Here is a 57,222-nt window from a genome sequence, read left to right as displayed (position 1 = left end):
GATCGTCCAGCGACGCGCCCTTGGCGAAGGTGAGCTTCACATAGGCCTTGTAGGTCTCCCCGGTGCAAAGGATGCCCGCATGCTCCCACACCGGCACGCCGGAGGGGTTGGAGGGCTTGCGCCATTTCACCGTCTCCTCGACCTCCGGGTCGGCCTCGCGGATCAGGGCGCGGATGCGGGCAAGGGCCGCGCCGCGCCAGTCGGGAAGCGCAGCAAGCTTTTCGTCGATCAGGGCTGAGGCATCTGTGCCGGTCATACCTTCTCCTCTCGTTCACGCCATGGCGGCGAAGCAGGCGGCGGATGATCGGGCTGCCCATCAAGAGATAGAGCAGAGGAAATCCCGCATGGGAAGGGAGAGGGAAGCATCCTCAGGGAGCGAGATGCTCGCGGAACCAGTCGGCGAGTTCGTCTTCGGACAGGGTGCCGGCTGCAAGGTCCAGAAAGGCGACCACCAGTTCGGCGTCGCTTGCCGCAAGGCGGAAGCCGTTTAGCAGCAGGAAGGTTTCGCTGACGACCGCCGCGATCCGCTTGTCGCCGTCAACGAAAGGATGGTTGCGCGCGAGGCCGTAAGCATAGGCGGCCGCCAGCGCTGCCGCATCAGGATCGCCATAATGAACAAGCTGCTGCGGTCGCGCCATGGCGCTTTCGAAGAGGCCGTGATCGCGCAGGGCATCGCCACCCCCGCCATGTTCGGCAATCTGCTCGGCATGGGCGGCCAAGGCGACGGCCGGCGTCACCCATATCCAGTCGTCCAGCGCCACTATTTGGCGAGTTCGCGTAGCGCTCGCTTGCGCCGCGCCATGACCTCGCGCGCGGCGGCCATCTGGGCGTCGAAATCCGGCTCGGCGGCGGAAAGCTCGATGCCACGCGGCGTGAGAACGACGGACAGCGTATCGCCCGTGGCGGCGTTGAGATGCGCCAGCAACTCCTTAGGCTCAGGACCCATTGATTGGCTGAGAGCGATGTGATTCAGGCTCCGCGAGGAGACTGAGCATGAGCGACCTGTATTGGCTGACGGACGAGCAGATGGCGCGTTTGTCGCCGTATTTTCCCAAGAGTCACGGCAAGCCTCGGGTTGATGACCGGCGGGTGCTGAGCGGGATCATCTTCGTCAATCGCAACGGGCTGCGCTGGCGAGACGCGCCCAGGGAATACGGTCCGCACAAGACGCTCTACAACCGATGGAAACGGTGGGGCGAGATGGGCGTGTTTGGCCGGATGATGGAGGGTCTGTCCGCCCAGAAAGCCGAACCGCAGACCCTCATGATCGATGCGACCTATCTCAAGGCCCACCGCACGGCTTCCAGCCTTGGGGTAAAAAAGGGGATCTCGGCCGCCTGATCGGACGGACCAAGGGCGGCATGAACACCAAGCTTCACGCCGTCACCGATGCCAACGGCCGCCCCTTGAGCTTCTTCATCACGGCCGGCCAGATCAGCGATTACACCGGCGCGGCAGCCCTGCTCGATGATCTGCCCAAGGCGCAGTGGATGCTGGCTGACCGGGGCTATGACGCCGAATGGTTCAGGGACGCGCTCGAGCAAAAGGGCATCACGCCCTGCATCCCGGGCCGGAAATCCCGTTCCTTTCCAGTGAAATACGACAAGCGCCGATACAAACGCCGCAGCCGCATCGAGATCATGTTCGGCCGCCTGAAAGACTGGCGCCGTGTGGCAACCCGCTACGACCGCTGCCCAACCGTCTTCTTCTCCGCCATCGCTCTCGCAGCTACCGTGCTCTTCTGGCTGTGATCAACGAGTCCTGAGCCTAGGCAGGATGACGCCGGCGCTGTTGCCGATCTTGGTGATTTTGAGGGGTGCGTTCATACGGGGGTTATAACATCACTGGCATGAAGGACCAAGGGCGCTCGATCAGTTCGGGTCAATTTGGTGGCCAAGGCCAGCCTGTCGCAGCCGCTGCGCCCAATCCGGCCGACAGTTGCGCGCCCGGATACAGTCCACTTCCCCATCGTGAATGGCCTCCATTCATCCGGGACAATTCTTCCTCGTTTCCGGCTGACATGCGACATGGCAATGTGAAGGGTCGCCATCCGGCACCAAAGCCAGCAGATCGGGTGCCACATCCTCCCACACTCCGCAGGACATGCAGCACCCATCCTCCACATAGAAGGTGCCTGGAACATCGGGGGATGCGGTCACTTTGCCGAATCGAACTGATTCCGGGCAGCTTGCCGGGTGAACCGCCGGAGCAGCCCAACCAACCGGTGTCGGATCATCGGTGGCCAGCCTCAATCATGCTCCCGGTCCCCCGCGCCCATATACAGCTCGCTGCCAGTCTCCTTGAACAGCTTGCTCATCTCCTCCATGCCCTTGAGCGCTGCCGCCTTGCTCGCTTCGGCCACTTCCGCGCCGGTCAACCCGGCTTCCAAAAAGCCGTCGGCGGGCTGGTTCTTCTTCGCCGCGAAGTCGCGCACTTCCTGCGTGATCTTCATCGAGCAGAATTTCGGACCGCACATCGAACAGAAATGGGCGGTCTTCGCGCCTTCGGCCGGCAGGGTCTGATCGTGATATTGCTCCGCCGTGTCGGGATCGAGCGACAGGTTGAACTGGTCGCGCCAGCGGAACTCGAACCTTGCGCGGCTCAGCGCATCGTCGCGGACCTGAGCCGCCGGGTGGCCCTTGGCGAGGTCGGCGGCATGGGCGGCGAGCTTGTAGGTGACGACGCCGACCTTCACATCGTCGCGGTCGGGCAGGCCCAGATGCTCCTTGGGCGTGACGTAGCAGAGCATCGCCGTGCCGTACCAGCCGATCTGCGCCGCGCCGATCGCGCTGGTGATATGGTCGTAGCCCGGCGCGACGTCGGTGGTGAGCGGCCCCAGCGTGTAGAAGGGCGCTTCGCCGCAGACCTGCAGCTGCTTTTCCATATTCTCCTTGATCTTGTGCATGGGCACATGGCCCGGCCCTTCGATCATCACCTGCACGTCCTGCTTCCAGGCGCGGTGGGTCAGCTCGCCCAGCGTATAGAGTTCGGAGAACTGCGCTTCGTCATTGGCGTCGGCGATGGAGCCGGGGCGCAGGCCGTCGCCCAGCGAATAGGCGATGTCATAGGCCTTCATGATCTCCGTGATCTCGTCGAAATGATCGTAGAGGAACGACTCCTTGTGGTGCGCCAGGCACCATTTCGCCATGATCGACCCGCCGCGCGACACGATGCCGGTAACGCGCTTCGCTGCCATCGGGATATAGGCCAGCCGCACGCCCGCATGGATGGTGAAATAGTCGACGCCCTGCTCGGCCTGCTCCACCAGCGTGTCGCGGAAGATTTCCCACGTCAGATCCTCGGCTATGCCGCCGACCTTCTCCAGCGCCTGGTAGATCGGGACGGTACCGATCGGCACCGGCGAGTTGCGCAGGATCCATTCGCGCGTGTCGTGGATGTTGCGGCCGGTGCTGAGGTCCATCACCGTGTCCGCGCCCCAGCGGATCGACCAGACCAGCTTGTCGACTTCTGCCGCGACATCGGACGCGACGGCGCTGTTGCCGATATTGGCGTTGATCTTGACCAGGAAATTGCGGCCGATCGCCATCGGCTCCGATTCCGGGTGGTTGATGTTGCTGGGGATGATGGCGCGGCCGCGCGCGACCTCGTCACGGACGAATTCGGGCGTCACATAGTCGGGGATGGACGCGCCGAAGCTCTGGCCGTCGCGGACATATTCGGCCAGGCGGGCGCGGCCGAGATTCTCGCGCTCGGCGACATATTCCATTTCCGGCGTGATGATGCCGCGCCGGGCATAGTGCATCTGGCTGACATTGCCGCCGGCTTTCGCGCGCAGCGGGCGCTTCACCACATTGGGGAAGGGCTGCACGCCGCCCGAGCGGTCCGGTCCCTTAAGGCCGTTATCCTCCGGCTTCACCGCGCGGGCGTCATATTCCTCCACGTCGCCACGGCCCATAATCCAGTCGCGGCGTAGCTGCGGCAGGCCCGCCATGATGTCGATCCGCGCATCGGGGTCGGTATAGGGGCCGGACGTGTCGTAAACCCGCACCGGCGGCTCGCCGCTCGACGGTTCCAGCGCGATCTCGCGCATCGCGACCCGCAGGGGACCGACATGGATCTTCTTCGACCCGCGAATGGGTCCGGTCGTGACGCGCATTTCGGTGCGGGCGGGGATATCGGCCATGGAGGGCTCCTTTCAAAGGGTGGCGCGGCCGGTAAGGCCTGCATAGAAGAACAGAAGGCCAAGCAGGATCGAGGCGATCGCCCAGCCGCGGATGTAGCGCAGCGACCAGCGGCCGAGCTTCAGCAGCGGCGCGGGCACGGCCAGCAGCAGCGCGCCCTCCGCGAGCGCGACATAGCCGATCAGGCTGACCAGGATGCTGAGCGGATCGCGCCAGATGCTGTGGATGAGGATGAGCGCGGCGCCGACCAGGAACACCGGAAAGCCGAACGCCATCACGAGGCCGGGCAAGCGTTCCAGATCGTCCATCACCGCGCGCCAGCGCTGCGGCCCGGCAAGGCCGGAAATGCCGATCACGATCAGGTAGAGGCCGATCGCCTCGGCGAGGCGCAGGGTCAGGACGGAAATCGTATCCATATGTCCGCTCGTCCTCCTTTCGCCTCAATGGGCGGAAGGCGGGCGGATTGCGGATGACAAGCCGTCCCTCCCTCCGCCGGTCTTATCCGGATCAGGTTCAGCGGGTCGCGGCCACATCAGCCGCCTCTCAACCGCCTGTGAGCGGTCCCCCGGGGATAGCCTTGGTCCTTAGCCTACAAGCGCGGCCTCCGGCAAGGGCGCATCGGCGCCCCGGCGCCAGCGCGCGGCAGCCCGGGCGACGCGAGCGCCCAGCGATCGGGCGGTGGCGCGGTCGCCGGCCTTCGGCGTCACCTCCGGCGAATCATTGGCCGCCTGCGCCATCGCGCCGATGAAGCTGCCGAGGCGGTTCTCCACGTCGGTCGCGGCGCTGGTGTCGTCGTTATTGCCGGGATTCTGCCCGGTGCCGATCCACAGCATGCCGTGCTGCGCGGCGAAGATGGCGAGCGAGGTCAGCGTGTTGAGCTTGTCGCCCGAGGGTGAGCCCGAAACGGTGAAGGCGGCGCCCAGCTTGTCCTTCCACTGCTTGGTGAAATAGACCTTGGCGCTGGCGTCCATGAACGCCTTCATCGGCGCGGACACCGTGCCCATATAGGTCGGCGATCCGAAGACGATCGCGTCGGCGTCGGCCATCGCCTCGAAGAAATCGGAAAAGTCGGCCTGGCCCGGCTCGATCCGCAGCAGCGCGGCGGTGGCGCCGCTGTCGGTGACGCCCTGCGCCACGTCATGCGCCAGCACGTCGGCATGACCGAAACCCGAATGATAGACGATCGCAACCTTGCTCATGATGAAAACTCCCTTCGCATGATGGGCCGCTTCCGGCTTGCGGAAGGAGACATGAGTGCATAGGTACTCAAAGTTAAGTACGCACCTTGGAGTGCCTGCCATGAATGTTCCCGACTGGGTGGAAAAGGTCGATCCCTGCAAATCCGATTGCCCCTCGCGCGATCTGCTGGACCTGATCGGCGACCGATGGAGCCTGCTGATCCTGCTGGTGATCGGGCAGGGGGTGAACCGCAATGGGGCATTGAAGCGCCGGATCGGCGGGATCAGCCAGAAGATGCTGACCCAGACGCTGCGCGCGCTGGAGGCGAACGGCCTCGTCGCCCGCCATGACTTCGCGACCGTGCCGCCCCATGTCGAATATGCGCTGACGCCGATGGGCATATCGCTGCAACATGCGCTGGGCCCGATGTTCCATTGGATACAGGATCATTATGCGGACGTTGTGAAGGCGCGGGCGGAGTTTTCCACACGGACCCAACAGGCGGCATGAAGCCCGACCTTTCGACAAAAGCCGGGCGCAAGGCATGGCGGCACGAGATGCGCATGGTCGCGGTGCGACCGCGACGCTACGGGCTGTGGCTGCTGACCCTGGGCATGCTGCTTGTCATCCTGCCCTCCGCCTTCGGGGTGCACAGCATTTTCGGCTGGTCACCGCTGCTGCTGGGACTGGCCGCCTCGCTCACCGCCTTGCCCCTGCTGGTGGCTGGCGCTTTGCTGCGCAGGCGCTATCGTCGGGCGCGCATGACGGATCGCGGGGGACGTAATTCAATATGAAAAGGATGATCGCCTTGGTTTCCGCTGCCCTGCTGACCGGCGCAGGCGCGCCGCCCTCCGCCGCCTCCGCCGACGATCCCTATGTGTGGCTGGAGGACTGGACCGGCCCGCGCGCGATGCAGTGGGTGGAGGCGGAGAACAAGGCGACGCTTGGGACCTTGCAGAGCGATGCGCGCTACCAGGGCTATTACCGCGATGCGCTGGCGATCGCATCGGCCAAGGACCGGATCGCGATGCCGATGCTGATCCGTGGCAAGGTCTATAATTTCTGGCGCGACGCCGACCATCCGCAGGGCATATGGCGGGTGACCAGCCAGACCGACTATGCGACCGACGCGCCGCGCTGGACCACCGTGCTTGACCTCGACGCGCTGTCGAAGGCCGAGGGCAAGAAATGGGTGTGGAAGGGCGCGACTATCCTTGACCCGGAAGAACGGCTGGCGCTGCTCAACCTGTCCGACGGCGGCGAGGATGCCGTCAGCCTGCGCGAGTTCGACCTGGAGACCGGCCAGTTCGTCAAAGGCGGGTTCGACATTCCCAAGTCGAAGCAGAACGAGGCGTGGCTGGACAAGGACACGATCCTGCTGGCGCGCGACTGGGGCGAAGGCAGCATGACCGCGTCAGGCTATCCCTTTGAGGTGAAGACGCTGAAGCGCGGCGAGCCGCTGTCGGCGGCGAAGGAGATCTATCGCGGCGAGGAGAGCGACCAGGTCGGCGTCTATCCCGGCGTGATCTCCGACGGGCAGGGCAACCGCGCGGCCTATCTCTATCGTGGCGTCACCTTCTTCGGCAATGAGAGCTGGCTGCTGACGCCCCAAGGCTTGAAGAAGATGCCGCTGCCCATGAAGAGTAGCATCGAGGGCATGGTCGACGGTCAGGTGCTGGTGCGCCTCAGCGAAGCCTGGGCCAGCGGCGGCGTGTCCGCACCGACCGGCGCGCTGGTGAGCGTGCCCCTGAAGGCGCTTCAGGCGGGCGAGACGCTGAAACCCGCGATCCTGTTCGCTCCCGGGCCTCGCCAGTCGATCGACAGCGTCGCGGCAACGAAGAACCGCGTGATCCTCAGCATCAACGACAATGTGCGCGGGCGCGTGCTGGTGCTGGCGCCCGGCGCTGGCGGCTGGACCACGACGAAGGTCGCGCTGCCCGACAATGCGACCATCGGCATCGCCGCATCGACCGACAAGAGCGATGAGGCCTATCTGTCGGTCGCCGGCTTCCTCGCGCCGACGACGCTCTGGGCGATGGACGCCGCCGCGCCCGCGCCCCGGCAGGTCAAGGCGATGCCGGCGCGCTTCGACGCGACGGGCCTCGCCGTCGACCAGTTCGAGGCGACGTCGAGCGACGGGACCAAGATCCCCTATTTCATCGTCCACCGGAAGGACATGAAGCCCGACGGTTCCACGCCGACGATCATGACCGCCTATGGCGGCTTCGAGATACCGATGACGCCAAGCTATGCCGCGATCACCGGCAAGCTGTGGCTGGAGCGCGGCAACAGCTTCGTCCTCGCCAATATCCGCGGCGGCGGCGAGTTCGGACCGACCTGGCACGAGGCGGGGCTGAAGACCAAGCGGCAGATCATCTATGACGATTTCGCCGCCGTGGCGAAGGACATCTTCGCGCGCAAGCTGTCCAGCCCGGCCAAGTTCGGCATCTATGGCGGGTCCAATGGTGGCCTGCTGATGGGGGTGGAGTTCAACCAGCATCCGGACCTCTGGAACGCGGTGGTGATCCAGGTGCCGCTGCTCGACATGATCCGCTACGAGCAGATCGCGGCGGGCGCGTCCTGGGTCGACGAATATGGCAGCGTCTCGGTGCCGGAGGAAAAGGCGTTCCTGCAGAAGATTTCGCCCTATGCCAACATCCGCAAGGGGGAGAAATATCCCACGCCCTATATCTGGACGACCACCAAGGACGACCGGGTGGGGCCGCAGCACGCCCGCAAGTTCGCCGCGCGGCTGAAGGAATATGGCATCCCCTACCTGTTCTACGAGGACACGGCCGGCGGGCATTCGGGCGATGCCGACATCGAGCAGGGCGCGCGTCTTCAGGCGATGCAGATGGTGTATTTCTCGCAGCGGCTGGAAGGGCGGTAGCGTCCCGTTTTGCGTCAGCGGGATAATTGCCAGAGCATTTGAAAGGCACCATGCTCTTTGCGCTGCTCTATATGCCACCCCGCTTGCTCGAACATGGTGGCGATGCCCACCGAATCGAAATCATTGACCCAGCCATGCGCGCGCCGGTCTTTCGAAGGATTCATCGCATCGATAACGCAGTAGCTGACGACGGCGATCGGGTAATTTTTGGCGAGCGCGGCCATGACGGATTGGGGTTGGTGAAGATATTCGAGGAGGCCGAGGCAGGCGACGGCCTCTGCTTCGACCACAGGTGGCGGTTCAAGATTGAGATCGCAGATAACCGTCCGATCATCACGTGCCACTATGTCGCAGGGATAATAGCGAACCGTGTCGGCAAGATGGGGTTCCAGGATCATGGTTCCGCAACCCAGGTCCAGAACAGAGCGATAGCCCTGTAGCCACTCGGCGGCCGCCGCGGCCCGCGCGTTCCAGCCCTTGGCTTCGGGTGCCTCTAACGCGATCCATCGCGAGTGAAGCGATTCTCCCTTCGCGATCGCCGTCTCCGTCAGCCTGATCCGTTCCTGGCGGTCGAGATCGTAGAATGGCACCAATCCCCCCTTGCGCATATTCATGGCGCCCCCACGGCATGATGGAATAATTTTTGCCGTTGCCGCCGATGTTTTGCAATTGAATATTGCATTGCAACAATCCGTAGCGTTTGATCGCAGCCATGTTGAAGGCCGCGCTGCACCACCTGACGTCCTATCGTTACAGCCGGCCGATCCGGCTAGGGCCACAGGTCATCCGCCTGCGGCCTGCACCGCACAGCCGGACGAAAATCCCCAATTATGCGCTCAAGATCGAGCCCAAGGGACATTTCCTCAACTGGCAACAGGACCCCCACGGCAACTGGCTGGCGCGGGTGGTCTTTCCCGATCCCGTGGATCATTTCTCGATCGAGGTCGACCTGCTCGCCGATCTCGACATCATCAACCCTTTCGACTTCTTCGTCGAGCCCTATGCGGAGGATTATCCCTTCGCCTATGACGAGCAGCTGAAGACCGACCTCGCCGCCTATTTCGATGTCGAGGACCAGGGCCCGCTGTTCGACGCGCTGGTCGAGGAGCATCGGGGCTTCACCGGGCGGAGCATCGATTTTTTGGTCGAGGTGAACCGCCGGCTGCAGCAGCGCATCGGCTATGTCATCCGCATGGAGGCGGGCGTGCAGTCGCCCGAGGAAACGCTGGAGGTCGGTATCGGCTCGTGCCGCGATTCGGCCTGGCTGCAGGTGCAGCTGCTGCGCCGGCTGGGCTTCGCGGCGCGCTTCGTGTCGGGCTATTCGATCCAGCTGGTCGCCGATGTCGAGCCGATCGAAGGACCCAAGGGCGTGACCCAGGACGTCGTCGACCTGCATGCCTGGGCCGAGGCCTATGTGCCGGGCGCGGGCTGGGTGGCGCTGGATGCGACGTCGGGCATGTTTGCGGGGGAGGGGCATATTCCGCTCTGCGCGACGCCCCACTATCGTTCGGCTGCACCGATCAGCGGCATGGCCGAGCCGGCCGAAGTCGATTTCCACTTCGCGATGAGCGTCAGCCGCATCGCCGAGGCGGTGCGCATCACCAAGCCTTTCACCGACACCCGCTGGGACGCGGTGATGGCGTTGGGCGCGCGGGTCGACGCTGACCTGGAGGCGCAGGACGTGCGCCTGACCACCGGTGGCGAGCCCACCTTCGTCGCGGAGAATGGCGGCGAGGCGGGCGAGTGGAATGGCGACGCGGTGGGACCCACCAAGGCCGCCTATGCCGACCGGCTGGTGCGCCTGCTGCGCGAGAAGTTCGCGCCCGGTGGCCTGCTGCACCATGGCCAGGGCAAATGGTATCCGGGCGAGAGCCTGCCGCGCTGGGCCTATGCGATCTACTGGCGCACGGACGGCGTCCCGATCTGGCGCGACACCGCGCTGATCGCGCCCGACGACGCGCCGGAGGGCGCGCGGACGGTGACGGCGGGGGATGCCCAGGCCTTTCTGGAGCGGATGGCGGGCCATATGGGCTTTTCACCCGACTACACCCATCCGGTCTATGAAGACCCGCTGGTCTGGTCGGTCAAGGAAGCCGAGCTGCCGGTCAACACCAGCCCGGAAGACCCGAAGATCAGCGATCCCGAGGCCCGGGCGCGGATGGTGAAGACCTTCGAGCGCGGCCTCGACCAGCCTGTCGGCTATGTGCTGCCGATCCAGCGCTGGCAGCAGAAAGTGGCGACGCCCCGCTGGCAGAGCGAGATCTGGCAGCTGCGGCGCGGGCGCCTGTTCGCGGTGCCGGGGGATTCGGCGCTGGGCTATCGCCTCCCCTTGGGATCGCTGCCCTATGTGCCGCCGGCCCAATATCCCTATATCCACCCGCGCGACACCAGCGAACCGCGCGAACCGCTGCCCGATTTCCGCGTGCAGGCGGCCGAGTCGGCAACCCGGGAAGAGGCGCAGGCCCAGCCGATGCAGCGCGTCGCCGGGCCGGAGGGTGGCGCGGCCGCGCAGGACCGGGTCGAGCAGGTGATGATAGAGGGCGCGGTGCGCACCGCCGTCACTGTCGAGCCACGCGGCCATTATCTCTCCGTCTTCCTGCCGCCGGTGCAGGCGCTCGAGGACTATCTGGAATTGATCGCCGAAGTCGAGGCGGCCGCCCAGGCATCGGGCATCCCGGTGCGGATCGAGGGTTATGCCCCGCCGCCCGACCCGCGGCTCAAGGTGCTCAAGGCCACGCCGGACCCGGGCGTGATCGAGGTCAACATCCAGCCCGCCGCGAGCTGGGACGAGACGGTCGAGATCACCGAGGAGCTTTACGCTCTTGCCCGGCAGTGCCAGCTCACCGCCGACAAGTTCATGATCGACGGGCGCTCGATCGGCACGGGCGGGGGCAACCATATCGTCCTGGGCGGGCCGACGCTCAACGATTCGCCATTCATCCGCCGGCCGGACCTGCTCAAGAGCTTCGTGCTCTACTGGCAGCGGCATCCCGCGCTTTCCTATCTCTTCTCGGGTCTGTTCATCGGCCCGACCAGCCAGGCACCGCGCATCGACGAGGCGCGGCACGATGGGCTCTACGAACTGGAGATCGCGCTGGCGCAGGTGCCATCGCCCGGCGAAGCCGACATCCCGCCCCCCTGGCTGGTCGACCGGCTGCTGCGCAACCTGCTGGTGGACGTGACCGGCAACACCCATCGCACCGAGATATGCATCGATAAGATGTTCTCGCCTGACGGCCCCACCGGGCGGCTCGGCCTGCTGGAATTCCGCGGCTTCGAAATGCCGCCCGAACCGAAGATGAGCCTGGTGCAGCAACTGCTGCTGCGCGCGCTCACCGCCTGGTTCTGGCGCCAGCCGCAGCAGGGCGGGCTGGTGCGCTGGGGTACGGCATTGCACGACCGCTTCATGCTGCCGCATTTCGTCTGGGCCGATTTCCTGGAGGTGCTGGAGGACCTGCGCGGCGCGGGATATGATTTCGACCCCAACTGGTTCGAGGCGCAGCGCCAGTTCCGCTTCCCCGTCCATGGCGATGTCGATGCGGGCGGCGTGGGGCTGGAGATCACCCATGCGCTCGAGCCCTGGAACGTGCTGGGGGAGACGGGCGCGATCGGCGGCACGGTGCGCTATGTCGACAGTTCGACCGAGCGGTTGCAGGTCCGCGCCACCGGCCTCGTCACGGGCCGCCACGTCATCGCCTGCAACGGCCGCCGCGTGCCGATGACACCGACCGGCGTACCGGGGGAGGCAGTGGGCGGCGTGCGCTACAAGGCGTGGGCGCCGGCCAACTGCTTGCATCCCAACCTGCCGGTCAACGCACCGCTGACATTCGACGTGCTCGACAGCTGGAGCGGCCGGTCGCTCGGCGGCTGCGTCTACCATGTCGCCCATCCGGGCGGCCGCAACTACGACACGCTGCCGATCAACGCCTATGAAGCAGAGTCGCGGCGCAAGGCGCGCTTCCAGGATCATGGCCATACCCCCGGCGCGGTCGAGATCCCTGCCGCCGAACTGCCCGGCGAGTTTCCGATGACGCTGGACCTGCGCTTTCGGCATCCGGGCTTGTGATGGCGGACGCGCTGGCGACGGCGGGCTGGGCCGACGCCTATCTGGCGCAGGCGCCAAGGGGCGACCTGTTCGCGGCCGCCGCGCCCGACATGGCGGAGCGGTGGTGCGGCATGCTGGATCGCCTGTCCGACCAGTGCCAGGCTGATCCAGCGGCGCTCGCGGCCAATGTCACGCGCCAGGCGATCGACCTTGGCATGGCGTTCCGCCTGACCGGCGACCAACAGGAACGGCCCTGGCCGCTCAGTCCCGTGCCCCTGCTCATCGACGCCCGCGAGTGGAGCCATATCGAGCAGGGCCTCGCCCAGCGCGCCGAGCTGCTGGAACGGGTCATCAGCGACATCTACAGCACGCAATCCCTCGTGCGCGAAGGCAAGCTGCCCGCCAGCGTCGTTGCCGGCAGCCCGCATTACTGGCGGGTGATGACCGGCACGCCGCCGCCGCGCGGCCATTTCCTCCATTTCTACGCCGCCGATATCGGGCGCGGTCCGGCGGGCGAGTGGCGCGTGCTGGCCGACCGTGTGAGGACCCCGGTGGGCGTAGGCTATGCGCTGGAAAACCGTCTGGCTCTGTCCCGCTCCACCGGCGACCTGCTGGGCGCGATGAACACGCGGCGATTGGCGCCTTTCTTCGACGAACTGCGCCGCGGCCTGGCCGCCGACTGCGTGCGTGCCGACCCCCGCATCGGGCTCCTGACGCCGGGCCGCTTCAACCAGAGCTATGCCGAGCAGGCGCATCTCGCCCGTTATCTCGGCCTGCTTCTGGTGGAGGGTGACGACCTCATTGTGTCGGACGGTCAGCTCTTTGTGCGCACCATCCAGGGCCTGAAGCGGGTTGATGGCCTCTGGCGCTGGATGGACAGCCGCTTTCTCGATCCGCTGGCGTTCGACGGGGAATCGCGGATCGGCGTGCCCGACCTGTACGACGCCTGCGCGCGCGGCGGGCTGATGCTCGCGAACTGGCCGGGTGCGGGCGTGATCGAATCGCGCGCCTTTGCCGCTTTCCTGCCGCGCCTCGCCAAGGCGCTACTGGGCGCGGAGCTGATCCTGCCCAATATCGCGACCTGGTGGTGCGGCCAGCCGGCCGAGCGCGCTCATGTGACCGGACGGATCGGCGACCTGGTCGTCGGCTCCGCGTTCGACCAGGACGCGGCAGGGCTGCAGGACCGGCGTTTCCTGCCCGGTTCCGCGATGGACGATGCGCGCAGGGCCACGCTGCTGGAGGGCATCGCCCGGCGCCCGATGGACTATGTTGGGCAGGAGGTGGTGAAGCTGTCCACCACGCCTGCCATCGTCGACGGGCGGCTTGCGCCGCTGCCCTTCACCCTGCGAGTCTTCGTCGCCCGCGATTCGCTCGGCCAGTGGCGGATTATGCCCGGCGCCTTCGCGCGGCTCGCCGCGCATGGCGACATCCGCGCTGCGCTGATGGGCGAAGGCGACCTGTCGGCCGACATGTGCGTGATCGACGGACGCCCGGTACCCCCCGACACGCTGCTGGGATCCGGAGGCTCGCCCGCCATCCGACGCATCGGCGGCATGCTGCCCGCCAAGGCAGCGGATAACCTCTACTGGCTTGGCCGCTATATCGAGCGGGCGGACATGACGCTGCGCATCGTCCGGGCGATCGTCGGCGGATCGATCGAGGTCGACCTGGGGCCAGCGGTCGCCTCCCCAACCATGGCGCGGCTGGTGGACCAGCTTGCACGTTGGGGGGCGATTTCGCAGACCGCCGGGCCGATCGGCCCGCTCTGTGCACAGGCGCTGGGCGATGGCGTGCGGCCGGGCAGCGTGCAGGCGCTGATGGCGACGGTGGCAGGAATCGGCGCCGGACTGCGCGACCGGCTGGCGATCGATTTCTGGCGCCTTGTGCGCCTGCCGCTCCCCGCTTTTGACGGAGCGGTGACGGAAACGCTCCTCGACGCCTCCTCTCGCATGATCGAGCGGATCTCGGCCCTGTCGGGACTGGCGGCGGAGAATATGGGACGGACGGAGGGATGGCGCTTCCACGACATGGGGCGGCGGATGGAGCGCGCAGTCAACGGCTGCCGCCTCACCATGCTGCTCGGCCATGACAATGCGAGCAATGACGACCTGTCGATCCTGCTCGACCTCAGCGACAGCCAGATCAGCTATCGCAATCGCTACCTGACCGGACCTTCGCTGGCGCCGGTGCGCGATCTCGTCGCGCTGGAGCCGCAGAACCCGCGCTCCATCGCCTGGCAGGCGGCACGGATCGCAGAGCATATCGCCGCCCTCCCCACACTGCGCGCCGACGGCATGCCAGAAGAGCCGCAGAGGCTTGCGGGCGCTCTGGTCGCGCAACTGGCACCGCTGACTGGCGACATGCTGACGATGGACGACCTCGCCAATGCGGAGGCGCGGCTGCTCGCCCTTTCCGATGCGGTCGGGCAGCGCTATTTCCTGCAGGTCCGCAAGGAAAAGAGCGAGGACGCGAACCTGCTGTCATGATCTACCATGTCCGCCACCGGACGGTCGTGCGCTACGCCGCGCCGGTCCGGCTCGCCCGCTTCAACCTGCGCCTGAAGCCCGCGCCCTGGCCGGGCCAGTGGACCTCCGACTATGCGCTGGCGGTGGACCCCGCGCCTGCCTCCGTCGAGGCACGCCCAGGCGGCTGGCCGGTGCGGGTCGCGCGGATCGCGATCGACAGCCCTATCTCCGTCCTGCGTATCGACAGCAGCTTCCGCGTGGGGGTGCAGGGCGCGCCGATCGAGCCGATGGACGGCGATCCGGCCGTCCGTGCCGTGGCCGCTGCCGCGCTGACCGATCGCGAGATAGGGCCGTCCGCACCGGCCCATTATCTCTATGCCTCGCCCCGCGTGCCGCTGCTGGCGGAGATAGGGGATTGGGCCAGCGAAATGCTGGCGGCCGATCGACCGGTGGTCGCTGCGGCGCTGGAACTGGCGCAGCGCATCAGGGCCGAGTTCGCCTATGAGCCCGGCGCGACCGATGCCGGTACGCCGGTTGCCGACGCCTTCGTCGCGCGACATGGCGTGTGCCAGGACTTCGCTCATGTGATGGTCGCGGCGCTGCGTCATGCCGGGCTGCCCGCCGCCTATGTCAGCGGCTATCTTCGCACCGATCCGCCGCTGGGACGGCCCCGGCTGGTCGGGGCGGACGCGATGCACGCCTGGGCGATGCTGTGGTGCGGGCCGACGCGCGGGTGGATAGGCTTCGACCCCACCAACGGCGTCATCGCCGGGGATGGGCACCTCTTCGTCGGCATGGGGCGCGACTATGCCGACGTCGCGCCGATGGACGGCCTGTTCGTCGGCGGTGCGGGACAGAAGATCGAGGTTGCGGTGGACGTAGTGCCGGAGGAGGAAGGCGTGAGGTAGGGCGCCACATTGTGCGCGCCCACGCACCGCGTCGGTGTGGCGCCGACCGCAGACCAGGTGTCAGCGACGAAGTCGAGCGCCGCGCGTCAGACACCTCAAGACCACCGACCTTTGATGTCGCCGTGCTGGATCCCGTGGCGCTGGCACGCCTCCGCCAGCCCGGCCTCCTGCTCCTTCAAGATCGCGATGATCTGTTCCTTGCTGAACCTGCTCCGCTTCATCGTCGTCTGAGTCCTTCAAGTCGGACTCTACTATCGGGCGGTCACATTTCAGGGGCGCACGTCACGGCAACTTTCCCTCTGCTCTTGAAAGCGAGCTTATCAGACGACGCCGGATCACTCCGCGCGGGCAGGGACCGGGACAATGATGAAGTGATCGTGGACCTGCCGCTGACCGGGTGTGTTCAGCGGCTCCTGCAGGCCGGCCCGGAGTTCACCAATGGTTTGTTCCGGCAAGGGGAGGGGATGTTCATCTGGATGGATCGATGCTTCATGTCCGTAGTCGCGGCCCGGCTCGGATGTCATCTCGATATGCGCACCCATGAGGGCGCAGATCGGATGCTTCGCCGCAAAGGCTGCCAGCCGTTCGACGCTGGCGCGATTATCGGTGAGGAAATTGACCGGCACGTAAAGGCGGCCGGGATAGAGCGTGTCACCCGACAAGAGGATCTTGAGGCGAGGATCGTAGACCATGATCGCGGCAGCCTGATGCCCGGGCGTCGCGATAATGCTGAGCGCGCGACCGCCGAGATCGAACCTGGCAATCCCGTCGGGCCAGTGGGGGATGCCGAAAAAGGCGGCGACGTCCGATGGCTTCAGCCCGACGACGATCGTGTCCGGGCGATCGCGGAAGGCAGCGTCTCCGGCCACATGGTCGCTATGGCTATGGCTATGGGCGACCACCAGCGGGATCGAGCGGCGCCCGTGAGCGGCCAGCCACTGGGCCACCAGCCGATCGACCGTCGGCCTGATCCGGCCACCTTCCGCCCCGGTGTCGATCAGCAGCGCCCTGTCGCGCCCGAACAGCAGATAGAGGAAGGGCGCTTCGAAATTGGTCTGGACCGACTGGCGGATGACGAAGCTGTCTTGGTCGAGCTGCTGGACCTGGGTGGGAGGCTCTTGCGGCAGCGTGCCGTCAATCCACTTCTCGGCGAAAAGCTTTGACGGCGCGACGCAGGCTGCCTGCGCGTCCGACGCATGCCCCAAGCCAATCACCGTCAGGAGCGCCGCACTCCATGCGACGGTTCGTGCCAATAACATCATGCACGCATCCGCAGCCATCGCCCCTTGTCTTTCCTCCAGTGGCAGCATTGCGACGATGCGGATGCGGTGCCCCGGGGCGCCATCCTGTCAGGACAGCGCCCCGACATTCGTCACATCAATATTTGAAGCGCGCCTCGATGCCGAAGGTGCGCGGATTGATAACGGTCTGCCTGTAGTAGCGGAGCAGCACCCCATCGTTGAGGCCCACGCGCGAGCGGTCGTTGGAGACGGAAGCCACCGCATATTTGTCGAAGATATTGTTCGCGAACAGGACGAGGCTGTAGCGATCCGTCTCATAGGCCAGCGAGGCACGGTGCAGCACATAGCTCGGAAGCTTGGCGCCATAGGCACGGTCCCAACCGAGCCGCGTCACGACATTGCCGCGATAGGTCGCTGTCCAGTCCGCCACTAGGTTACCGGCCATGAACGGCATCGTATAGGTCGTTCCCAGGCTACCGCTGTTCTTTGCGGAACCCGGAAGGCGATCCCCCGACAGTGCGTCCAATTGGATGGGCGAACTGGGATAGGTGCCGGGCGGGTCGTTGACGGCGATGATTCCTGGAACATCCTGTGTTAGCTTGGCATCGGTGTAGGAGTAGGTCCCCTGGATCGACAGCCCTTCGATCGGCCTTGCCTGGAAGGATGCTTCGAAACCTTCCGACTTGGCCTTGCCCCCGTTGACGATGATGCCGACAATGCCGTTGATGGTGGCGGAATCGACCTGAATGCCGTCCCATTTGATCTGGAAGACGTTGAAGTTGAACGTCAGCTTGTGATCGAGAAGCTGAGTGCGGATACCGAGTTCGGCATTTTTCGTGGTGTCGGGGCCAAACTGCATTTCGTTGGGCAGCGCGCACACATTCTGCTGCGTCGGATCGAGCGGCAGAACGCAGGGGGCAACCGTGTTGGGGCCGCCGATCCGGTAGCCCTTGCTGTAGGTGGCATAGGCCATGACGTCGGGGGTGAAGTTGTAGGATGTGTTGAATTTCCACACCCAGCCGTTCTTTTTCGACTCCCCGCCAGCCGAGGGAAGGTCATAAGGGCTGACCGGATCCCCGAGCAGTGGGAGCACCGCGCGACCGCTGACGTCGGAGGTGTAGCCGAAATAGCGTAGTCCTGCCGTCACCTGCCATTCGGGTATGATCCTGAGCGTGCCTTCGCCAAAGACTGCCTTCTCGGTCACCTTCGACTTGTTGAAGCTGTTATATTCCACCTCGTCCGGATTGGGCTGGGTACCGAATTCCACCCAGGGATGATTGGGGACGTGCTCCGTATATTCGCGCAGACGCTTCTGCTGATTGTAGAAGCCGCCGATCACCCAGTTGAACGGGCCACCATGGCGGGAGACGAAGCGGATTTCCTGGTTGAACTGCTTGCGGCGATCATGACTTTCGTTCCAGCTCGAAAAAGCCGGAAAGGCTTCATAGCCATAGTCGAGATCGAGCAGAAGGTCGGTATTGTCCGCCTGATTGTCGTTCTTCACGTCGGTATAGGCCGTCGTCGCGACCAGGTCGGCAATATTCGCGATATTGGCGTTGATTTCCATGCTGCCCAGATGCGCGCGGCGCTTCACCGGTTCGATGTAACGCGCGGCGCTTTCATATTTGCCCGTACCGAGGACGCCGGCGCTGTTATACTGGCCGCCATCGGTCTTGGTCTGCTGGAACGCATAGGTGAAGTTGACCTTCAGATCCTCGCTGAACTGGAAAAGCAGCTGGTTGCGCGTGGTGAAGGTCTTCTCGAAATTGAGATCCTTCTCCTTTCTCAGGTTCGCGGCATAGCCGGCGGGCGAGATGCTGGTCGGACCGTCGGGTTGCGGGAGCGAAACGCCGGGCGTCTGGAGCAGCAGCGGATAGTCGATGAACCCGGGATCGTAGAAATAACCCGTGGCGGAACGGAAGGCGATGCGATCCGTCACGATCGGGATGTTGATGACACCATCCATTTGATAGCCCAGCTTGCCGCTATGGCCCTTGCCGTAAAGGCGGCTATGCACCTCGCCTTCGAACTTGTTCGTGTCAGGCCGGTTGGGAATATTGCGGATCGCACCGGCAAGAGTGCCCAGGCCGTAGAGAGTCCCCTGCGGCCCGAGCAGCGTTTCGACACGGGCGATGTCGAGCAGCTTGAAGTCGTAATAGAGCGGCACCTCGCCGAGATAGACGCCCAGCGCACTGTCGTAAGATGCGCCGGTCGCACTGGAATCCGAAGCGTTGAGGCCGCGCAGCACGATCGTCCCGGTCGAGCCCGGACCCGTATCCGAAATCGTTACACCCGGAGTGAAGTCGGCGATATCACGTATGTCGTCGATGCGCTGCCGGGCAAGCTGCTCCTGGCCGACGGCGGTGATGTTGATCGGGACGTTCTGGATCGAAACCGCGCGGCGGGTGGCCGTCACCACGATCTCATTGCCTTCGCCGCTTGCGCCATCGGCACCATCCGCGGTGCCCTGAGCGAAAGCCGAAGTGGTCCCGACGCCCATGAGAATGGTTGCGCCGAGCAATGTATTGCGAAACAATTTCATAGTCACTTCGACCCCCTTCCAGTTGAGCCTCAAGTGACATCCTTCTCCTTTGGCGCTCTGGCTAGGCCGGCACCTTGTCAGCCGGTTCCCGGCCAGTTGTCATCGTCATTCCATGATGTGCGCCGTCTTCTGTAATCGGAGTAGCGGCGATCATCATTCAATCAGTTCGAATAGCGCGCAATGAATCGGCAAAGCCACGACCGCGTGCACTACTGGCGACTGGCGGCGTTGTGCCCGAGAGAGCAGCATTGCGCGCCGGTCTTCGATCCACGAACCCTCACTTCAAGCCGGTGACTGTCCGGCTAATCCACCCTTCTGTTCCGCTGCTTTGATAGGCAGTCGTCGACTATACGGTATGGATATTACGTAATGGGTCAAGCGTAATAATTTTGCGCTTGCTCAGTATGACTGCAACGGCTGGGTGCGGCGCACAATTTGCGGTTTTCTTACACTGCGCGCCGAAACGAAGCTCGGCGAACGACCGGCAGGACAGCGGGAGAGGGGGAAGATGGTGAACCGCTGAGCCGCCGAATCGTAAAGCCGAGCGAGAGATCCATTCGGGCGCTGGGCTGTCCTTCAAAACGAGCGCGGTTGCTCGACTATGATCATCGACTCGCGTGCGGCACAACCCTGTCACCGGCGCCGCAGCGCCTTCCGTGGCACTCGCCGCGAGGATCTTCGCCATCTCGAGCAGTATTACCTAAAATTGCAAAGGTAATAAATCCTGATGGACATGCCCATGCTGCTTTGCAATAGTGGGTATCGAAAGGGGACGAACGATGATCCGACTGTTTCGCGACGGAGCCCGGGCCGCTCTGATGACGGGAGCCCTTTTGCTTGCTTCCTGTTCGCAAGCACCGGATGCCCCCATCAAGCCGAAGACGGAGTTCAACATCGGCTGGTCGATCTATGCGGGCTGGATGCCATGGCCCTATGCCCAACAGGCTGGAATCGTCAAGAAATGGGCCGATAAATACGGCATCAAGATTAATATCGTTCAGGTCAACGATTATGTCGAATCGGTGAATCAATATACTGCTGGCAAGTTCGACGGCGTGACAGTCACCAATATGGATGCTCTGACCATTCCCGCAGCCGGGGGAAAGGATACGAGCGCGATCATCGTCGGTGACTATTCGAACGGCAATGATGGCATTCTGCTCAAGGGTGCCGACAATTTCTCAGCGATCAAGGGCAGGCAGGTCTATCTCGTCGAACTGTCGGTCTCCCACTATCTGCTCGCTCGTGCGCTGGAAAAGTCGGGGATGAAGCCCACCGACATCAAGACGGTGAACACGTCCGATGCCGATATCGTCGGAGCCTTCTCCAGCCCGGACGTTACCGCGGCGGTCGCATGGAACCCGCAGCTGTCGGTAATGAAGGAACAGGCCGGTGCGAAGGAGGTCTTCAGCTCGGCCCAGATTCCCGGAGAAATTCTGGATCTGCTGGTTGTCGATACGGCGACCCTGAAGGCCAATCCGAATCTGGGCAAGGCGCTCGCCGGCATCTGGTTCGATACGATGGCGCTGATGAAGCGGCAGGATGCGGAGGGGAAGGCGGCTCGTGCGGCGATGGCGAAACTGGCCGGCACGACGCCTGAAGTGTTCGAGAGCCAGCTGGCGACCACGCATCTCTATGCCGATCCGAAATCCGCCGTGGCGGCCACTTCGGCGCCGGCACTCGTTCAGAGCATGGCGCAGGTACGGGACTTCAGCTTCACCCATGGCCTGTTCAAGGGTGCCGCTTCAGCGGATGCCGTCGGCATGAGCTTTGCCGGCGGGAAGACGCTGGGCGATGCGCAGCATGTGACGCTGCGGTTCGACGACAGCTTCATGAAACTGGCTGCTGACGGAAAGCTTTGAGCCCACCCGATCGATCCCCCCTGTAGGACGATGACCATATGCGTTGGGTGAATCGCCATGTCAGAAGAGGCGACCGGTTGCTGCTGGGGGCGGTGCCGATCCTGCTGCTGGTCCTGCTCTATTTGTTCCTGGCGACCCAGCGTCATGCCGCCAATCCGTTCGACAAGATATTACCGCTGCCCGATGGCATGATGAAGGCCATGGCGGGCCTGCTTTTCCAGCCGGACCAGCTGACCGGACAGCTGCTCTTCTGGGCGGATACGCTGGCCAGTCTGGAGCGGCTCGGCATCGGCCTTGGCATCGCGACGGTGACGGCTCTTCTCGTCGGATTGGTCCTCGGCGTCCTCCCGCCGGTCCGGGCGACCTTCGGGCCGCTGGTAACGGGTATCGCCGTGATCCCGCCCATCGCTCTGCTTCCCATCCTCTTCATCGCCCTCGGCCTCGGCGAAACGGCAAAGATCGCGCTGATCGTCATCGGCATAGCGCCGGTGATGGTGCGTGACATCGCCGCTCATGTCGCTGCCTTGCCGCGGGAGCAGATCGTGAAGGCGCAAACGTTGGGCGCGAGCAGTTGGCAGATCATGACACGGGTGGCCCTGCCGCAGGCCATGCCGCGCCTTTTCCACGCGATGCGCCTGTCGCTGGGACCGGCCTGGGTCTTCCTGATTTCGGCAGAAGCCATCGCGTCGGACGTAGGCCTTGGCTACCGCATATTCCTCGTCCGCCGTTACCTCTCGATGGATGTCATCATCCCCTATGTCGTCTGGATCGCGCTGCTGGCGGTAGCGATGGACATCTCCCTAACGTTGCTCAGCCAGCGCCTCTTTCCCTGGGCCCATGGAGACAGCCATTGAGCGCGCTTCTTTCCCTGCGCGACGTGTGGGTCGAATATGGCGACAAGATCGTCCTCGAACGCGTGTCGATCGATATCGAAGCAGGATCCTTCGTCTCGATCGTCGGGCCTTCGGGGGCGGGAAAGAGCAGTCTGCTGCGTCTCATCCTCGGCCAGGAGGCGGCGACACGAGGATCGATCCTCCTCGACGGAACGCCGCTGACGCCCGAGTGCGGGCCGGACCGGGGCGTCGTCTTTCAGCGCTATTCGGTGTTTCCCCACCTGTCGGCCCTGCGCAACACCCTGTTCGGACTGGAGTGCGACCAGGCGCCCGTGCTGGCGCGCCTGTTCGGCACCGCGCGCCGCGAAGCGGTGGAGGAAGCGACCGGGATGCTGGCGGCGGTGGGTCTTGGCGACAGCCTCCACCTTTATCCTGCCCAGATGTCGGGCGGGATGCAGCAGCGTCTGGCGATCGCCCAGGCGCTGATCAAGCGGCCCCGCATCCTGCTACTCGATGAGCCGTTCGGCGCGCTCGATCCGGGCATCCGTGCGGATATGCACCAGTTGATCACCCGGCTCTGGCGCGACTATTCGCTGACGATCATCATGGTGACCCACGACATCCGGGAAGCATTCAGCCTGGGAACGCGGGTGCTCGCCTTGGATAAGCGTCGTCACGATCCGCACGCCCCGCACCGTTTCGGCGCGACGGCCGTCTATGATCTGGCTCTGCGCAAGCCTGCGCCCGACGCAGCCGATGAAACGGAAGAGGCGGCAGCTTCTCCGGACGGCGAACAGGACAATGAGGAGAAGGTTGGACATGGTTAGCGAACCTGCGGGCCTCGCGAGGTTGAGCATGAGCTTACCAGCGGATCTGTTCCGGCAACTCGACATGATGGTGGAGGAGCGCGGCCTGCCCTCGCGGTCCCAGCTCATCGCCGAGCTTATTCGTCATGCACTTGCCGAACATGAGGCCTTCACTCGTCCCAACGAGATGCTGGCCGGCACCATCACGATCGTCTATCGCGGCGACCGCGGCCGCGTGCGGCACCAGCTCGCCCAGACGCAGGCGGACTATCTCAAGGAAGTCATCTCCTCGCAGCACGTTTTCCTGGAAGATGACCAGTCACTCGAAGTCCTGCTGGTGCAGGGGCCTGCATCGCTGCTCAAGGAACTGTGCGATGCGCTCAGGCGCGTGCGCGGTGTCCACCAGCTTCAGCTCGTGACGACGACCGCCCTGCTGCCCCCGCTCTACGACCAGGAATCCATCAACCAGACAGACGGAGTGATGGCATGACAACTCTTGCCAACCCCACCGCAGCCCGCGACCACGCCCGCGCGATGGCGGGCACGCTGGTCGAAGCCATGCCGGTGCTTCCACCGGTCGCCGACGACCTGCCGGACGGCGTGTCCGCCGACGACCTCTTGTGGGAAGAGACGATCGCGGCGGGCGGCTATGCAACGCGACGTCTGTCGCGCGGCGCCCGCCTGAGACTGATCGATCTCAAGGGCGACGCCTGTGCTTCCCTGCTCATCTTCAACGCGGAAATGCCGACCGAACGGCTCAATGTCGCTGATACGGTGAAAGTGCAGTGGAACGCCTATCTCGGCACGGGCAAGCTGCTGCTGTCGGACATGGGCCGCGTTCTCATGAGTTTCTTGGAAGACGGGGCCGGGACGCACGACACATTCTGTGGGACGTCCAATGCCGCGACCAACGCCGCGAAATATGGCAACGGCGCCAATAGCGGCCCGGCGCCCAATGGCCGCGACCGCTTCCTGCTGGGCGCCGCCAAACATGGTCTTCAACGGCGGGACGTCCATCCGTGCGTCAATCTGTTCAAGGGCGCCCGGATCGAGGCCGACGGCAGCATCGTGCCGCAGATCGGGCCGTTCGCGCCTTTCAGGAGCCTGGTGCTGCGCGCGGAAATGGAGGTCATCGTGGTGATCGCGAACTGCCCGCATGTTCTTGATCCGCGCGAAGACTGGACCGTGACGCCGGTTCGCGCGACGGCTTGGCGGGGTCCGGTCACCGCGGCGGACGATGCGATCCGGAACGGCACTCCAGAGGGCCTGCGCGCCTTCGAGAATGTCGAAGACTATTTTCGCCGTTAGAAGGGAAAACGCCTCAATGAGCGCCGATATCCACTTGTCCGGTCTTCCGGGCGCCATCCTCCATGACGAGATCGTGCCAGCGAGAGCGCCCTGGCTGCATCATGTCGCAGCCGGCCAGACCCTGAGGATCGTCGATCTGGAAGGGAATCAGGCGGTCGATTTCCTCCTCTATTCCGCGCAGGACGATGCGGAGCGTTACAGCGCGCAGGACACCGTCGCCGCGCAGGGCAATCTGTTCCTTCGCGAAGGCACCGTGCTGCGTTCCAACGAGGGGCGGGCGATGATGACCATCACCGCCACGTCCGTCGATTATCACGACACGATCGGCGGCGCCTGTTCCTGCGAATCCAACACGCTTCGCTACGGCCACCACACCAAGGCGGAACATGCGTGCGTCGAAAACTTCCTGGAGGCCAATTTGCGGGAAGGCAGGGGCAAGCGCGACATTGTTTCCAACATCAACTTCTTCATGAACGTGCCGGTGGAACCCGACGGATCGCTGGGCATCGTCGATGGTATCTCCGCGCCCGGCCTGACCGTGGACCTGCGCGCGGAGATGGACGTCATCGTGGTCGTATCCAACTGCCCGCAGATCAACAACCCGTGCAACGGATTCAATCCCACGCCCGTGCGCATGATTGTCGCCGCATGAGGTTCGATACCGTCCTCATTGCGAACCGCGGCGCGATCGCGACCCGTATCATCCGGACGCTCCGGCGGATGGGCTTGCGCTCGGTTGCGGTCTATTCGGAAGCCGACGAGGACTCCCTCCATGTCGTGCAAGCCGACGAGGCGGTCTGCATCGGCGGTGCACGTGCTTCCGAGAGCTATCTCAACATCGACGCCATATTGGATGCGGCCCGCGCGACAGGTGCTGGTGCCATTCATCCGGGCTATGGCTTCCTTGCCGAAAATGTCGAATTCGCCCAGGCCTGTGCGAAGGCCGGGATCATCTTCATCGGCCCCACGCCGGACAATATCCGCACCTTTGGCCTCAAGCACAGCGCACGCGCTCTGGCGGCGGCGCACGACGTCCCGCTCGCGCCGGGCACCGATCTGCTGAGCGACGAGGCGCAGGCGGTGCTCGCCGCGCGAGAGATCGGCTTCCCGGTGATCCTCAAGGCGACGGCTGGTGGGGGCGGGATCGGCATGCGCGTCTGCGAGGACGAGGCGGCCGTCCGCGAGAATTTCGCCGCCGTCGCGCGCCTGGGTGAAAGCAATTTCGGCGACGCCGGCATCTTCCTCGAGCGCTACATCCGACGGGCGCGGCACATCGAGGTGCAGATATTCGGCGACGGCGAAGGGCGCGTCATGCCCGTGGGTGAGCGGGACTGCTCGCTCCAGCGTCGCAACCAGAAAGTGGTAGAGGAAGCGCCCGCGCCCTTGCTGCCCGAAGCGGTGCGCGCCGAGTTGATCGCCGCCGCCACACGGCTGGGCAAGGCCGCGTCCTATCGGTCGGCGGGAACGGTCGAATTTCTTTATGACGCAGAACGGCAGGATTTCTTCTTCCTGGAGATGAACACCCGCCTCCAGGTCGAACATGGCGTCACCGAAGAGGTGATGGGCATTGATCTGGTCGAATGGATGATCCGCGGCGCTGCCGGTGACTTCTCCTTCCTGGATGGAGAGCCGCCGCGTCCCAAAGGGCATTCCGTGCAGGTGCGGCTCTACGCCGAAGATCCCGCGCTCGACTATCGCCCGACCTCCGGCACGCTGACGGCCGTCGCGTTTCCGCCGGACATTCGTACCGAAACCTGGTGCATGGCGGGCAGTACGGTCAGCGCCTGGTACGATCCCATGCTTGCCAAGCTGATCGTCCACGCGCCCACCCGAGCGCAGGCCGTCGCAGCCATGCAGACGGCGCTCGATCAAAGTCGTGTCGACGGGATCGAGACCAACCTGCGCTGGCTTCGGGAGGTGGTGCGTTCGGCGCCGTTCGTCAGCGGGGAAGTCTCGACGCGCGTCTTCGACGGCATCGCCTTCCATCCGCGCAGCATCCAAGTGGTAAGCGGGGGTACGGCGACGACGGTGCAGGATTGGCCCGGCCGCCAGAAATTGTGGGCCGTGGGCGTTCCGCCGTCAGGTCCGATGGACGACCAATCCTTCCGCCTCGGCAACCGGCTGCTCGGCAATGCGGAAGGCACGGCCGGCCTGGAGGTCATCCATACCGGCCCCACGCTGACCTTTACCGCGCCTGCGCGTATCTGTCTCACCGGGGCCGATTTCAGCGCCAGGCTCGACGGGACGCCGGTGCCGCGCGGAGTGGCGATCGATGTCGGAGCGGGAAAGACGCTTACCCTTGGTCGGGTGACGGGCGGCGGCATACGCGGCTATATCCTGTTCGCGGGCGGTCTGGACATCGCTCCCTATCTCGGCAGCCGCAGCACTTTCGAGCTTGGGCAGTTCGGCGGGCATGCCGCGCGGCGTCTGCTGGCAGGCGACACCCTGCATCTGGGCGATGAGGCGGTCGGGCCTGCGCTGCCGCGAGTGGCCCTGCCTCCATTGACCGGCGAATGGACCTTGCGCGTGCTCTACGGTCCGCATGGAGCTCCCGATTTCTTCACCGACGAGGATATCGAAGAGGTCGTGGCGGCCGAGTGGCAGGTCCATTATAACAGCAACCGCACCGGGGTCCGGCTGGTCGGACCCAAACCCCGCTGGGCACGCGCCGACGGCGGCGAGGCCGGTCTCCACCCGTCCAACATCCATGACAACCCCTATGCCATCGGCGCCGTGGATTTCACCGGCGACATGCCCATCATCCTGGGACCGGACGGTCCTTCGCTCGGGGGGTTCGTCTGCCCGTTCGTGGTGATCGCCGCCGACCGCTGGATCACGGGCCAGCTCGCACCCGGCGACAAGCTGCGCTTCGTGCCGGTCAATGCCGAGGATGCGCGCGAGGCGGATCTGGATCAGCGCAGGCTGATCGCTTCGGGGAGTGCGCATGGGGTCGGTCCGGCCCGGCCGATCGGGACGCTGACCCCCATCCTCGCAGAGATTCCAGCCACTCCCGATCGCCCGCGCACGGTCTATCGTCAGCAGGGCGACCGCAATATCCTGGTCGAATATGGCCCGATCGTGCTGGATATCGAGCTACGAATAAGGGCCCACGCCCTGATGGCCGAACTCGAGCGGCTCGCGCCAGCCGGGATTATCGATATCGTGCCGGGGATCCGCTCGCTCCAGTTGCATTTCGACGGCGAGACCATGGACCAGCGGGCCGCCCTCGACATGCTGATCGCTGCGGAGGAGCGGCTTGGCGATCTGGCGGACTTCGTGGTCCCGTCGCGTATCGTCCATCTTCCGCTGAGCTGGCGCGATCCCGCCACGATCGAGACGATCGAGAAATATATGGGCGCGGTCCGCGCCGATGCGCCATGGTGTCCCGACAACATCGAATTCATCCGGCGGATCAACGGTCTTCCCGATGCCGCGGCCGTGGAAAATCTGATCTTCGAGGCGAATTATCTCGTCCTTGGTCTCGGCGACGTCTACCTGGGTGCGCCCGTGGCAACGCCGGTCGATCCGCGGCATCGGCTCGTGACCACCAAATATAATCCCGCGCGCACCTGGACGCCGCCCAATGTCGTTGGGATCGGCGGAGCCTATATGTGTATCTACGGCATGGAAGGGCCGGGTGGCTATCAGCTGTTCGGCCGCACCATCCAGATGTGGAATACCCATCGGCAGACCGAGGCTTTCACCGAGGGAAAGCCCTGGCTGCTGCGCTTCTTCGACCAGATCCGTTTCTATCCCGTGAGCGCGGACCAGCTTGTCGAATGGCGGCGCAATTTCCCGAGCGGCCGACGCTCGATCAGGATCGAGCCGTCCGAGTTCCGCCTCGCGGATTATCGCGCGTTCCTGGCGGACAATGCGGACGCGATCGCCGAATTCGAGGCGCGGCGAAAAACCGCCTTCGATCAGGAGCGCGCCGAGTGGCAGCGGAATGGCGAATTCGACCGGGTTGCCAACCTCGCCGAAGCGGAACAGCCCCCGTCGGATGCGGTGGAAATTCCCGATGGCGCCGACCTGGTCGAAGCCCCGTTCGGCGGCAGCTTGTGGAAGCTGCTCGTTGGGCCTGGCGACGAGGTCGATGCCGGCGAAACGATCGCGATCATAGAGGCGATGAAGATGGAATGTGCCGTTCCCAGCCCGGGAGCGGGCAGGGTAGAGGCGCTCTATGTGCAGGAGCGGCAGTCGTTACAGCCCGGTGCGCCGATGATGGCGCTGAGGAGGCACGCATGAACACACCCGCCGGAAGCCAACTGAACCGCCGCAGCGCCGCGGCGATCGCCGATGCCGTCAATGCCGGACGCATCAGTGCCGTTGCGGTGGCCGAAGAGACGATCGCACGTCTGGCCCTTTATGACGCGGTTCAGCCTCAGATCTGGATCAGCCGGGTCGCGCCCGACGCCCTGATCGAGGCCGCCCGCGCGGTCGATGCACGGGTGGCGGCGGGCGAAGCCTTGCCGCTGGCTGGCGTTCCCTTCGCCGTGAAGGACAACATCGATGTCCGGGGGCTCGATACGACCGCGGCCTGCCCCGCCTTCACCTATCGGCCGGAAGTTTCGGCAACGGTTGTTGAGCGGCTGATCGATGCGGGCGCGATCTGCGTCGGCAAGACCAATCTCGACCAGTTCGCCACCGGATTGAACGGCACGCGCAGTCCGTATGGCAGCCCCAGAAACGCTTACAACCTGTCTTATGTCAGCGGCGGCTCCAGCTCCGGTTCCTCGGTCGCGGTGGCGGCGGGACTGGTTGCTTTCGCGCTCGGCACCGACACCGCGGGTTCGGGCCGCGTTCCGGCCGCCTTCCAGCATTTGATCGGCTTCAAGCCCAGCAAAGGCCGGTGGAGCAACAGCGGTCTCGTGCCGGCCTGCCGTACGCTCGACTGCATCACCGCCTTCACGAGCGACACGGCGGATGCCCGGCTGATCGACTCCATCGCGGCGGGCTTCGATGCGGTCGATCCCTACTCCAAGCCGCTTGCCGACCGGCCGGTCGAGCGCAAGAGGATCGGCGTCCCCCGCCGCGACCAGCGCGCCTTCTTCGGCGATGCGCAGTCCGAATATCTTTACGACCGGGCACTCGACAGGCTCTCCACCCTCGCCGAGCTGGTGGAGATCGACTATGCGCCGCTACAGGAAGCGGCGCAACTCCTCTATGGTGGTCCCTGGGTGGCGGAGCGGACCGCCGCCATCGCCGACCTGCTCGCCGACCATCCCCACGCCATCGACCCTACGGTGCGTGAGGTCGTGGAGCCGGGGCTGGAAATAAGCGCCGTGGATCTGTTCAACGGCATCTATCGGCTTGCCGAACTCAAGCGTCATGCTGACACGCTTTGGGAGAGCATCGACCTGCTTGCCTTCCCCACCACCGGCACGACCTATCGGGTCGCGGAACTCAAGGCTGCGCCGATCGCGCTCAACAGCGCTCTGGGCTTCTACACCAATTTCGTGAACCTGCTGGACATGGCCGCCGTCGCCGTGCCCGCCGGCACAAGGGAGAATGCGACCGGGTTCGGCATCACCCTGATCGGCCCCGCCGACAGCGATGTTGCGCTGCTCGACGCCGCTGACGCCTATATTTCGGCGGCGGACATTCCGTCGCCACCACCGCTCGATCTGGAGGGCAAAATGGAAACCGTAAAACTCGCTGTAGTCGGCGCTCATTTGAAGGATATGCCGCTGCACTGGCAACTCACTTCCCGTGACGCGAAGTTCGTGGGTGCTTTCGAAACGGCCCCCAACTATCGCCTCTATGCGATCGCCAACAGCGTGCCGCCCAAGCCCGCGCTGGTGCACAGCGACGAAGGCGGATCGATCGCGCTGGAGGTTTACGAACTGGGCATCGCCGAGTTCGGCAGCTTCGTGGTCGAGGTGCCGGCGCCCCTCGCCATAGGTACGGTGACGCTGGCCGACGGCAGCAGCGTCAAGGGCTTCGTTGCGGAGCCGCGCGCGATGACGGGGGCCGAGGACATCACCGCCCTGGGCGGATGGCGCGCCTATATCGCGCAGCGCGCCTGATCTTCGCAAGGAAAGGGCAAAGCATGAAACGGCTCAGGAGATTGATCATGACGGTGGCGGCGGGATGCGCGGCTTCTACGGCACATGCGGAGCAGGTGATCGACGTGCCCGGCTTTGCGGACTTCCTGGCCGTCGAGGGCGACAGTGTGTGGGCGACCAATGCCGGCCGGGTCGAACGCTGGTCGCGGCAGGGGAAGCTTGCCGCCGTCGCCATGTCGAAGCCTTGCGGCGCCATGGCCCTGTCCGACGGAGCGCTCTGGGTGGCCGATTGCAAGGAAAATGCGCTCATACGGATCGATACGCAGACTGCGCAGAAGACCGCCACGATTCCTACCGGCATCGCCAATCCCAAAGGCGAACTGAACGTGGTTGCCGGCGCCGGATCGATCTGGGTCGCCAGCGATCAGAAGGGCGTCGTTTCCCGCGTCGACCCGGCAAAGAACGAGGTAGCGGCGACCATCCCCGTCAATCCTGGCACACATTATCTGGCGTTCGGCTTTGGATCGGTCTGGGCGGTCAGCAGCGAGGGCCGGTCGATCCAGCGCATCGACCCCGCGACCAACAGCGTCGTCAAGACGACGGCACTGGGCAAGGAGCCGGGTTTCCTCGCCGCCGGAGAAGGGGGAGTCTGGGTTCAGGAGCAGGGCGACGGAACGGTCGTTCGCATCGATCCGGAAAGTGGCAATGTCACGGGCCGCGTCAAGGTCGGCGCGGTGTTGAAATGGGGCGATATCGATACGGGTGGTGGGCTGGTGTGGCTGCGCACCACGGAGGATCAGACCTTTGTCGTGATCGATCCGAAATCGATGACGATCAAGGCCCGAGTGGGGAAGGCGGAAGGGAGCGGGGCCTTACGCTTCGCGGACACGGGAGTCTGGACCTCCGCGCATGACGTGCATACGCTGACCTGGTGGCCCGATCCGGCGAAGCTGGCGGAATGACCCGTCCGTGGCGCCATTAGGGCACCGCGGACGGACAGGATACTCAACGAGCAGAGGCCAGTTGGACGGTCGACTTATCGCCGGCCTTGGCAAGCTGCGCTTCGATCTGGGTGCGGATGTCGGCCGCCACCGCGGTGCGACAATCGCGCGCCTTGGATTCAAGAGCGAGGTGTACGCCCGCCATATGGTCGCCGCAAACGGCCCGCGCCGCTTGATCCATGCGGATGGCGAGGCTTTGCTGCCCTGCTGCGGTCGAAAGGTCCAGACCCTTGAGGTTGAGGATAGCGGTGTCCCGAGCGAAGGGATTGCCGCTGGTGGTGCCAGCAATTGCCGGCGTCGCGAAGGCGAAAACCGCCAAACACATGAGCCCAATCTTCATCATCTTCTCCTGAGCGAAACGAGCGCCGCTCTTCGGCGACTGGCGCCTAAATAGGCTTCGCAGAGGAAACTTACAATATATATCGATAATATGTTATTTTATTACTGAGCGGGGATGAGGTTATTACTTGGCCCTGACAACAAGCATTGCAAGGTCACGGGCGTGGCCGAGCAGCCCGATCGGCAGATCGGCCTCCTGGCTCGTCCCATCGACCTCGACCGTGATAGTGCGCGCCAGAGGCGGGGACCAGGATCGGACGATGCTCACCGGCAGGCGGACTCGCCAGTTGCGGCGGCCTTCGACCGGCACTGCATGACCATTGATGCTGACCTTGGACGCGATATCGTCCCGTTCGCCGGAAATCAGCAGGCAGTTCTCCGACCGAAACTCCACCACACGGGTCCGCGGGGCGGAAGCGGCTGCATCTGGCGCAACGAGCCCGGCGGCCAAGGCCAGGCAGAAGGGGAGTGTTCCAGGTCTCAGCATGGTCGCGCGCCCTCTTTCAGTCGATGGAGATGCCGGATCGTTCGAAGAAGCGTCGCACCGGTTCCAGAACCTGCTCATGCCGCTTCCACCGGGCGACCGAGTCGCGGTAGATGGGCCGGCGGACCTGCGCGGCGCTGGGCGTTGAGACCGGCGCATCATTGGTGTGGAAGGACAGGCACTCGTCCGCCCATTCCAGCCCGCAATGGGCGAGCAGGCGGCGGCTCTGCCCCTCCTGATCCGCCACAAGATCCTCGTAGCGCACTTCCAGGACGCGCCCCGGCAGGACTTCGCGCCATAGGGCCATCAGCCGGTCGAAGCCGACATAATAGGCGGCAATGTCGAGGAGGTCGTAGCTATAGTCGTAATAGCGCGAACCGACCGCAAAGAGGTTGCGGAAGTTGCTGAGCACCGTGTCCATCGGATGGCGACGGAGACAGACGATCCTGGCCGCCGGCAACGCCTGCGCGATGAACCCGACATAGTGGAAATTGCCCGGGAACTTGTCGATGAACCTCCGGCCCGGGTCTCGCCGGAAATGGCTGGCCCGCTGCAGATAGTCGCGGCCGATCGCGCCCATGTCGCTCCGGGCGGCCGCGGCGATCGTGTCCGGGTCCATGACCGTGGGCGTCCGCGTACCTGCCGCCTTCTTGACGGCCAGCGGCATCGCCTGGAGTTCGCCCGCGCTTTCGACGCCAGGGTGAGACGAAAGGATGCGATCGACCAGCGTCGTGCCGGTGCGCGGCATCCCGATGATGAAGATCGGCGCATCGCGCGGGGCGTCCTCCGCAGGAGCGGCGGCGATGCTGGGCCAGTTCGCCTCTATCGCATCGAAGGTCGCCGCATCGCGGGTAAAGTCGTAGCGCAATGTTCCGCGATGCTCGGCATTGACCGCGCAGAGCCGTTCCAGCGCTTCTTCCGGGCGGCCGAGGTCTTCGAGTTCCTTCGCCAACGCATAGCCAAGCAGGAGCCTATCCCGTCCGTCCACTGTCACCGAGTGGGCGTGTGCAAGGCGTTCGACATGATTATGTTCGGCCGACTGCTTGCGCAGGCTGGAGAGGAGGTGGTGGGCGCGAGCATGATCCGGGGCCAGGGTGATCAACGTCTCCAGCGCCGCTTCTGCTTCCTCTGTCCGGCCGAGGAAGTTGAGCGTCACGGCCTGGTTGTAGCGGAATTGCCTGTTCTGTGGATCGAGCATTACTGCTGCGGAAAAATGGCCGAGCGCCGCCGCGTGGTCGCCAAGGCGCGCATAGACGCAGCCCATCGTGTCGCGGCTCAGGGCATCGGCGGGCAGGGCCCGTTCTGCCTCCCGAAGCACAGCGGCAGCCTCCCCATCCTGGCGGACGAGGGTGAAGAGCTTGGCCAACTGCGCGCGATATTCACCTTGGGGATTGAGTTCTATCGCGCGGCCAAGATGCTGGATGCCGGCATGAACCCGCCCCGCGCTCGATTCCGCCACGCCGAGAAGGAAGTGACCCTCGGCATCGCCGGGATCATTCGCCACCAGCGTCGCCGCCAACTTCTGGGTGGCATTGATGTCGCCCCGGGCGAGCGCGGTGCGCGCTGCGATGGCCTGACCGGAGCGGCTCGCCATCATGCCGCGGCCTTTGCTCCCGCAACGTCTCTGTCCGGATCATTGGCCGGCCCGGCTGGGCCTGGTTCACTCGCTGCGCGTCGTGCCCTGTATTTCTCGATCATCGGCGCAAAGGGGAACAGGGTTTGTTCCCAGATGGTCAGCCGCTTACGGTCGTCCTGCCCGACGAGCACGCCCTCGCCCTCCCGATAGGTTCCGAAGATCCGGTCCAGCAGGATCAGCGAGTTGCCGTAATTGCAACGCGTGCTCTCATAGTCGGTGGAATGATGCAGGCTGTGGTGCCTGATCGTCGTGAAGAAGAAGGAATACCAGATCGGCGGATCGGCGCGCACATTGGCATGGGCGAAGACGGAAATGACGCCCATGGTGTTCAGGGCAGCAAAGATGGCCGTCTTGTCGAAATCGAACAGCGCGACGACGCTCAGGCTGATCAGGAACAGCTCGATCGGGTTGCCGACCGCGCCCTTGGCCGCGTTGAGCTGGGTGATATGGTGATGCGGCGCATGGGTCAGCCAGAAAGGCGTCCAATTATGCATCAACCGGTGCATCCAATATTGGCCGAATTCGATGAGGAAGATCACCAGCGCAACCTGTACCAGCCAGGGCAGATCTCCCGCCCATGCCGTGTTCAGCCCCAGCGAAGCCTTGATGGCGACCAGCGGTTCCTCAGCCAATTTTTGCGTCAGCCAGGCGATCACGGTCGCGCTGAGGACCAAATAATAAAGGTCCGTCATGAACTCCTGCTTGTTCATGCGCCAGCCGGCGTGACGTTCGTGCACCGCCTCCAGAAGGAGGACTGCGATCACGATCAGCGGAGAAGTCACGGTAAGGGTCCAGGGATGGTCTACCAGAGGGCGTGGACCAAAAGCCCAGAACCCCAGGACGATCATGATCATGGCAGGGGGGATGAGGTTGAATAGCCGGTCTTGGAGGCTGGTTTCCATGCCGCAACTCCTGTCAGTGCGCTCAAATTGCGCTGCACTGCATCATCCAGGCAGGGGGAAAATCCCGATGAAAGCCATAGACCTGATTTATGCCCGTTGGGCGCGCACGCGCCGGATGACCTCATCCCAGAAGAGCTGTGTGGCCGTGTCGCGGGCGGGTTCCGACCGGGCGAGCAGGAAGATGTCGTAAGCAGGCTCAAAATCCGCATAGAGCATGGGCCACAGGCGCCCGCTCGCGACGTCGCTTGCCGCAGCAGCGGTCGGAAGGAATCCGATCCCCACGCCCATGGTGATGAGCCGCCGCGCTTCGTTGATGTCCTCGGCCAGCCCGCTCACCACGGTACCGAGCCGGTAGCGCCGCCGTAAATGGGTGATCGCCTCTATTTCGTCCTCGCCGGTCAGGACGAAACCCTGATCCTTAAGTTCGCCCAATCGGCTCACCCGATAGCCGAAATAGGGACTGCTGCGCGAACAGTAGAGCTGCTGCCGCTCGATCAGCAGCGGCTCGTACATCAGGCTCCCGCGGACACTGCTGTCGTAGCCCACGCCGATTTCCACCTCCCCCTGCTCCAGCGCGTCGAGCAGCTGGCGCCAGGGGGACACGCGGATTTCGATGTGAATGGCCGGGTTGCGTCGGTGAAAGCTGGCTATGGCCTCGTCGAACTCGGCCGAAACGAGCCCGGACACGATCTGGATGCGGACGATGCCCTCGACGCGCTTGGTTGCCTGCGCGATCACATGCGGCATCATCCGGGCCGATTCCAGCATGTCTTCGCACAGCGCCATCATGGCCTTGCCGGCCGCGGTCATCTCCACGCCGGTGGCGGTACGGTGGAGCAGCGCCGTCCCGACATGGTCCTCCAGCCGCTTCAGCGCCGCGCTGATGCTGGGCTGCTGCCGATTGAGCCGCCGCGCCGCCGCCCCTATGCCCCCGGCCCGGACGATATCGACGAACGTCCGCATGAGGTTCCAATCGACGCGACTGGCAAATTTCCTGTCGATCAGCGGCGTTCGATCACTCATGCGCGTGCTGCCTTTCGGAAGGTGTCGGGGCTCACCCTGAATAGGGGGTCGGTTGCTGCGCTCATAGATGAAATCGATGCGAATCATAGCATCGGCCCATCTATCGCTATGCCTGGGGCGGTCTACGCTCGATCGCCATGAACCAGTACGTCCTGCCCCTCGTCGATATCTCGAAGCTCGCCAGCCCAAGGCTTGAGGATCGGCTTTCCGTCGCCCGCGAACTCGATCGGGCCTGCGTGGAGGCAGGGTTCCTCTATATAACGGGCGCGCAGATGGACGAGTCCGTCTTCCGCCGGATCGTCGCGCGCGCGCAAGCCTATTTCGCGCTCGATATGGACATCAAGATGAAGAGCTATATCGGCGGTTCGGAAAATCATAGCGGCTATGTGCCGGTGGGAGAGGAGCAGTTCGCCGCAGGCCAGTGCGACCTCAAGGAAGCCTTCGACGTCAATTGCGACTATATGCGATCCGAGGGACGGCGGCCGCTGCTGGGGCCGAACCTCTGGCCCGAAATGCTCGGGTTCCGTGACGACGTGCTGACCTATTACCAGCATGTCACGGGTATCGGCAGCCAGCTGTTCCGGGCCTTCGCGCTGGCGCTCGGTCTCGCCGAAGATCATTTCGACGCGCATCTGCGAAACCCGCCGAGCCAGCTTCGGCTGATCTATTATCCGTTCGACGCCAGCGCCGAGGATCGCCCCGGCATCGGTGCGCACACCGATTATGAATGCTTCACTCTGCTCTTCGCAACGGCGCCGGGCCTTCAGATCATCGACAGGCATGGCCGGTGGATCGATGTCCCGTTGGTCGAGGGCACGATGATCATGAACATCGGTGACATGATGGAGATCCTCTCCAACGGCCGCTATACCGCGACACGACACCGGGTGACGAAGGTCAAGGAAGAGCGCTATTCCTTCGCGCTTTTCCACGCCTGCGACTATGATTATGTCGTTGCCCCCGTCGTGCGCGGGGAGGCGCCGCGTTATGCTCCGCTGAAGGGCGGCGAGCATCTGTTCAACCAGACGGCGCAGACCTTCGCCTATCTGAAGCGCAAGATCGCCAGTGGCGAACTCGTCCTCAACGGCGCCTTGCCGCTCGACTCCTTCGGCTTGAGCAGCGGTGCCGCGGAACCGAGGCGGCCATTCTCAGCTCAGCAGGCTCTTTCTGAACAGTGATTTGACGAGCCGGCCTTCCAGGATGCGGCCCACCACATAGAGCGCGGCGAAGAGGCCAGCGAAGACATAGGCTGCGGTCGGCTTTGGACCCTTGCCTTCGTCCTTTTTCTTATCGTCCTTCTTTGGTTTTTCGGGCGCAGGCGCGCCCAGCGCTTTGTCGATCCAATGCTGCGGCAGCGCCTTGTCCTTCTTGTCCTCCTTTTTCGCCGTCTCCTCCGCTGGCGGCTTGCTGAACTTGCCCGCAGCGATCGTCAGCCCGGCGAAGCTGAGAAACAGCAGCGGCGCGAGGAAGCAGAACAGCAATGCCCGGCTGGTCAGGTGATAGCGCAGCACTGGCCCGGCCGGCTCCCGCTCGATCTTGAGCACGCCGCCATCGAAGATCGACATCTTGTCCTGCGCCGCCTGATCCTTCTTGCTGAAAGTCAGCGTGTCGCCCCGACGCTCGTAGCTGGTCCCGCTCTGGTTGAACAAGGGGCCGAGCTTCGTCAGGGCCTCATCCGCCGACTGGTCCGCTGTGAGCGCCAGACTGCCCTTTACATGCCAGATCCACTCCAGGAAACGCGCAGTCACATCATCCCCTCTTTGCAAGCGCGACGACGCCGTCATTCTGCCGGTACCGCCGTCTCGGGCCGACCATAGCGTTCCTTGATGGTCTTCCATCCTTCGGTGAAGGGATAGGTCATCTGCTCGCGGATCGACATGCGGCGTCCGCCTTCCAGGCCCAGCAATTCGGCCTCGCCATCGACGCAGGTGCCGAAGATCCGGTCGATGAAGATATAGGTGTTGGAATAATTGCTCCGCGTCGCTTCGAAATCCTGTGAGTGATGCAGACTGTGATGTTCGGTGGTGTTGAACAGGAAGCGCCACCAGCGCGGCGTGTTGAAGCGGACGTTGATGTGCTGATAGATGCCGATCGTGAGGCCAAAGGTGCCGGCAAGCAAGGCGGCCCTCGGCAGGAAGTCGAAAAAGCCGCCGATGCCTAGGCCAATCAGGAAAAGCTCGATGGGATTGCCGACCGCGCCTTTGTTGATGTTCAACTGGGTAATGTAATGATGCACCGAATGAGGGAGCCAGAGCGGATACCAGTTATGCATCCCCCGGTGCATCCAATATTGCCCGAAGTCGAAAATGAACGAGATCAGGAAGGCCTGCACCAGCAGCGGCAAGCCCGTGAACCACGCCAGCTTGTCCCAGTCGAAACTGTGCTGGATGGCCTCGATCACCGCGCCACTGCCGATATAATGTTCGATGAGGTCCAGGATGGTATAGCCCAGTCCGACATAGAAGAGATCGGTGACCAATTCCTTCCAGGTCAGGCGCCAGCTCTCATAGCGCGGGCTGACCCATTCGAGCGCCAGCAGCAGCACCTTGAAGGCGATGCCGATGCCGATGGCGGTGGACGCCTTGGCGATGGAATTGGGCGCATAATACCAGAAGACGATCAGCGCGAACAGCGCTGTGGGCTGGAACCAGGTGAAGATGAACTGCTTGAGCGGTCCGCCTTCCACTCGGCCTATATTTTCCCACCCGATAATGACCGGCGCCTGCGCGCCTATCACTCTCTTGCCTACGCGAACGCCGTCCATATGCTGACCTCGAGATGCTGCCTCGTCCCTGCAGGCGTGTCAGCCTCGTAGGCGACGAAAATGATGTTCGCAGTTCATTGAACTTCGTGTCATTTCAGCATCGGGAAGTCGCGCCCAACGCGCCAGATGCGATTAAGGTATATGCCCCATAGATGCTGCCTATGCCTTTATGACTTGGTGGCAGTGAATTGTGTGCAAGAGTGCCGTAAGTCTAACGCGAACTCGTCTCCACCGGATGCATTTCGGGTGGGGGGGCAGGGTGGCCTGCTGCCGGTTTGATGAACCCCTGAGATAAGGTGGTTTCACCTATCGGAGGTTATCAATGCAGAGAAGGAAGCTCGCCCGTGAGTTCAAGCTTGAGGCGCGACTAGATCGTCCATCCGCCATCTGGCCATAGGGACCGTCCGGTTTCGAGCCGCGGCTGAGAAAGCTGCCGTCCCCGCAGTAACGGCTCCGATAGCTGTCGTGCCTCAATCGCGCTGACTGGTCTCGCTTATCGGCCATATGGCGAGCACGTCGCCCGTCTTCGGATTTTGAACGCGCAACTCGGAAAAGTGGCCGATGATCACACATTGAGGACGTTGCTGCCGGCCTCCGCGCTGCACACACTGTACCGGTCCGCCCGCCTGGACCGACTGCGTGCGCCCTGTAACCCTCAACGCAAATCCGCGGGCTGGATCGAAATCGCCCGGCTCCATCCTTTTGACGATCTCCAGCCTGCGCGGGCTCTTGTCGACCTCGCCCTCGATCAGGCGCGCGATCGCCACTTCGTTTTCAACCTGGGCTGGATCGGCAGCGGGAACAGCGCCACCGGACGACCCGGCTGGGCATTCGGTTGCCGTCGACCAGGGTGTAGCGATCCAGAAGCCTTCTAACGCGCTCTTGTCCTCTTCGCCATCTTCGCCATCTTCGAGCGCCCATGTCGCGCGTTTCCATCGTGTCGGGTTGATCCACACCCGAAGGGTCGTCTTCGCCGGATCATATTGCCATCCGAACGGCGCTGAGCGTGGCCCCTCGACTGGTCCATCGCAGCCGAAGGGCAGAACAAGATCGAAGCGCCGTCCCGCCGCCGATTGGACGGCCTCTGGTTGTGGAAGCGATGTGCTCGCAGCGTCCACGGCGTCGGCGACAAGGTCGAGCAGTCCTGCTCGCTCCAATGTTGGTGGCGGGGCAAGGATTGTCGGTGGGGGTGGCGGCGCGGGTGTTGGCTCGGGGGCCGTGGCTGCCGCCGGCGCTGGTTTGGGAGCAGTGCTGCGCCCGATGAAAAAACCACCGCCGCCCACCGCGAGCAGCGCAATGAGCCCGCCAGCCAAGGCCAGTCGACTGGAATGGGGGGTCGGCTCCTGCATCCCACCTTCCTAGCAAAGCATCCGCCGCTCTCCCACCCCGAAGACCTGTCGGCGGGTCTTTCGTTGACAGGAGGCGGTCATGGACCGAGGCAGGGACGCAATGACGCTCGATCAACTTCTTACCCTCCTGGTTCTCGCGACGGTGGTTGCCGCGCTCATCTGGGACAAGGTGCGTGCCGATGTGGTGGCGCTGAGCGGTGCAGCCTTCCTGTTGATCACCGGCGTGGTAAGGCCGGTCGAGGTGCAGAGCGCCTTTGCCAGCCCCGCGATCATGGCGCTCGCCTCGCTTTTTGTCATCGCCTATGCGCTGGAACTCAGTGGCCTGCTCGATCGCGCGATCACGTTGGGCGTGGGCCTGTGCAAGCGCATGGGTTCAAAAGGGATCTGGCTGCTTTTGAGCATGATCGGCTGCGCCTCATGCTTTCTCAATTCGACGCCCATCGTCGTATTGGGCGCCCCTGTCATTCGGGACATCGCGCAGTCGCTCGGTCGGTCGCCCAAGCGCTATCTGATGCCGCTTTCCTACATCACCGTGCTGACCGGTTGCTGCACGCTGATCGGCACCTCGACCAATCTCCTCGTCGACGATATGGCGCGTGTTGCCGGGCAACCTCGCTTCGGCTTCTTCGAGATCACGCCCGTTGGTGTGCCGGTGGCGATCGCTGGCGGGCTCTATCTCCTGCTGGTGAGCGGGCGTATGCTCGCTCGGCCTGAGGAGGAGACGCCGGCACAACCGAAGGTGATCGACCCGCACGCCATCCACAGCGCGCAGGTCGGCGACGCGACATTGTTCGCAGAGCCGCGCGTCCTGCATCCGCGCAAGGCCGCGCTGGCGGCTGGCGTATTCATCGCCGTCATAGCGCTCGCCGCGTTCAATGTCGCACCGATCGCCGCAACTGCGCTGACCGGGGCTGTCGCGCTCATTCTTCTCCGCGTGATCAGTCCAGACGAGGCCTATGCCGGTCTCAAGCCAGAGATCCTGATCCTGATCGCCGGGATGGTGGTGATCGGCATCGCCATGGACCAGAGTGGGCTCGCGTCGCAGGCCTCTCGCCTGCTGATCGCCAGCGTCGAAGGACTGAGCCCGCTCGTGGCTCTCATCGTGCTGTACGGCGTCACCATGGTCCTGACCGAGCTTCTCTCCAATGCCACGGTCGCCGTCCTCGTGACGCCCGTGGCCGTCGCGCTCGCCGACAGTCTGGGCGTCAGTCCGCGCCCCTTTCTCATCGCTGTCATGATGGCTGCCAGCGCTGCGTTTGCGACCCCCTTCGGCTATCAGACCAATGTCATCGTCTACCAGATGGCGGGCTACCGCTATATGGACTTCGTCCGCGTCGGCCTGCCGCTCAATCTCATCACCTTTGCTGTCGCAATCATGGCCATCCTTGCTGCCTTTCCTTTTTGATGCCTACATCCGGGACATCTTTTTTCATGAAGCCTTGCGCAGAACTTCCCGCAGTTCCGGTGTGGTGAGATCCGCAATCGGCTGATTGCCTATGAGCGGGTAAGCTAGATGAAGCAGCCACCGCATCTTCTGGAGGTGTTGGTTGCCCCGCCTTCAAGCTCCAACCAACCAAACCATTCATCGGATATAGCCTGGAGGGTTTCCTCCGCCTTGGCCCGCTGTTCGCGTATCTTTTCCTTGCGCACTTCGGTCGGATCTCGGCCATCAGCCAACGCCTCCCCAGCTTCCGACCGCTTCTCCCGAGCCTTTGCGAGAGACACGTCCGGGCAGTTCCTACACGAAAGGGTCTTCTGTCGGCCAAGGAAGCGGTAATTCATTCGTCACAAGCGACCGCCTGAGGGAGTAACGAGCAGATACAGCCCCAAACTATCGGCCAGCTTGTAAGGCTTTATCCCTTTGTTTTGCAGTGTCTATTGCCGTTACAGTGAGCGCCATGATGGTGTTTTTCGAAATACCATCAAAATACCATCACCGAGGAAGTGGCTGCCAGTGTACCTGCAGGGACGATAGACTAGCCAAAACCCATGTTTTCAGCCATTTTCCGGACGTGGCAGGATGAGGAAGAGAGAACAAATGGTGCCCGGGGACGGAGTCGAACCGCCGACACTGCGATTTTCAGTCGCATGCTCTACCAACTGAGCTACCCGGGCACGGGAGGCCGGACATAGGCGCCGGCTGCTCGAGAGAGGCGTGCCTATAGGCGTCAATCGTCGGGCTTGTCCAGCCCATAATCGCCGCTTTTTTCTGCCTCCGGCGTAGCGGAAGCGCCGGGCACGCGATAGCCTTCGCCCAGCCATTGCAGCAGGTCGCGATCGCGACAGGCGGCGCTGCAGAAGGGGCGGGTCGCGGGGCTCGAAGGCTGGCCGCAGATGGGGCAGGAGGGGGATTTAGGCGACATGCCCGGCCGATATGGCGACCGCGGGGTCTGCCTGCAAGGTAACAGCGCCGCCACGCCGCCGCGCCAGCCGTTCGATCCAGTCGGGCGTCCGCTGGAGACGCGCGATGACAGGAGGGGCGGCGTTGATCGTCGCGGGGCCGCCGTCGCCATGCCGTTCGGCGCGGCGCAGCAGCGCCAGCGTCGCCGCCTCCACCGGATCGGCGCGCAGCAGTTCCATCAGGCTGGCGCGCTCGCGGCGGCGGATGATCTGGACGAAGCCAAAGCCATTGACGGCGGTCCGCTCGAAGGGCTGCGGCAGAACCTTGTCGATCTGCGCGGCGGCGATGGCACGCTCGTCCTTGTTGTTCATCGTCGGCAGGTCGATGCCGATCGAGCCCGCCAGCCCCATGCGGCGGATCGCCTGCGCGGCGAGCTTCGCGCCCTTGGGGCCGAGCTGCGCGGGCGGCAGGCTGCCGTCAACGTCGATCAGCACCATGGCGGGCGTCGGGAAGATGCGCAGCGCCGCAGCCTCCGTGCCGACCTCGCCCGACATCGCCTCCTCCAGCAGCTCGCTCCAGCCATGCGCTTCCAGCCGGTCCTCTTCATGGGTCGGACAGGGTAGGACGGGGATGCCGGTGGCGCGTAGCCGCTGTAGCAAGCTGGGCCCCGGATGCGCCTTTGCACCGGGCTGGGCGATGCGTCCTTTGGCGAGTTTGGCGCGCCCCTCCTCGGGAATCGCCTCGCGCAGAATCTCGACCAGCACATTGGCGCCTTCCGCGACCTTGGGTGGGATGGGCTCGACCAGCACTTCTTCGCCAGAGGTCAGGCGGGCGATGCCGCGCTTGCGGGGGATGACCGTCGCGACTAGCCGCCCCTGGGCGATCGCGCCGGCGCGCGCGGCATCGCCTTCGCGCTCGACCAGCGCTTCGACCAGGCGACCATGCTCGATCAGGGCCGCCCGCGCCTCGCCGATCCCTTCCTCGTACAGCCACTCAGCCACAGGGATAGCCCACGGCGCGCAGCAGCGCGCGGGTCTCGTAGAGCGGAAGGCCCATGATCGCGCTGTGGCTGCCCTGGATCGTGCGGATCAGCCCTGCGGCAAGCCCCTGGATCGCATAGCCCCCTGCCTTGCCACGCCATTCGCCGCTGGCGAGATAAGCGTCGATCTCGCTGCGGTCGAGCCGCTTGAAGACGACCACATTGTCGGAAACACGATGCCGGGCGCGCCCCTCCACGTCGATCAGCGTCACCGCGCTGAACACGCGATGACGACGGCCGGACAGCAGTTCGAAACAAGTGTACGCCTCGCTCTCCGCCTCCGTCTTCGGCAGGATGCGACGGCCGGCGGCAACCACCGTGTCGCCGGACAGCACCAGACAGCCGGGATGGCGGGCGGCGATGATGGCTGCCTTCTCCGCCGCCATGCGCGCGGCATAGGGACGGGGCAGCTCCGCCTTCAGCGGGGTTTCGTCGATATCGGCGGGATCGACCGCATCGGGCGTGACGCCGATGTGGGTCAGGAGGTCGAGCCGGCGCGGCGAGGCCGAAGCGAGGATCAGGCGCACCGGTACAGCGCCCTGCTTATTTGAAACGATAGGTGATCCGACCCTTGGTCAGGTCGTAGGGGGTCAGCTCGACCAGCACTTCGTCGCCCACCAGCACGCGGATGCGGTTCTTGCGCATCTTGCCGGCGGTGTGGCCGAGGATCTCGTGATCATTTTCCAGTCGCACGCGGAACATGGCGTTGGGAAGGAGCTCCACCACCTGTCCGCGCATTTCGAGCAGTTCTTCTTTTGCCATAATATCCTGAAACGCCAAAAATTCGCGTCGCCATAGCGGCAAACGCGTCCAATGAAAAGTCAAGCCTGCACGCCAAAGCGATCCCCCGCCGCGATGAGGGCGGCGAAGATGCCGTCGAGCTGCTCGGCAGTAAGGCAGTAGGGCGGCATCAGATAGATGGTATTGCCCAGCGGCCGGAGCAAGAGACCGCGCTCCTGAAAGAAGGCGCGCAGGCGCGGAGCGAGATCGGAGAGATAACCCGCATCGGGCGTGATCAGGTCGATGGCGGCGATCGTGCCGCACTGGCGCGGATGGGCAAAGGCGGGGTGGCGCGCGAGTTCGCTCATCCGTTGGGCGATCCCTTCGGCCAGCGTAGCGATGCGGCCGCGCACATCCTCCTCCCGCCAGATGGCGAGATTGGCGACCGCCGCCGCACAGGCGATCGGGTTCGCGGTATAGCTGGACGAATGGTAGAAAAGCCGCGAGCGATGCTGCGATTTATGGGCGTCGAATATGCGTCCGTTCGCCAGCGTCGCGGCCAGCGGAATGGCGCCGCCAGTAATGCCCTTCGCCACGGCCATGATGTCCGGCACGATGCCGGCTTGCTCGCAGGCGAAGAGCGTGCCGGTGCGGCCCCATCCCGTCATCACCTCGTCGGCGATGAAGAGCACGTCGTGCCGCGCGCAAATAGCCGCCATGTCGCGCAGTACGGCGGGCGGATAGACCAGCATCCCGCCGGCGCCCAGGATCAGCGGTTCGACGATGAAGCAGGCCGGCGTTTCGGGCGCGGCGCAGGCGGCCTCCAGCCCATCGAGCGTCGCCTGCTCCTTGCCCGCGACGGGGAAGGGAATGGTGCCGACGTCGAACAGCAGCGGCGCCCAGGCGCGGTTGTAAACGCCCCGCTCACCGATCGACATCGCGCCGATGGTATCGCCATGATAGCTGTGCTCCAGCACCAGAACGCGGCTGCGTGGCGGCCCCAGTCCGTCCAGCGCTCGATTGTGCCAAGTGCCCAGCGCCATCTTCAGCGCCACCTCTACAGCCGTCGATCCGCTGTCCGAGAAGAAGACATGGGCGAGGGGATCGCGGTTCTCAGCCCGGGGAGCGAGATCGATGAGGCCGCGCGCGACCGTCTCAGCCGGGGCGTGCGTGTAGCCGGAGAAGATGAGCTGGTCGAGCCGTCCTGCCTGCTCTGCAATGGCGGCGGCGATGCGGGGGTGGCAATGGCCATGGGTGGTGACCCACCAGCTCGAAATGCCATCGATCAGGATGCGGCCGTCGGCCAGATGCAGCAACGCGCCTTCCGCGCGTGCCACCTCGGGGATCATCTCGCCAAGGCCGTGCTGGTGGAAGGGGTGCCAGACAGGGGAATTCATCCCCCGCGCACTACGCGATCCCAGCGCTATTGGCTATCGCCCTGCGCCACGCGAAAGGGGCCGGGGGTGCGTTAACACCTCCGGCCCCGGATGACCTACAGGTTTCCGATTACTGCGGCGGCTGGGCGGGCGTTGCCGGATCGGCAGGCGCTGCGGGGCTGGCGGGTGCCGCCGAAGGGGCGGGGCTGGCCGCCGCCTGGATGCGCTGCTGCAACGCCGGGTCGGCAGCGGCCGCCTGGCCGATGGCGTTGAACTTCTCCGGCGGCATGCCCTTCGCCTGCAGCGCAGCCAGCATCTTGGGCTGCTTGTCGGCTGCGGCGATCGAACTGTCTGACTGGATCTTCGTCACTTCGACAGCGGCATCGGCGAACTGCTTTAGCTCGGCATCGCTGTAGTTACCAGCGCCGGCCGAAGGGGTTGCCGGCGTTGCCGGCGTCGCAGGGGCCGGAGCCGTCTGAGCAGGCGCGGCAGGGTCGGACTGGGCGGGCGCCATCTGCGCCATGGCGGGATAAGCGCCAAGCAGCGCCGCGGCCGCGATACCGTATTTCAGAAAAGGATTTGCTTTGAGACCCGTCATGTTCTTCTCCTCGCTTCTTTGTCCACGAATTCATAAACGCGAAGCTGTGGAAGATGCGCCGCCGGAAAAAGGGAGAATCCGGCGAACCGTGTATGACGAAAGATGACAAAAAGGTTCCAATCGGCTCGTCCCGAAAGAGGAACGATCCGTCAATGCGGCGGTGAGGCGGGCCGGATCTCTCCGGCCCGCCGATTCGTCACCAGATCTTCACGCGGTCTTCCGGCTTGAGATAGATCTTGCTTCCCGGCGCCGGCTTGAAAGCGTCATACCATGCGTCATAATTACGCACGATATCGGCGCGATATTGCGACGGCGAATGCGGATCGGTCACAAGCCGCTGGCGCAGATTGGCCTCGCGATAATTGCGTCGCCACACCTGCGCCCAGCCCAGGTAGAAGCGCTCGTCGCCCGTCGTGCCGTCGATTATCGGAGCGGGCTTGCCGCCCAGCGAAGCGTGATAGGCATCGAGCGCGACCGCCAGCCCGGCGAGGTCGCCGATATTCTCGCCCAAGGTGAAGGCGCCCTTCACATGCGCGCCGGGAAACGGTTCATAGGCGTCATATTGCGCGACCAGCTTGTCGGTCAGCGCCTTGAAATTGGCGACGTCCTGGTCGGTCCACCACTGGCTGAGCTTGCCGGTCTCGTCATATTTCGCGCCCTGGTCGTCGAAATGATGGCTGAGCTCATGCCCGATCACCGCGCCGATACCGCCATAGTTGACCGCCGGATCGGCATGGGGATCGAAGAAGGGCGGCTGCAGGATCGCGGCGGGGAAGACGATCTCGACCATGCCGAAATCGGCATAGGCATTGATCTCCATCGGCGTCATCTGCCATTCCCAGCGGTAGATCGGCTTGCCGAGCTTGCCCATCTGATAGTCGAATTCGAACTGCTTGGCGCGCTCCGCATTGCCGAGCAGGTCGCCCGCCTTGATGGCGAGGCCGGCATAGTCGCGCCACTTGTCGGGATAGCCGATCTTGGGCGTGAAGGCGGCGAGCTTCTTGTGCGCCCGCGCCTTGGCCGTGTCGCTCATCCAGGCGAGGCCGTCGATGCGGCGGCCCATGGCGGCGATCACATTCTTCACCAGCTGGTCCATCGCCGCCTTGGTTTCCGGCGGGAAATATTGCGCGACATAGGCCTTGCCCACTTCCTCGCCCATCGACTCCTTGAGGAAGTCGACCGCGCGCTTCCAGCGCTCCTCGCGCTCGGGCGTGCCGGAGAGGGTGGTGCCGTAGAAGGCGAAATCCTCGTTTGCCACGCTGTCGGGCAGATAGGTCGCATAGGCGTGCAGGCTGCGCAGCAGCAGCGCGTCCTTCAGCACGCCGACCGGCGTCTTGGCGATCAGTGCGGCCTCGCCGGCGACGGCGGTCGGCTGGGCGACCAGCACGGCTGCGGGATTGAGCTTGTTCGTAGCGAGATAGCCGGCGAAATCGAAGCCCGGCGCGGTCTTCTGAAGCTCCGCCAGCGTCATCTTGTTATAGGTCTTGTCCGCGTCGCGGCTGTCGATCTGGGACCAGTGGACCCTGGCGATCTCGGTCTCGAAAGCCATCAGCGCGGCGGCGCGCGTCTTGGCGTCCGGCTCCCCGGCAAGTGTCAGCATCCGTTCCAGATGCGCGACATAGGCGGTGCGGATCGCCGCCATCTTGTCGTTCTGCTCCAGGTAGAAATCGCGGTCCGGCAGGCCGAGGCCGCCCTGGCGCAGGTTCAGGATATAGGTTTCCGGATCCTTGTCGTCCTGCCCTACATAGATGCGGAACGGCCCGCTCACGCCTGCGCGCGCGGCCTTGGCGGCGACTTTCGCATAGCCGGCCTTGTCCTTCACCGCCTTGATCTCTGCGAGCCAGGGCTGGATGGGGCCGAGGCCCTTCGCCTCCACGGCGGCGGCGTCCATGTAGCTTGCATAGGCGGCGCCGATCTTGCTGGCGGGATCCGCCTTCGCCGCTTCCAATATGCCGCGAGTGCGCTCGCGCGACAGGTCGTCGAGCACGTTGAAGGCGCCATAGTTCGACTTGTCGGCGGGGATCGGTGTCGCCTTCGCCCAGCCGCCATTGGCATAGTCATAGAAATCGTCGCCGGGTTTCACCGAAGGGTCCATGCCCGCGGTGTCGAAGCCATAGGTGCCGTAGGTGGGTTTCGCTGCGGTTGCCGAGGCGGTTGCCTGTGGCGCCTGGTCGGCCTGCGCGGTGGAGGCGGCGAGGACCAGCGCGGTGGCCGCAGCGCCGAGGAAGTGAAGTTTCATGGAAGTGTCCCTTGCTTTTTGGCGGCGCGCCATAGCCCGCCCGTCATGAGCCGACATGAACCCCGCCGGCCGGAGGCTGTCCATGTCGTTGGTCGAAAATTATCAGCGGTTGAAAGTATCGGAAAGGCGGATGTTGGCGCGGAAGGCCTGCGCCAGTCCTGCGGCGTCGAGCCGGTCGAGCAGCGGCAGCCGGCCCAGTGACGGCACGCCGGCAAGGGCGGGGATGATCCGTTCATTTTCCGGATGGGGATCACCGATGAAGGCGATGCCGGCGATCGGTACGGCGCGCGCCCGGAGCGCCTCGATGCTCAGCAGGCTGTGGTTGATGGTGCCGAGCGCCGTCCGTGCACAGAGGATCACGGGCCGGTCCCAATGCGCGAAGAGGTCGGCCATCAGCAATGTCTCGCTGATCGGCACCAGCACGCCGCCCGCGCCTTCCACCACCAGCGGGCCGTCGACCAGCGGAAGGGCAAGCCGGTCGAGGGCGATCTCCACACCGTCGAGCCGCGCGGCGAGATGGGGCGAAGCCGGCGTAGCGAGGCGATAGGCTTCGGGCAGGATATGGTCGGCGGGAAGGCCGGAAAGGCGGGCAACGGTCTCGCTGTCGCCTTCGGGATCGATGCCCGCCTGGATTGGCTTCCAATAATGTGCGCCGAGTGCTCCGGCGAGCCCGGCGGCGAAGACCGTCTTGCCGATGCCGGTGTCGGTGCCGGTGACGATCAGGACCGTCATGGGAGGATGCGTCGCAGTTCGCGGCCAAGCGCGGCGACATCGGCGCGGCCGATGTTGAGAGTGAGCGAAATGCGCAAGCGGCTGGTGCCGGGGGGCACGGTCGGCGGACGGATGCCGCGAACGTCGAAGCCCGCCTCCTGCAGCGCGGCGGCGGCGGCCATGGCCTTGTCGTCCTCGCCCAGAACTATGGGGAGGATCTGGCTGCGCGGGGGGGGGAGGCCAAAGCGGGCGCAGATTTCCTCCGCAGCATCCTGCCGCAGGGTCGCCAGCCGGTCGCGCAGATCCCCCGCACCTTCAATGCGGTCAAGCGCGGCGGCGGCGGCCACAGCCATCAGCGGCGAGGGCGCGGTCGAGAAGATGAAGGAGCGGGCGCGGTTGACGAGATAGTCGATGATCACACGCGGGCCGCAGATCAGGGCGCCCTCCGCGCCCATCGCCTTGCCGCAGGTGTGGAGCGTGACGACATTGTGCAGCCCGTCGAGCCCGGCCGAAAGCCCGCGGCCGCCGGGGCCGAAAACGCCCGTGCCGTGCGCTTCGTCGAGCAGCAGCATGGCGTCATGCTGCGCGGCGATCCGGGTGAGATCGGCCAGCGGGGCCATGTCCCCGTCCATCGAATAGAGCGTTTCGACAGCGATCCAGATGCGGCCCTTGCCGCCCTCGGCGCGCCAGCCGGCGATGAGGTCGACGAAGCTCTGCGGATCATTGTGGCGGGCGAACAGCGCCGCTGCCTTGCCCAGGCGGATGCCGTCATGGACGCTGGCATGGATCAGTTCGTCCGCGACCACCAGGTCGCCGCGCTGCGGCAGAGTCGAGAAGAGCGCGAGGTTGGCCGCATAGCCGTTGGCGAGGAAAAGGGCCGCCTGGGTGCGGAAGAAGGCGGCCGCCTTCGCCTCCAGCCCTTCATGCTCGGGTGCGTTGCCGCGCAGCAGGCGGGAGCCGCCCGATCCCAGCGGCACACCGCGCGCCACCGCGTCGGCGACGGCCTGGGCGATGATCGGATCGCCGGCAAGGCCGAGATAGTCGTTGGAAGCGAAATCCCGCCCCGCCCTGGGGCTGAGCTGTCGCAACCGGCCCCGCGACTCGAGGGCGGCGAGCTTCCGGGCGAAGGGGGCACTGGTCATGGCGGGCCTATAGGCGTCGTCGGCGGAGGGGACAAGCGAGCCGGCTGCGCCACAGCGGGCGATCCTACGGAGTTCACAATGTCGTCGGGCGATTGACGGCAGTTTCCCGCCAAAAGTCACGGAAAAGTCGCCGACGCGACGCCCACGCCACAGGAAGGTCACAGCGACGCGACAGCTGGGTCACGACAAGGCTACAGCGACGCACCACCGACGCGCCAGTCACGGCGTGGTAGGGAGGAATGGACGGAGAGAAAGAGCCGGTGGAACGTAGCAGGAAGAAGCGCCTGTAGGACAGCGCGGTCAGCGCAGATCCAGCCCGCCCTGCGCGCCCGGCTGGTGCGAGGCGCGGGTTTCGACGCGGGGCGCCTTGCGGTTGGGGCTGACCAGCGGCGGGAGCCTGGGATGGCGGTCCTGGAACAGCTCCGCGAGGGTGAAGAGCTGGAGCGCGGGGAAGCGGCCGAACTCGGTCTCGATCAGGCCGTGGCTGTCCGCCTCGGCCGCCATGCCGCGCGTGGGCATGGCGGCGCAGACGAACAGGCCCATGCGGTGCCCGTCGCGCTGCATCACCCGGCCGAGGTCGCGGACCATGGCCGGGTTGATGCTGTGGCCGGCCTTGACCGAGATGACGCCCGTTTCGGTCTGGCCGCCCGCGCCGACATAATAGAAATAGCCATCCACGCCCCGGTCCCCGCCCTTCTTCCCGCCCATCCACGGCCAGCCGCCGAGCTTGAGCGTGATCCAGTGCTGGAACTGGTGCGGGTCGTCGGCGGCGAGGCGCAGCGCGGAGGCAAGGTCGCGCGGCGAGCCGATCGTTTCGAACCGCGCGGCATCGCCATAGCCTTCGCGCAGGCGCTTCTCGATCAGGCCAATGGCGAGATGGGTGATGTCGATGCCGATCCATTGCCGGCCGAGCTTCTGCGCCGCATCGACCGCCGTGCCGCAGCCGCAGAAGGGATCGAGCACGACGTCGCCGGGATTGGAGGAACTCGAGACAATCCGCTCCAGCAGGCCTCTAGGCTTTTGGGTGGGATAGCCCAGCTTTTCTTCATCGGCATCAAGCCATTTGACATCCTCGTCTATGCCTTCGGCATTGTCCTGAAGGATACCCCTGGTGCCCGGTTGATATGCCCAAATGTCCTGAAAAAGAACGCCATCTCCGGTATCAAGATACTGCTTGTATCGAGGGAGTGATCCGAGGGTCTTTGGATGGAGAATCAGAGCCCTCGCATCCAGTTCATCCAGAATCTGCTGCGGAGCGCGATGGAAGACATCCTCATCCAATTCCCGAACCAGCTTCTGTGGGATCGCCCAATGTCGTCCCTTGGGAGTCGGGTCATAGCTCCGCCACGGCTTGCCACTATCGCCGGTTCTAACGCCAGCGCCCGTCAATACGTTCGATTGGTAGGGACCACGATCATCGCTCGTCGGAAAAGAATGCTGCACATAGCTGCGCGTGTAGGGACGGCGGCCGGGATGAAACGTAAATCCGTTGCTGCGACTGTAGAACAAAATGGTGTCGTGGATTGGCCCATATTGTCGAGAAAGCTTGTTATGAGCGTTTGTCCGACGCCACACGATCTCATTCCGGAAATTCTCCACCCCGAACACCGCGTCCAGCACCAGCTTCAGATAGTGGCTCGCGGTGGGATCGCAGTGGAGGTAGAGGCTGCCCGTCGGCTTGAGGACGCGGTGCAGTTCCTGCAGGCGCACCGCCATCATCGCGAGATAGGCCATCATCGCATTGTCGCCGATCGCGGTGCGCATCGCCTGCATCAGCACATGGAGGCGATGGTTGCCGCTGCTGGTAATGTCCATCAGCGCGCCTGCGGCAGCCGGTCCCCAGCTCCAGGTGTCGTCGAATGCCTCGATGCTGGCGTCGGCGCCGGCCCCGGTCGGCGAGCGGAAGAGGATGTTGTAGCTGGCGTTGGAATTGAACGGCGGGTCGAGATAGACGAGATCGACGCTCGCATCCCCGACATGATCGCGCAGCACGTCCAGATTGTCGCCATAATAGAGACGATTGGTCATCGGCCTGCCCCCCTTTTCCCCGGGAGGCAGGAAATCAACACCGCTTGCGGGCCGCCATCATCATCCTCTCCGAAATGGTGGGATGAAGGGCGCCGGATTTCCGGGAAACAGGGCGTAGCTCCATATCGGAGGCCGTAATGGAGGAGGTTTCGGCGCCCTCAGGCCGGGTTATGCTCCTTCAGAAACGCTTCCAGCCGCTGGAGGAAGTCGAGCCGGTCGGCCTGGCGGGAGAAGAAATGGTCGGCGAGGGGCTGTTCGACATAGACATAATCCCTGCCCTCCTGCTTGCCTGCGGCCTTGAGCTTCTCGGCCATCTCGCGCGACTGGCCGACCTGGACGCGGCGATCCTTCTTTCCGTGCATCAGCAGGATCGGCGTCGAGAATTGCGCGGCATGGTTGATCGGCGAGACGGCGGCGAAGTCGGGCGCCTGCTGCTTCATCCAGTCCTTGCGCGTGCCGTGGTTGAGGAAGCGGCCATCATAACGCATCATCGCGGCGAGATCCGACACGCCCGCATAGGAAACGGCGCAGCGGAACTTCGCCCCGTCGCGCTCGGCGGCGCGCATAGCGGCATAGCCGCCATAGGAGGCGCCGACGATGCAGACCCGCTTCGCGTCGGCGATCCCTTCCTTCACCGCCCAGTCGACTGCGTCGTTGAGGTCGTCCTGCATGGCGAGGCCCCACTGCCCCTCCCCCTTTTCCGCGAAGGCAGTGCCATAACCCGATGAGCCGCGATAATTGGGCTGGAGCACGGCATAGCCGCGATTGGCGAGGAACTGGACCCACCAGTCCCATTCCTCCGCGTCGCGGGCGAAGGGGCCGCCATGGGGCATCAGGATGAGGGGAAGGGATTTCGCCTCGCGCCCGGCAGGCAGGGTGAGGACCGCCGCGATATCGAGCCCGTCGCGGGCCTTGTAATGGACCGTCTTCACCGGGGAGAGGCGGGTGCCCACGCCGAAGCTGTTGCTGACCTTCGAGAGCAGGCTCATCACGCCCACGGCGGTGTCGTAATAATAATAGGCGCCCGGCTGGTCCGCGCGGCCGACATGCACGATCATGCGGCTGCGATCGCGGCTGGTCGAGATGATGCGTGCCCGGCGGTCGCCCACCGCCTTGTCGATGTCGGCCTGGATCGTGGCGAGCGTCGGGTCGAACCAGCGCACGGACGGCGCGTCGGCGGTGTAATAGACCCCCGCGAGTCCCGTCCCGGCGCTGTCCTCCTCGATCGCACCCAGGTCGAAGCCGGGCACGTCGAAAATCTTCTTGCCCAGTTGCAGCGTGGCGAGGTCGAGTTCGTAAAGGGCGCTGGTGCCGTCCCGGTCGTCGCTGGCGATCGCCTTGCCCGGATCGGCGGTGAACAGCAGCGGAACGACCAGCGATTCGTCCTTGCGGCGATCCGCCCGGTCGATGGTGCGGAAGGAGTCGCCGGCACCGTCGCGATAGAGGAGGCGCGATGTCCGCCTCGCATCGTCATAGCCCACGCCCATCCGCACCGCGCCGGAGGCGTCGGCATACCAGGAAAAGACATCCGTGCGCGAACCGACCGCAGTCTTGAGCTTTCCGGTTGCCACATTCACCTCGTCGACGCGAGGCCAGAAGCCGCCATCGGAGGTGAAGACCGAGGTCTGGTAGCTCAGCAGGATGCGCGGGCTGCCGTCCCGCGCGATCCAGATCACGTCGTCCGCGCTCTGCGCCGCGACCTTGCCGGCGAGCATGTTGATCTTCGATCCGTCCGCCTTCAGGCTGGCGACCCGACTGACATACCAGGGCATGCCCATCATCATGTCTTCCGCGCCGATGCCGGCGATCAGCCATTCGTCATTGACCCAGCGCAACCAGTTGACGTCGTTCTCGCCCACGCCGATGGAGCGATAGCGGTTCGGTCCGGCCTCGATATTGGCGATGACGAGACGCAGCTCGCCGTTGATCGCGAAACGCGCCGCGAAGCGCAGGCCGTCCGGCGACAGAACAGGCCCCTGCACCAGCGGGAGTTCGGCAAAGGCTTCGACCGGCCAGAGCTTGGGCGCCGGGGTTGATGCGGGAGGCTGGGTCTGCGCTTGCGCCGACGACCAGAGAATCGCGAGCACACCACTCACGAGCAGCAACTTGGCCTTCACGTCATCCCCCTGAACCATGCCCCTGTCTTGAAAATAATGGGACGAAGCGAACCTGTCTCGCCCTTTTTTGATTTTCGCGGGCAGTAGCCGTCGTAGCATGGAAACGCGGCGTGCAATTTTCCGCTTGTTGGCGAATTTTGCCGGTGATTGGCATTTTCTCCATGCGCTTTCCGCCCTGTGCGGCCGTGATCCCCCCGAAAATCGAAGGTTTCGGCAATTGGCACGGTCTCTGCATTGCAGTTGGCATGATCCGAATGAGGATCAGGACCACTCAATCAGGGAAGGAAAAACGCCATGAAGACCATCGCTTTCGCCGCCGCCGTCGTTGCCGCCACCGTCGCCATCTCGGCCGCCGCCACCCCCGCCTTCGCCCGTGCCGAGGGCAGCTATCGCGGCGCCAAGGTGACCCTTCAGAAGGACGGTCGCTATTGCTTCCGCCAGGAAGTGACAGGTTCGCTGGTTCCGGTGACCGACTGCCGCAGCAAGGAAGAATGGGCGCAGGCCGGGCTGACGATCAGCCGCAAGTCCACGGTCCAGCTGGCCCAGCGCTGACCGCATGCCGCCGGCAGATCGGCCCCGCCCCCTTTCGCGAGGGGAGCGGGGCCGAAGCCGTTTCAGGCCCCGTGCGCGAGCGCTGCGAGCAGCAGCAGCGCCACGATGTTGGTGATCTTGATCATCGGGTTGACCGCCGGACCGGCAGTATCCTTGTAGGGATCGCCCACCGTATCGCCGGTCACGGCCGCCTTGTGGGCCTCGCTGCCCTTGCCGCCATGATGGCCGTCCTCGATATATTTCTTCGCATTGTCCCAGGCGCCGCCGCCGCTGGTCATCGACAGGGCGACGAACAGGCCGGAGACGATGACGCCCAGCAGCAAGGCGCCCAGCGCCGCGAAGCCGTTGGGCACGCCCGCGACCGCCGCAATGGCGAAATAGACGACCACGGGCGCCAGCACCGGGAGCAGCGAGGGGACGATCATCTCCTTGATCGCGGCGCGCGTGACGAGGTCGACCGTGCGGGCATAGTTGGGCCGCGACGTGCCTTCCATGATGCCCGGATTGGTGGCGAACTGGTCGCGCACATCCTTGACCACATCGCCCGCCGCCCGGCCAACGGCGGTCATGCCCATCGCGCCGAACAGATAGGGCAGCAACGCGCCCAGCAACAGGCCGACGATGACATAGGGGTTCGACAGGCTGAAATCGACCGGCTCGGTGAGGCCCAGCGCCGCATTGTAGAACTTCAGGTCCTCCGTATAGGCGCCGAACAGCACCAGCGCGGCGAGGCCCGCCGAACCGATGGCATAGCCCTTCGTCACCGCCTTGGTCGTGTTGCCCACCGCATCGAGCGCGTCGGTCTTCACGCGGACGCTGTCGTCGAGATGGCTCATCTCCGCGATGCCGCCGGCATTGTCGGTGACGGGACCGTAAGCATCCAGCGCGACCACCATGCCGGCGAGCGCCAGCATCGCCGTCGCGGCGAAGGCGATGCCGATGAGGCCCGCGAGCTGATGGGCGACGATGATGCCCGCGACGATCACCAGCGTCGGCAGCGCCGTCGCCTCGAGCGAGATGGCGAGGCCCTGGATGACGTTGGTGCCGTGTCCGGTTTCGGACGCTTTTGCGATTGAACGGACCGGGCGATAGCTGGTGCCGGTATAATATTCGGTGATCCAGACGATCAGGCCGGTGACCGCCAGGCCGACCATCATCGACCAGAACAGCGCCATGCCGGTATAGCCCCCATTGCCGTCCAGATCGGTGCCGAAGGGGGCGTTCATGTCGCCCAGCACCTGTGCCGTGACATAGTAGATGGCCGGGATCGAGAGGATCGCGGTGGTCCAGAACCCCTTGTAGAGCGCGCCCATGATCGACTGGCTCGCGCCCAGGCGGACCATATAGGTGCCGATGATCGAGGTGATGATGCAGATGCCGCCGACCGACAGGGGCAGCGCCATCAGCCGCAGCAGGAAGGCGTTGTCGACGCCTGTCACCAGCAGCGCGGTCAGCACCATGGTTGCGCCGACCGTCACGACATAGGTTTCGAACAGGTCGGCCGCCATGCCGGCGCAGTCGCCGACATTGTCGCCCACATTGTCGGCGATGACGGCGGGGTTGCGCGGGTCGTCCTCCGGAATGCCGGCCTCGACCTTGCCGACGAGGTCGGCGCCGACGTCGGCCGCCTTGGTGAAGATGCCGCCGCCCAGCCGCGCGAAGATGGAGATGAGGCTCGCGCCGAAGGCCAGCGCGACGAGGCTGTCGATCACCAGCCGGTCGTCGGGCGCATGGCCGGCGGGGCCTACCAGATACCAGAAGAAGACGCTGATCGCGAGGAGGGCGAGGCCGGCCACCAACATGCCGGTGATGGCGCCGGCCCTGAACGCGACGGTGAGGCCGCTCTGCAAGGTGCCGCGGGCAGCCTCCGCCGTGCGGACATTGGCGCGCACCGAGATGTTCATGCCGATGAAGCCTGCCGCGCCCGACAGGATCGCGCCGATCAGGAAACCGACCGCAGAGGTCAGCCCCAGGAACAGCGCGACCAGCACGGCGACGACGACGCCGACGATCGCGATCGTGGTGTACTGCCGGCCGAGATAGGCCTTCGCCCCTTCCTGGATCGCCCCCGCGATCGCCTGCATGGTCTCGTTGCCCGGCGACGCGGCGAGCACCTGCCGACTCGTGAAAAGCCCGTAGAGCACGGCCAGCAGGCCGCACCCTATGGCGATATAGACAATTTGCATGCTTGTTCCTCTCCCCCGGTTGTTGCTTTCATCGGCCGCTCCGCTGGAGGATACGGGCGGGCGAAGGTCGCAAGCGCGGGCGGCCGGAGCACAGGCATCCGGCAAGTGGCACCGCGTCAATCAGCATCGGGGACATACGCATCTCCTGCGATCCGGCCGGCTGAGGAATAAGGTGGCTGGAAAGCTACAGATGGGACGGCGGGCGTCAAGATGAATGGGCGTTGATGTGGATCAGTGTTCCCAGCCCAGGCGGTCGGGGAGCGGCATGACGGCGCCGTCGATCAGCAGGGTGAGGCCCCGTCCTTCCTGAAGGCGGCCGACCGGGATGGCCCGAACCGGCGGCTTTTGCGAGGGCGGCAGGGCGAAAAGCAGTTCATAGTCATCGCCCGCGCGGGCCGCGGCGAGCTGGACGGCGGTGCTGGCGCCGCGCGCCGCCTCCAGCGCGGAGG

Annotated in this window: 50 protein-coding genes, 1 tRNA gene, 2 pseudogenes and 1 riboswitch (1 of these 54 only partly in view); of the genes and pseudogenes, 19 read left to right on the top strand and 34 right to left on the bottom strand. The window is 64.6% G+C overall.

Annotated elements, in window-relative coordinates:
* The 3 genes from M529_RS40895 to M529_RS40885 all read right to left on the bottom strand — a co-directional run.
* A protein-coding gene (locus M529_RS40895) for a DUF1801 domain-containing protein (RefSeq protein WP_021319009.1) crosses the window boundary here: on the bottom strand, nt 1–256 show its 5' portion. Its footprint begins 152 nt before the window's first position; only the first 256 of its 408 coding nucleotides appear in the window; it begins with the start codon at nt 254–256; its stop codon lies off the left edge, out of view.
* Between the two features lie 112 nt (nt 257–368).
* Nucleotides 369–761, bottom strand: coding sequence for a type II toxin-antitoxin system death-on-curing family toxin (locus tag M529_RS40890; RefSeq protein ID WP_021319008.1), 393 nt, complete (start codon nt 759–761; stop codon nt 369–371).
* Nucleotides 761–946: an AbrB/MazE/SpoVT family DNA-binding domain-containing protein gene (locus M529_RS40885; protein ID WP_051184077.1), complete on the bottom strand. Its 186-nt coding sequence runs from the start codon at nt 944–946 to the stop codon at nt 761–763. Before M529_RS40885 ends, M529_RS40890 begins: the two co-directional genes overlap by 1 nt.
* A 47-nt stretch (nt 947–993) precedes the next feature.
* Here M529_RS40885 and M529_RS48535 point away from each other — a divergent pair.
* Nucleotides 994–1,751 (top strand): IS5 family transposase gene (locus M529_RS48535; RefSeq protein WP_128830903.1). Its coding sequence is split into 2 segments (ribosomal slippage): nt 994–1,327 and nt 1,327–1,751, totalling 759 coding nucleotides; the frame shifts between segments, so codons are not numbered across the junction.
* A gap of 497 nt (nt 1,752–2,248) precedes the next feature.
* Here M529_RS48535 and thiC read toward each other — a convergent pair.
* The 3 genes from thiC to M529_RS40860 form a co-directional block, all read right to left on the bottom strand.
* A complete protein-coding gene (thiC, locus tag M529_RS40870; protein WP_021319006.1) occupies nt 2,249–4,144 on the bottom strand; it encodes a phosphomethylpyrimidine synthase ThiC in 1,896 nt (631 codons plus the stop codon).
* 12 nt (nt 4,145–4,156) lie between these two features.
* Nucleotides 4,157–4,558, bottom strand: coding sequence for a DUF2065 family protein (locus M529_RS40865; RefSeq protein WP_021319005.1), 402 nt, complete (start codon nt 4,556–4,558; stop codon nt 4,157–4,159).
* 51 nt (nt 4,559–4,609) lie between these two features.
* Nucleotides 4,610–4,720, bottom strand: a riboswitch (TPP riboswitch).
* Between the two features lie 6 nt (nt 4,721–4,726).
* Nucleotides 4,727–5,341, bottom strand: a complete 615-nt coding sequence (locus M529_RS40860; protein ID WP_021319004.1) for a flavodoxin family protein — start codon at nt 5,339–5,341, stop codon at nt 4,727–4,729.
* A 100-nt stretch (nt 5,342–5,441) separates the two neighbouring features.
* On the opposite strand from M529_RS40860, the gene M529_RS40855 reads away from it, so the two are divergent.
* The 3 genes from M529_RS40855 to M529_RS40845 are packed head-to-tail and all read left to right on the top strand — an operon-like array spanning nt 5,442 to nt 8,211.
* Nucleotides 5,442–5,831, top strand: a complete 390-nt coding sequence (locus M529_RS40855; protein WP_021319003.1) for a winged helix-turn-helix transcriptional regulator — start codon at nt 5,442–5,444, stop codon at nt 5,829–5,831.
* Nucleotides 5,828–6,115 (top strand): hypothetical protein, encoded by a 288-nt coding sequence (locus M529_RS40850; protein ID WP_021319002.1) that lies wholly within the window; start codon nt 5,828–5,830, stop codon nt 6,113–6,115. The genes M529_RS40855 and M529_RS40850 overlap by 4 nt, the downstream gene beginning before the upstream one ends.
* 5 nt (nt 6,116–6,120) lie before the next feature.
* Nucleotides 6,121–8,211: a prolyl oligopeptidase family serine peptidase gene (locus M529_RS40845; RefSeq protein ID WP_031295204.1), complete on the top strand. Its 2,091-nt coding sequence runs from the start codon at nt 6,121–6,123 to the stop codon at nt 8,209–8,211.
* Between the two features lie 14 nt (nt 8,212–8,225).
* On the opposite strand, the gene M529_RS40840 is transcribed toward M529_RS40845, so the two are convergent.
* Nucleotides 8,226–8,825, bottom strand: coding sequence for a class I SAM-dependent methyltransferase (locus M529_RS40840; protein ID WP_021319000.1), 600 nt, complete (start codon nt 8,823–8,825; stop codon nt 8,226–8,228).
* Between the two features lie 98 nt (nt 8,826–8,923).
* Here M529_RS40840 and M529_RS40835 point away from each other — a divergent pair, with 98 nt between their 5' ends.
* From M529_RS40835 to M529_RS40825, 3 genes are read left to right on the top strand one after another with little or no spacing between them, the layout of a single operon-like run.
* Nucleotides 8,924–12,277, top strand: coding sequence for a transglutaminase family protein (locus tag M529_RS40835; RefSeq protein WP_031295202.1), 3,354 nt, complete (start codon nt 8,924–8,926; stop codon nt 12,275–12,277).
* Nucleotides 12,277–14,742, top strand: a complete 2,466-nt coding sequence (locus tag M529_RS40830) for a circularly permuted type 2 ATP-grasp protein (protein ID WP_021318998.1) — start codon at nt 12,277–12,279, stop codon at nt 14,740–14,742. Before M529_RS40835 ends, M529_RS40830 begins: the two co-directional genes overlap by 1 nt.
* Entirely contained in the window at nt 14,739–15,629 is an 891-nt protein-coding gene (locus M529_RS40825; protein WP_021318997.1) for a transglutaminase family protein, read from the top strand. The genes M529_RS40830 and M529_RS40825 overlap by 4 nt, the downstream gene beginning before the upstream one ends.
* Nucleotides 15,630–15,705: 76 nt before the next feature.
* Here M529_RS40825 and M529_RS48530 read toward each other — a convergent pair.
* From M529_RS48530 to M529_RS40810, 3 genes and pseudogenes are all read right to left on the bottom strand, one after another.
* Nucleotides 15,706–15,850: pseudogene (locus M529_RS48530) on the bottom strand (transposase); the annotation flags it as partial.
* Nucleotides 15,851–15,964: 114 nt separating this feature from the next.
* A complete protein-coding gene (locus M529_RS40815) occupies nt 15,965–16,891 on the bottom strand; it encodes an MBL fold metallo-hydrolase (RefSeq protein WP_152522635.1) in 927 nt (308 codons plus the stop codon).
* Nucleotides 16,892–17,006: 115 nt separating this feature from the next.
* A complete protein-coding gene (locus M529_RS40810) occupies nt 17,007–19,412 on the bottom strand; it encodes a TonB-dependent receptor (RefSeq protein ID WP_031295200.1) in 2,406 nt (801 codons plus the stop codon).
* A gap of 779 nt (nt 19,413–20,191) precedes the next feature.
* Between M529_RS40810 and M529_RS40805 the strand changes: the two genes are divergently transcribed.
* The 9 genes from M529_RS40805 to M529_RS40765 are packed head-to-tail and all read left to right on the top strand — an operon-like array spanning nt 20,192 to nt 31,188.
* A complete protein-coding gene (locus M529_RS40805) occupies nt 20,192–21,274 on the top strand; it encodes a putative urea ABC transporter substrate-binding protein (protein WP_021318993.1) in 1,083 nt (360 codons plus the stop codon).
* A 38-nt stretch (nt 21,275–21,312) separates the two neighbouring features.
* Nucleotides 21,313–22,128 carry an ABC transporter permease gene (locus M529_RS40800; RefSeq protein ID WP_031295198.1) on the top strand — a complete coding sequence of 272 codons (816 nt, stop codon included), beginning with the start codon at nt 21,313–21,315 and terminating at the stop codon, nt 22,126–22,128.
* Nucleotides 22,125–22,934, top strand: coding sequence for an ABC transporter ATP-binding protein (locus M529_RS40795; protein ID WP_021318991.1), 810 nt, complete (start codon nt 22,125–22,127; stop codon nt 22,932–22,934). The genes M529_RS40800 and M529_RS40795 overlap by 4 nt, the downstream gene beginning before the upstream one ends.
* A gap of 28 nt (nt 22,935–22,962) precedes the next feature.
* Nucleotides 22,963–23,403, top strand: a complete 441-nt coding sequence (locus tag M529_RS40790) for a CopG family ribbon-helix-helix protein (protein ID WP_236617708.1) — start codon at nt 22,963–22,965, stop codon at nt 23,401–23,403.
* On the top strand, nt 23,400–24,221 hold the full coding sequence (locus M529_RS40785) for an urea amidolyase associated protein UAAP1 (RefSeq protein WP_021318989.1): 822 nt from the start codon (nt 23,400–23,402) through the stop codon (nt 24,219–24,221). The genes M529_RS40790 and M529_RS40785 overlap by 4 nt, the downstream gene beginning before the upstream one ends.
* 16 nt (nt 24,222–24,237) lie before the next feature.
* Nucleotides 24,238–24,873 carry an urea amidolyase associated protein UAAP2 gene (locus M529_RS40780; protein ID WP_021318988.1) on the top strand — a complete coding sequence of 212 codons (636 nt, stop codon included), beginning with the start codon at nt 24,238–24,240 and terminating at the stop codon, nt 24,871–24,873.
* The gene (gene uca / locus M529_RS40775) at nt 24,870–28,466 is read left to right on the top strand and encodes an urea carboxylase (protein ID WP_021318987.1); all 3,597 of its coding nucleotides are present in this window, start codon (nt 24,870–24,872) and stop codon (nt 28,464–28,466) included. The genes M529_RS40780 and uca overlap by 4 nt, the downstream gene beginning before the upstream one ends.
* Nucleotides 28,463–30,247, top strand: a complete 1,785-nt coding sequence (gene atzF / locus M529_RS40770; protein ID WP_021318986.1) for an allophanate hydrolase — start codon at nt 28,463–28,465, stop codon at nt 30,245–30,247. The genes uca and atzF overlap by 4 nt, the downstream gene beginning before the upstream one ends.
* 23 nt (nt 30,248–30,270) lie before the next feature.
* On the top strand, nt 30,271–31,188 hold the full coding sequence (locus M529_RS40765) for a Vgb family protein (protein ID WP_031295194.1): 918 nt from the start codon (nt 30,271–30,273) through the stop codon (nt 31,186–31,188).
* A gap of 43 nt (nt 31,189–31,231) precedes the next feature.
* On the opposite strand, the gene M529_RS40760 is transcribed toward M529_RS40765, so the two are convergent.
* The 5 genes from M529_RS40760 to M529_RS40745 form a co-directional block, all read right to left on the bottom strand.
* On the bottom strand, nt 31,232–31,570 hold the full coding sequence (locus M529_RS40760) for a UrcA family protein (RefSeq protein WP_051184076.1): 339 nt from the start codon (nt 31,568–31,570) through the stop codon (nt 31,232–31,234).
* A 120-nt stretch (nt 31,571–31,690) separates the two neighbouring features.
* Nucleotides 31,691–32,053: a hypothetical protein gene (locus M529_RS0124920; RefSeq protein WP_031295193.1), complete on the bottom strand. Its 363-nt coding sequence runs from the start codon at nt 32,051–32,053 to the stop codon at nt 31,691–31,693.
* A 16-nt stretch (nt 32,054–32,069) separates the two neighbouring features.
* Complete coding sequence (locus M529_RS40755) at nt 32,070–33,647, bottom strand: tetratricopeptide repeat-containing sulfotransferase family protein (protein WP_021318982.1); 1,578 nt, start codon at nt 33,645–33,647, stop codon at nt 32,070–32,072.
* On the bottom strand, nt 33,644–34,588 hold the full coding sequence (locus tag M529_RS40750) for a sterol desaturase family protein (RefSeq protein ID WP_021318981.1): 945 nt from the start codon (nt 34,586–34,588) through the stop codon (nt 33,644–33,646). Before M529_RS40750 ends, M529_RS40755 begins: the two co-directional genes overlap by 4 nt.
* 87 nt (nt 34,589–34,675) lie before the next feature.
* Entirely contained in the window at nt 34,676–35,611 is a 936-nt protein-coding gene (locus M529_RS40745) for a LysR family transcriptional regulator (protein WP_021318980.1), read from the bottom strand.
* Nucleotides 35,612–35,748: 137 nt separating this feature from the next.
* Between M529_RS40745 and M529_RS40740 the strand changes: the two genes are divergently transcribed.
* Nucleotides 35,749–36,789, top strand: a complete 1,041-nt coding sequence (locus M529_RS40740) for an isopenicillin N synthase family dioxygenase (RefSeq protein ID WP_021318979.1) — start codon at nt 35,749–35,751, stop codon at nt 36,787–36,789.
* On the opposite strand, the gene M529_RS40735 is transcribed toward M529_RS40740, so the two are convergent.
* The 3 genes from M529_RS40735 to M529_RS50350 all read right to left on the bottom strand — a co-directional run bounded on the left by M529_RS40735 (nt 36,760) and on the right by M529_RS50350 (nt 39,331).
* Complete coding sequence (locus M529_RS40735; RefSeq protein WP_021318978.1) at nt 36,760–37,359, bottom strand: hypothetical protein; 600 nt, start codon at nt 37,357–37,359, stop codon at nt 36,760–36,762. The two genes, M529_RS40740 and M529_RS40735, sit on opposite strands and share 30 nt — an antisense overlap.
* A gap of 32 nt (nt 37,360–37,391) precedes the next feature.
* On the bottom strand, nt 37,392–38,375 hold the full coding sequence (locus M529_RS40730; protein ID WP_031295189.1) for a sterol desaturase family protein: 984 nt from the start codon (nt 38,373–38,375) through the stop codon (nt 37,392–37,394).
* 470 nt (nt 38,376–38,845) lie between these two features.
* Nucleotides 38,846–39,331, bottom strand: coding sequence for a hypothetical protein (locus M529_RS50350; protein ID WP_236617707.1), 486 nt, complete (start codon nt 39,329–39,331; stop codon nt 38,846–38,848).
* A gap of 493 nt (nt 39,332–39,824) precedes the next feature.
* Here M529_RS50350 and M529_RS40725 point away from each other — a divergent pair, with 493 nt between their 5' ends.
* Complete coding sequence (locus M529_RS40725) at nt 39,825–41,129, top strand: SLC13 family permease (protein ID WP_021318975.1); 1,305 nt, start codon at nt 39,825–39,827, stop codon at nt 41,127–41,129.
* Nucleotides 41,130–41,153: 24 nt separating this feature from the next.
* Here M529_RS40725 and M529_RS50750 read toward each other — a convergent pair whose 3' ends face one another.
* From M529_RS50750 to M529_RS40665, 14 genes are all read right to left on the bottom strand, one after another.
* Nucleotides 41,154–41,255 carry a hypothetical protein gene (locus M529_RS50750; RefSeq protein ID WP_408021300.1) on the bottom strand — a complete coding sequence of 34 codons (102 nt, stop codon included), beginning with the start codon at nt 41,253–41,255 and terminating at the stop codon, nt 41,154–41,156.
* Nucleotides 41,234–41,506 (bottom strand): Arm DNA-binding domain-containing protein, encoded by a 273-nt coding sequence (locus tag M529_RS50745; RefSeq protein ID WP_408021299.1) that lies wholly within the window; start codon nt 41,504–41,506, stop codon nt 41,234–41,236. The genes M529_RS50750 and M529_RS50745 overlap by 22 nt, the downstream gene beginning before the upstream one ends.
* 257 nt (nt 41,507–41,763) lie before the next feature.
* Nucleotides 41,764–41,839: transfer RNA gene (locus M529_RS40720), tRNA-Phe, on the bottom strand.
* A gap of 53 nt (nt 41,840–41,892) precedes the next feature.
* Nucleotides 41,893–42,087, bottom strand: coding sequence for a DNA gyrase inhibitor YacG (locus M529_RS40715; protein WP_021318974.1), 195 nt, complete (start codon nt 42,085–42,087; stop codon nt 41,893–41,895).
* A complete protein-coding gene (locus M529_RS40710; RefSeq protein ID WP_021318973.1) occupies nt 42,077–43,066 on the bottom strand; it encodes a ribonuclease in 990 nt (329 codons plus the stop codon). The genes M529_RS40715 and M529_RS40710 overlap by 11 nt, the downstream gene beginning before the upstream one ends.
* Nucleotides 43,059–43,631: a Maf family protein gene (locus M529_RS40705; RefSeq protein WP_021318972.1), complete on the bottom strand. Its 573-nt coding sequence runs from the start codon at nt 43,629–43,631 to the stop codon at nt 43,059–43,061. The genes M529_RS40710 and M529_RS40705 overlap by 8 nt, the downstream gene beginning before the upstream one ends.
* Before the next feature lie 16 nt (nt 43,632–43,647).
* Entirely contained in the window at nt 43,648–43,866 is a 219-nt protein-coding gene (infA, locus tag M529_RS40700) for a translation initiation factor IF-1 (protein WP_003049127.1), read from the bottom strand.
* A gap of 59 nt (nt 43,867–43,925) precedes the next feature.
* Nucleotides 43,926–45,221 carry an adenosylmethionine--8-amino-7-oxononanoate transaminase gene (locus M529_RS40695; protein WP_031295183.1) on the bottom strand — a complete coding sequence of 432 codons (1,296 nt, stop codon included), beginning with the start codon at nt 45,219–45,221 and terminating at the stop codon, nt 43,926–43,928.
* A 109-nt stretch (nt 45,222–45,330) separates the two neighbouring features.
* Nucleotides 45,331–45,798, bottom strand: coding sequence for a DUF4168 domain-containing protein (locus tag M529_RS40690; RefSeq protein WP_021318970.1), 468 nt, complete (start codon nt 45,796–45,798; stop codon nt 45,331–45,333).
* A 196-nt stretch (nt 45,799–45,994) separates the two neighbouring features.
* Nucleotides 45,995–48,037 (bottom strand): M13 family metallopeptidase, encoded by a 2,043-nt coding sequence (locus tag M529_RS40685; RefSeq protein ID WP_021318969.1) that lies wholly within the window; start codon nt 48,035–48,037, stop codon nt 45,995–45,997.
* Nucleotides 48,038–48,139: 102 nt separating this feature from the next.
* Complete coding sequence (gene bioD / locus M529_RS40680; RefSeq protein ID WP_021318968.1) at nt 48,140–48,769, bottom strand: dethiobiotin synthase; 630 nt, start codon at nt 48,767–48,769, stop codon at nt 48,140–48,142.
* Nucleotides 48,766–49,890, bottom strand: coding sequence for an 8-amino-7-oxononanoate synthase (locus tag M529_RS40675; RefSeq protein WP_021318967.1), 1,125 nt, complete (start codon nt 49,888–49,890; stop codon nt 48,766–48,768). Before M529_RS40675 ends, bioD begins: the two co-directional genes overlap by 4 nt.
* Nucleotides 49,891–50,190: 300 nt before the next feature.
* The gene (locus tag M529_RS40670) at nt 50,191–51,918 is read right to left on the bottom strand and encodes a DNA methyltransferase (RefSeq protein ID WP_021318966.1); all 1,728 of its coding nucleotides are present in this window, start codon (nt 51,916–51,918) and stop codon (nt 50,191–50,193) included.
* Between the two features lie 158 nt (nt 51,919–52,076).
* Entirely contained in the window at nt 52,077–54,053 is a 1,977-nt protein-coding gene (locus M529_RS40665; protein ID WP_021318965.1) for an alpha/beta hydrolase family protein, read from the bottom strand.
* Nucleotides 54,054–54,329: 276 nt separating this feature from the next.
* Here M529_RS40665 and M529_RS40660 point away from each other — a divergent pair, with 276 nt between their 5' ends.
* Nucleotides 54,330–54,587, top strand: a complete 258-nt coding sequence (locus M529_RS40660) for a hypothetical protein (protein WP_021318964.1) — start codon at nt 54,330–54,332, stop codon at nt 54,585–54,587.
* Nucleotides 54,588–54,649: 62 nt separating this feature from the next.
* Here M529_RS40660 and M529_RS40655 read toward each other — a convergent pair whose 3' ends face one another.
* Both M529_RS40655 and M529_RS0124910 read right to left on the bottom strand, forming a co-directional pair.
* Nucleotides 54,650–56,773, bottom strand: a complete 2,124-nt coding sequence (locus M529_RS40655; RefSeq protein WP_021318963.1) for a sodium-translocating pyrophosphatase — start codon at nt 56,771–56,773, stop codon at nt 54,650–54,652.
* A 231-nt stretch (nt 56,774–57,004) separates the two neighbouring features.
* Nucleotides 57,005–57,222 (bottom strand): annotated as a pseudogene (locus M529_RS0124910) (thiamine-phosphate kinase); the annotation flags it as partial.

Source organism: Sphingobium ummariense RL-3, from assembly GCF_000447205.1.
Lineage (GTDB): Bacteria > Pseudomonadota > Alphaproteobacteria > Sphingomonadales > Sphingomonadaceae > Sphingobium > Sphingobium ummariense.
The sequence above is the reverse complement of the archived record's forward strand: the minus strand, read 5'-3'. Positions and strand labels throughout refer to the sequence as shown.

Excerpts from the sequence above, each read along its gene's own strand:
- M529_RS40885 (WP_051184077.1), bottom strand. The coding sequence starts at position 946 with ATGGGTCCTGAGCCTAAGGAGTTGCTGGCGCATCTCAACGCCGCCACG.
- thiC (WP_021319006.1), bottom strand. The coding sequence starts at position 4,144 with ATGGCCGATATCCCCGCCCGCACCGAAATGCGCGTCACGACCGGACCC.
- M529_RS40865 (WP_021319005.1), bottom strand. The coding sequence starts at position 4,558 with ATGGATACGATTTCCGTCCTGACCCTGCGCCTCGCCGAGGCGATCGGC.
- M529_RS40860 (WP_021319004.1), bottom strand. The coding sequence starts at position 5,341 with ATGAGCAAGGTTGCGATCGTCTATCATTCGGGTTTCGGTCATGCCGAC.
- M529_RS40855 (WP_021319003.1), top strand. The coding sequence starts at position 5,442 with ATGAATGTTCCCGACTGGGTGGAAAAGGTCGATCCCTGCAAATCCGAT.
- M529_RS40850 (WP_021319002.1), top strand. The coding sequence starts at position 5,828 with ATGAAGCCCGACCTTTCGACAAAAGCCGGGCGCAAGGCATGGCGGCAC.
- M529_RS40845 (WP_031295204.1), top strand. The coding sequence starts at position 6,121 with ATGATCGCCTTGGTTTCCGCTGCCCTGCTGACCGGCGCAGGCGCGCCG.
- M529_RS40840 (WP_021319000.1), bottom strand. The coding sequence starts at position 8,825 with ATGAATATGCGCAAGGGGGGATTGGTGCCATTCTACGATCTCGACCGC.
- M529_RS40835 (WP_031295202.1), top strand. The coding sequence starts at position 8,924 with ATGTTGAAGGCCGCGCTGCACCACCTGACGTCCTATCGTTACAGCCGG.
- M529_RS40830 (WP_021318998.1), top strand. The coding sequence starts at position 12,277 with ATGGCGGACGCGCTGGCGACGGCGGGCTGGGCCGACGCCTATCTGGCG.
- M529_RS40825 (WP_021318997.1), top strand. The coding sequence starts at position 14,739 with ATGATCTACCATGTCCGCCACCGGACGGTCGTGCGCTACGCCGCGCCG.
- M529_RS40815 (WP_152522635.1), bottom strand. The coding sequence starts at position 16,891 with ATGATGTTATTGGCACGAACCGTCGCATGGAGTGCGGCGCTCCTGACG.
- M529_RS40810 (WP_031295200.1), bottom strand. The coding sequence starts at position 19,412 with ATGAAATTGTTTCGCAATACATTGCTCGGCGCAACCATTCTCATGGGC.
- M529_RS40805 (WP_021318993.1), top strand. The coding sequence starts at position 20,192 with ATGATCCGACTGTTTCGCGACGGAGCCCGGGCCGCTCTGATGACGGGA.
- M529_RS40800 (WP_031295198.1), top strand. The coding sequence starts at position 21,313 with ATGCGTTGGGTGAATCGCCATGTCAGAAGAGGCGACCGGTTGCTGCTG.
- M529_RS40790 (WP_236617708.1), top strand. The coding sequence starts at position 22,963 with ATGAGCTTACCAGCGGATCTGTTCCGGCAACTCGACATGATGGTGGAG.
- M529_RS40785 (WP_021318989.1), top strand. The coding sequence starts at position 23,400 with ATGACAACTCTTGCCAACCCCACCGCAGCCCGCGACCACGCCCGCGCG.
- M529_RS40780 (WP_021318988.1), top strand. The coding sequence starts at position 24,238 with ATGAGCGCCGATATCCACTTGTCCGGTCTTCCGGGCGCCATCCTCCAT.
- uca (WP_021318987.1), top strand. The coding sequence starts at position 24,870 with ATGAGGTTCGATACCGTCCTCATTGCGAACCGCGGCGCGATCGCGACC.
- atzF (WP_021318986.1), top strand. The coding sequence starts at position 28,463 with ATGAACACACCCGCCGGAAGCCAACTGAACCGCCGCAGCGCCGCGGCG.
- M529_RS40765 (WP_031295194.1), top strand. The coding sequence starts at position 30,271 with ATGAAACGGCTCAGGAGATTGATCATGACGGTGGCGGCGGGATGCGCG.
- M529_RS40760 (WP_051184076.1), bottom strand. The coding sequence starts at position 31,570 with ATGATGAAGATTGGGCTCATGTGTTTGGCGGTTTTCGCCTTCGCGACG.
- M529_RS0124920 (WP_031295193.1), bottom strand. The coding sequence starts at position 32,053 with ATGCTGAGACCTGGAACACTCCCCTTCTGCCTGGCCTTGGCCGCCGGG.
- M529_RS40755 (WP_021318982.1), bottom strand. The coding sequence starts at position 33,647 with ATGATGGCGAGCCGCTCCGGTCAGGCCATCGCAGCGCGCACCGCGCTC.
- M529_RS40750 (WP_021318981.1), bottom strand. The coding sequence starts at position 34,588 with ATGGAAACCAGCCTCCAAGACCGGCTATTCAACCTCATCCCCCCTGCC.
- M529_RS40745 (WP_021318980.1), bottom strand. The coding sequence starts at position 35,611 with ATGAGTGATCGAACGCCGCTGATCGACAGGAAATTTGCCAGTCGCGTC.
- M529_RS40740 (WP_021318979.1), top strand. The coding sequence starts at position 35,749 with ATGAACCAGTACGTCCTGCCCCTCGTCGATATCTCGAAGCTCGCCAGC.
- M529_RS40730 (WP_031295189.1), bottom strand. The coding sequence starts at position 38,375 with ATGGACGGCGTTCGCGTAGGCAAGAGAGTGATAGGCGCGCAGGCGCCG.
- M529_RS40725 (WP_021318975.1), top strand. The coding sequence starts at position 39,825 with ATGACGCTCGATCAACTTCTTACCCTCCTGGTTCTCGCGACGGTGGTT.
- M529_RS50750 (WP_408021300.1), bottom strand. The coding sequence starts at position 41,255 with ATGCGGTGGCTGCTTCATCTAGCTTACCCGCTCATAGGCAATCAGCCG.
- M529_RS50745 (WP_408021299.1), bottom strand. The coding sequence starts at position 41,506 with ATGAATTACCGCTTCCTTGGCCGACAGAAGACCCTTTCGTGTAGGAAC.
- M529_RS40715 (WP_021318974.1), bottom strand. The coding sequence starts at position 42,087 with ATGTCGCCTAAATCCCCCTCCTGCCCCATCTGCGGCCAGCCTTCGAGC.
- infA (WP_003049127.1), bottom strand. The coding sequence starts at position 43,866 with ATGGCAAAAGAAGAACTGCTCGAAATGCGCGGACAGGTGGTGGAGCTC.
- M529_RS40695 (WP_031295183.1), bottom strand. The coding sequence starts at position 45,221 with ATGAATTCCCCTGTCTGGCACCCCTTCCACCAGCACGGCCTTGGCGAG.
- M529_RS40690 (WP_021318970.1), bottom strand. The coding sequence starts at position 45,798 with ATGACGGGTCTCAAAGCAAATCCTTTTCTGAAATACGGTATCGCGGCC.
- M529_RS40685 (WP_021318969.1), bottom strand. The coding sequence starts at position 48,037 with ATGAAACTTCACTTCCTCGGCGCTGCGGCCACCGCGCTGGTCCTCGCC.
- bioD (WP_021318968.1), bottom strand. The coding sequence starts at position 48,769 with ATGACGGTCCTGATCGTCACCGGCACCGACACCGGCATCGGCAAGACG.
- M529_RS40675 (WP_021318967.1), bottom strand. The coding sequence starts at position 49,890 with ATGACCAGTGCCCCCTTCGCCCGGAAGCTCGCCGCCCTCGAGTCGCGG.
- M529_RS40670 (WP_021318966.1), bottom strand. The coding sequence starts at position 51,918 with ATGACCAATCGTCTCTATTATGGCGACAATCTGGACGTGCTGCGCGAT.
- M529_RS40665 (WP_021318965.1), bottom strand. The coding sequence starts at position 54,053 with ATGGTTCAGGGGGATGACGTGAAGGCCAAGTTGCTGCTCGTGAGTGGT.
- M529_RS40660 (WP_021318964.1), top strand. The coding sequence starts at position 54,330 with ATGAAGACCATCGCTTTCGCCGCCGCCGTCGTTGCCGCCACCGTCGCC.
- M529_RS40655 (WP_021318963.1), bottom strand. The coding sequence starts at position 56,773 with ATGCAAATTGTCTATATCGCCATAGGGTGCGGCCTGCTGGCCGTGCTC.